The following is a 56,822-nucleotide window of genomic DNA, read 5'->3' as shown; positions in this document are numbered from 1 at the left end:
CTCCCTCGCGCCGAGGACGCGGGCATGGCCGCCGCGGCAACTCCGCGCGCCGAGGACGCGGGCACGTCCGTGACCGCCAGCGCTGCCCGCGTGCAGGACGCGGGGACGTCCGTGGCGTCCAGCGTTCCCCGCGTGCAGGACGCGGGCGCATCCGTGACCGCCAGCGCTGCCCGCGTGCAGGACGCGGGTGCTTCCGTGACCTCGGCCGCGCCTCCCGCATCGGACGCGGGCCTTCCTCGCACCGTGACGCCCTCGCCGCCCTGAGCCGTCCGCCCGCCCCGCTGAGCCCTCGCGCGATGGCGGGTGCTGCACGGTCGCGCTCGACCTCGTTGATTGAGGGACCGCGTGCGCACCAATTGAAGCCAGGGGCCGCGCTCCCTCTCGCACACCGGCACCAGGGCCCCGCGCCCTCAAGCCGGTGGCAGTGACGAGGTACGGCCAGGGGGCGGACCGGCAGCGCTCCAAGGCCGTGGCTTCGACACTCACCTGGTGAAGCCGCTGCACTTCGAGGCGCGGGAGGGGCTGCTCGAGGAGCTGGCGGGCGCCCGAGGCGCAGGCCGCCCGTCGGCCAGGGGACGTCCGGCCCGACGAAGCCGGGCCGGGCGGCCGCGAAGGCCTTATGCTCCGGCCCCACATGTCCACGCCTTCCACGCGCTCCGCCCCGGTGGCGGACGGCGGACTCTTCTGCGAGCTGTACTGGGGCACCTCCCTGGCGGAGGCCTGGAGCTATGGCCCCGAGCAGGCCCAGGTCCACGCCGCGCCGGACGAGACGGCCCCCCTGCCCCTCTACGGCTTCACGCTGCCGGAGGAGCCGTTCCTCCTCGCCGAGCGCACCCCGAAGGGCTGGCGCATCCACGTGCCGCCGTCCGCGCGCGTGGAGAAGAGCGTCAAGGGCGACGCCTTCCACCCGGTGGGCCCGGAGGAGCTGACCGGCCCCCCTGGCCGCGCGGCGGTGGAGCTGCACGAGGGCATGACGCTGCGGCTCGTGGAGGGCGAGCTGAGGCTCCTGGTGCAGCCGTCGGTGGTGAAGGAGCGCGCGGGACGCTTCCGCGCGCGGGACGTGGCCTGGCTCGTCACCGTGGCCATCCTCTTCCTGAGCGCGCCCGTCGCCTTCCTCGCCATGGGGCCGGACCCGGCGCGCATCGCCGCGAGCAACGCGCGCGCGCTACAGGCGGCCCAGGACCGGGAGGAGGCGCGGCGGAAGACGCTGGGGTTGGACCAGCCGCTCAAGCCGCTGACGGAGGCCGAGCGCGCCGCGCGGCAGCAGGACGGCGGCGCGCGCGTCACCGTCCCCGCCAGCTTCGGCGTGCGCTAGCTCAGGGGCCCAGACCCACCCAGACCTCGCCGTCCTCGAAGAACTCCTTCTTCCAGATGGGCACGTCCTGCTTGAGCCGCTCGATGGCGTACTCACAGCCGCGGAAGGCCTCCTTGCGGTGCGCGGAGGCCGCGGCGATGACGACCGCCAGCTCGCCCGGCACCAGCGTGCCCACGCGGTGCACGATGGCCAGCCGCGTCCCCGGCCACGTGCGGGCCACCTCGTCGCCAATCTCCGCGAGCTTCGCCTCCGCCATGGGCGCGTAGGCCTCGTACTCCAGGCGCAGCACGCGCCGGCCCTTCGTCTGGTCGCGCACGGCGCCGGAGAACGTCACCAGCCCGCCCGCCCCTTCCGAGGCCACCGCGTCCACCACCTCCGACAGCTGGAGCGGCCGGCCCACCACCGCGAAGAGCCCCGGCGCCCCGCCCGCCACGGGCGGAATCAGCGCCAGCTCCGCGTCCGGCGACACCGGCGCGTCCAGCGGCACGAACCGCTGCTGCACCGCCACACGCAGGTGCGGCAGCAGCGGCGCCAGCGGCGGGTGCTTCGCCGCGAGCTGCGAGAGGACGTCCGCGACGCGCGCCCCGGGCGGCACGTCCAGCGACTCACGGGACAGGCCCGCGAGCTCGCGGGCCGCGGCGAAGTACAGCACCGTCACCGGCATGGCCTGATGCCTCCTGGCGTGGGTTCTAGCGCTCGCGCAGCACGACGCGGCCCTGGAGCCGGCCGCCGCCCTCCACGGGGGCGAAGTCGAGGAACCCGTATTCGAACGGGGTGAGCCGCTCCAGGAGCGCCGTCACGAAGACCTGGCTCGCCAGGAGCTGCGCCGCGCCCACGCCCGGCACCGCGCGCGCGCCGGCGAGGTCCGCCCTGAGCCGCCCCATGTCCACCATCAGCGACAGGTGGCCCGGGCCGAACGCCTCCGCGCCGAAGCGCGTGCGCAGCGTCGCGCCCACGTCACCCGAGTCGCGGCCGGTGAGCACCTCGCCGGCCTCCAGCGTGGCGCGCTCCGGGGTGAGCGTGAGCGACACCGGCTGCTCCAGCAGCCGCGTGCGCAAGCGCGTGGTGCTGCCCTGCGCCTCCTTCTGGAAGGCGAGCCCGTTGTCCTGCAGCTGCTTCTGGATGAGCTGGAGCACCGGCTGCACGGACGCGAGGCCCGCCTCCATCACCACCGTGCCCTTGGGCGCGGGGCGCTGGTCCCGGATGAAGCTCTGGAAGAAGGCCGCCGCGTCGAAGTAGACGAGCATGGCCACGTCGCCGCGCAGCGCCTTCAGGAGGGGCTCCGCGTCCAGCCCCTGCGTGCGCCAGCGCTCCAGCGTCCGCTGCCGCCGGGGTGAATCGGGCGAGCCGAACACCAGCCGCGCCAGCTCCTCCGGGGGCACCGACAGCTGCGCCGCCGCCACCGGCCCCACCGCCGCGCGCCCCAACAGCCGCGAAGCCGGCCCCGGCGTGCCCCCCAGCAGCGGCCGGGACGAGGACAGGAAGCCGTCCAGCTCCGCCTGGTCCGCCTGCACCGCGAGCGCGCCGAAGAAGCCGCGCACCGGCATGTCGTCCTTCTCCGCCTCCGGCACCGGCGGCGCGGAGAAGAGGAGCACGCTGCCGTCGCGCACCTTGCCGCGCAGCTCCCCCAGGAGCGCGTTCTCGGAGAAGCCCGGCCCGGACAGCGCCTCCACCTGGCGGCGCACGAGCTCCACGTCCGGAGCCTCCTCCACCGCCAGCGCCTTCACCGTCTCCCCGGGCTCCGGCGCGGCCGGCGAGTCCGGCACCGCGAGGTACACGTAGCCCCGGTCCGCGAACAGCAGCATGGAGCGGCCGCCGTCCACCGGATCCACGCGTGCGCTGCCGTCCTCGCGGGGCAGCACCCGGTGGCCGGCGTCGCGCAGCTCGCGCGCCACGGCCGCGAGCGCCGCCCGCGAGTCCGTCACGCCCAGCAGCGCCACCACGCCGTCGAAGTCCGGCAGGATGAAGAAGCCGAAGCCCTCCTCGGGGTCCACCTCCGAGGGGCCGGTCGCCAGGCCGCGCAGGAGCAGCGGGACGAGCGGCGTGTCCGCCAGCGTGCGGCTCGCGTTGGCCTCGCCCACCAGCCGCTCGTAGAAGTCCACCAGCCCTTCCACGTTGCCGCGCAGGCGGGGCACCCACAGCACCGTCTGCGCGTCCGCGGGCACCGCGCGCAAGACCGGGCGCGGCACCACGGTGAGCACCACCCGGGCCAGCTCCTTCTCCCCGTCCAGCGCCCGCACCGTGTAGCGGCCGGCGGTGGCCCACGCGTGCTTCACGCCCGGCGCCGTCTGGGGCGCCGTGCCATCCCCGAAGTCCCAGGTGACGGAGGGCGCCTTCGCCGAGGTGGCGCCGAAGGCCTCCGGCACCCCCGCCTCCAGCGTGCGCTCCGGCCCCAGGTCCGGCCTCACGCCCCGGCAGCCGGTGGCCGCCAGGCCCACGGCGGCCAGCAGGAGGAGGAGGCGAAGCGGGGACGGGAGCGCGTGGGGTCGGGAGGCCATGGGCCTTTCGGTTAGTAGTCCAACGCCAGCCCGAACATCCAGCGCCGGCTGCCCAGGTTCAGGCCCTTTCCGCCGAAGTTGTTCACGTCCGCGTGGGTGTACTCGGCGAAGAGGTACGAGTGGTTCACGCCCAGGTCCGAGTCGAAGTCGCGCGCGAAGCGCGGCTCCAGCACGTCCAGGAGGAACGACACGCCCGCGGTGCCCGCCCAGCCCCACTTGCCGCCGCTGGCCTTGACGCCGTCCACCATCTCCGTGGCGCTGCCCGTGGTCATCCACCACGGGCTGTAGATGAGCCCCAGCTTGGCGTACGGCACCAGCGGGATGCCCCAGCGGAAGGCCGCGTAGTCGAACTTGTAGAAGGCGTTGAGCTGGATGGGCAGCACCTTCAGCGCCGCCTTGTCGGCCGACACCGAGCCGTCCTCCAGCTTCGCGTCCACGTACTTCTCCGCGTAGCCCAGCCCCAGGCCCAGGCCCGCCGTGCCGATGCCCTGGTAGAAGAAGCGCTGGAGTTCCCCCTCGATGAGCAGCAGCGTCGCGTCATCGAAGGTGTCCTTGTACGGCGTCTTGCCGTTCTCCTGGAAGACCTTCTCGGAGTCGATGCGCGGCTTGTAGCCGCCACCGCGGAAGATGACCGCGCCCGTGCGCGGGGAGCGCGTGGGGATGTTCAGCTCCTGCGCCACCGCCGGTACCGCCAAGAGAAGCGCCGCGACTCCCAGGCCCACAGCCCTGCTGCTCATGACACCTTCCTCCGAGACGACAGCCAGAGGCCCAGCGCGGCCAGCACCGCGCCACCCGCGATGCCGCCACCGGCCGCGGCGCACCCGCCGCGCTCCTCGCCGCCAGCATCCTTATACGCGTCGAACAAGCCATTGCTCTTCACGGGCATCGCATCCACCGGGGCGGACGCGTCGCTCTCGTTGCCCGCGGCGTCGATGATGGTCGCCTCGAGCCGGTACGTCACGCCATTCGTGAGGCCGCTGACGACGACGTTGCCCTCGCCGGCCGCCTTGGTGACGCGCGTCACCGGCCCCGTGGTGCCCTCCAGCGCCAGCGGCCCCACCAGCCCCTGCCCGCCCTCCGTCCCCGCGTCCACGTCCGTCCCGGCATCCACGTCCGTCCCACCGTCCGCCTCCGTGCCGGCGTCGGTGTCCGTGCCGGCGTCGGTGTCCGTGCCGGCGTCGCTGCCCGCCGTGCCCACCATCGCCGCCACCACCACGACGGTGGAGTCATCCTCCGCGCCGTCCACCTGCACCGACAGCGCCGCGTCCCGGGCGATGACCTTGGCGATGGTCGGCGCCGCAGGTTTGACGGGGTCGTACTTCACCACGTAGGCGGGGGCGCCCACGTTGGAGTAGGTCTCCAGGCACTCGGTGCCAAGCGCGCCGCCCAGCCGCCGCGAGGACGCGCAGAGGTTGAAGGAGATCTCCGTCGTCTGGCTGTCGCACGTCGTCACGGTGCCCGCGTCCGCGCCGTTGCCGCGCGCGGCGAGCAGCTGCGACACGCTGAAGCTCACGGTGCCGCTCGTCGTCGAGCTGGACGTGCCCAGCGTCTGCAGGGTCAGGTCCGTGGCGGCGGGCTTCACCCCACAGCTCCCCGTGGTGGCGAAGATGTAGAGCGCGTCATCACACGGGGGGGTCGCCGTGCGCGACCAGTTGAAGCGGCGCTGCGTGCCACACTCACCCTGGGGCACGGTGATGGTGAGCCCCGTGGTGCTGGTGGTCGAGCTCGTGAACGTCACCGCGGGCCCCGTCTGGGCCACGGCCGTGGACGCGAAGAGCAGGAGGCCAATGAATGGAAGGCGCATGGATGGGCCAGAGGCTAGCAAGGGCGGGGCCACCCTCAAGGCCCGTCCGGACGCCCTGCCCCCCAAGGAAAATCCCGGGTTCGCGCGCCAAACAGGCAAGGTGCCCCCGGGGGCTTTGCCAAATTGTCAGGCGGGGCGTTCCGCCAGCTTGAGGCCCGCGTCCACCAGGTGGGAGGCGGCCCGGCCGGCGTTGTCCACGGACGCGAAGAGCGTCACCCACTCCGGAGCCTGGGGGAAGGCGCGCACCCGGCCCACCTGGACGGCCGGGTCGCTCATCACCAGCATGGGCATGGGGTAGACGCGCTCGCCGGGGGTGTCCAGCACCTTGAGGGACGGGGACGTCTTCAGGGCGGCGCGCACCTGCTCCACGGGCCCCGGCTTCTTCAGCTGCACGTTCACGGTGAGGCCATGGCCGTGGAAGGTGGGCACCTGCACGGCGGTGCCTGCCAGCACGGGCGTCTCGCCCAGGGCGGAGAACAGGCGCGCGGCCTCCAGCGTCCAGCCGCCCTCCTCCTCCGTCCAGGGGCTGTTCACCATGAAGCCGCCCACCTGGGGCACCAGGTTGAAGCCCACGCGGTGCGGGAAGGCCTGCGGCTCCGGCTCGCGGCCGGAGAGGAGGTCCGCGGTCTGCTTCTCCAGCTCCGCGATGCCGCGCACGCCCGCGCTGGAGGCCCCCATCAGCGCCGTCACCTGCGCGCGCACCACGCCGAACGCGCGGCGCAGCGGCTCCACCAGGTGGACGGTGGCGCTGGTGACGACGCCCGGCAGGCTCACCACCCGGCCCTTGAAGCTGAAGCCCGGGCCCAGGGCCTCCGTGTTGAAGCCCGGGAGGATGAGCGGCACGTTGCCGTCGCTCCGGAAGGCGCTGCTCGCGTCCACCACCCACGCGCCCGCGGCCTGGGCGGCCGGGGCCAGCGTGCGGGAGGCTTCCGCCGGCGTGGCCAGCAGCACGACGTGGAGGCCCCGGAAGGCGTCCGCCGAGGCCCGCTCCACCTCCAGCGTGTCCTCGCCGTACTCCACCTCCAGGCCGTTGGAGCGCTCCGAGCCGAAGGCCTGCACCTGCTCCACCGGCACGTCGCGCGCGTACAGGTTCGCCAGCACCTCGCGGCCCACCACGCCCGTGGCGCCCACCACGCCAATCCGAAGGTTCTCTCTCATGCGGGGCTCCTTTACGTCAGCGCCCCCGCCCGCGCGAGCACGGCGAGGCGCCCTCCAGGCGGAGACGTCAGTCTTCCTTCAGCCGCGCCGTGGGCGCGGGGCCCGGCAGCGGGGGGAACTTCGGGTTGCGCTCCGGCTCGGAGGCGCGGACGTAGTGCGGCTCCAGGGCGAACAGCGCCTCCTGGGAGTACGCCTCCGGCAGCTTCGCCAGCCGCCCCACCTCCACCGCGGACGGGAAGGACGGGCCGGACAACAGCCGGTGCGGCGCGACGCCGTGCTTCTCCAGCGCCTGGCGGTAGTCCGCGAGCGCCGGCCCCAGCGCCACCGCCGCCGGTTCGGCGGCCATGCGCTGCGCCACCTCCTCCGGCGACATGGCCGTCTCCGGCGCCAGCGCCTCCACGGCGTGGCCCACGCGGCGGTAGGCGCCCAGGTAGAGGTCATCCTTGCGCGCCACGGCGAGGCAGAACAGCGGCACGCCCTCCGGCCCCTCCAGCGCCACCGCCGCCAGGGAGGACGCGCCGGCCACCTTGAGGCCCGTGGCGTACGCCAGCGCCTTCACCGTGGCCAGGCCGATGCGCAGGCCGGTGAAGGACCCCGGCCCCAGGCCCACCGCGAGCCCCTCCAGGTCCTTCAGCGTCAGCCCGTGGCGCTGGAGCAGCTCCCCGACGACGCCGGGGAGGAGCTCGCTCTGCTTGTCCGGCGGAGGCACCACCACGTGCTCCACGGCGCGCACGGCGTCCCCCTGGCGTTCCACCAGGGCAAGCGACAGCGTCAGCGTGGAGGTGTCCAGCGCGAGCAACACAGGCGACATCCCTTCTTTCGTTTCAAGGCACTCAGGCCGGAGCGGCCCAGAAGTCCACCGGCACCTGCGACACGCGGTCGCTGCCGCACCGGTACAGCCGCACGCGCGCCAGGCCCTTGTCCAGCATGCCCAGCGCCTTCGCCGCGGCCTTCGACACGTCGATGATGCGGCCATCCACGAAGGGGCCGCGGTCGTTGACGCGCACCTCCACCTGGCGGCCGTTCTCCATGTTCATCACCTTCACGCACGACCCGAAGCGCGCCGTGCGGTGCGCGGCGGTGAAGGCGTTCTGGTTGAACTTCTCCCCGCTGGCGGTGCGCCGGCCGTGGAGGCCGGGGCCGTAGAAGGACGCGAGGCCCTCGCCCAGGTAGTTGCGCGGCATCTTCTCGCGGCGCGTGACCCTGCCCTCGTCGCCGGAGGCGGTCTCCGGCGGCTGGGGCTTCGCCGCGCGCGACGCGCAGCCAGCGCACAGGCCCATCCCCAGGAGCAGGAGCGCGGTCCGTCCAGGCATCATCACCTCGCTAGCGGGTCACGTCGTTGGTCACGGCCAGCAGCATGAGCAGGATGAGCAGCGCCAGGCCCACCATGTTCGCCACCTCGCGCACGCGCACGGGGATGGGGCGGCGGCGGACGCCCTCCCAGGCCGCGGACAGCAGGTGGAAGCCGTCCAGCACCGGGATGGGCAGGAGGTTCATCACGCCCAGGTTGATGGAGATGATGGCCATCAGGTTGAGGAAGCTGTCCAGACCCTGCTCGGCGCTCTTGGCGGCCAGCTGGTACATCATGATGGGGCCACCAATCGTGCTGGGCGACACCTTGCCCACGAACAGCCCGCCCAGCACCTGCACCATCTGTCCCACGATCTTCGGGACGATGAGCACGGCCTCCTTGAAGGCGGCGGCCGGGCCCAGGTCGATGGTCACCTTCTCCACCGGGGGCAGGTCCGCGCTGCTGTAGGACCACGGGCGCACGCCCAGCACCACCGGCGCGCTCGTCTGGCCGTAGTCGTCGCGCGTCTTGAGCGGCGCCTGCGCCAGCTTCTCCGTGCGCTCGCCCCGCGCCCCGCGCCAGGTGAGCGTGAAGGGCTCTGTCTGGAGGCCGTTGAGCACCGTCGAGAGCTTGTTGAAGGACTTCAGCGGCATGCCGTTGATGGCGACGATGCGGTCGCCCGGCGCGATGCCCGCGGCCTCCGCCGCGCTGCCCGAGGCCACGCTCGCCACGTAGAGGTCCACGGCCTCCGCGCCCAGCGCCGCCGCGCCCTCGCCGGGCTGCCGCGGCAGGGACACCTTCACCACCTCCGGGAGCCGGCCCGTCACGGCGCCCACGTCCACGGGGGCCAGGCGCGCCACGCTCAGCGCCATGGGGGTGCCCTCCGGCACCTTGGCCACCTCCCGGTAGAGGGCCGCCTCGTCCTGCACGTGCACGCCGTTGACGGACAGCACGCGGTCGAAGGTCTTGAGGCCCGCGGCGGCCGCGGGGGACGTGGCCGGCACGCCCACCACCGGCGGCTGCGGGTAGGGGCTCACGCCAATCATCCCGCGCTCGACGGTGTCCACCGGGGACACCTCCGAGCTCTTCTCCGGCGTCACCTCCACCACGCGCTGCTGCCCGTCTCGCTCCAGGGTGATGGGGACGGGGCGGTCGAACTTGCCGACGAACGCGTCGCGCATGTCGTCGAAGGTGCGGACCGGCTCGCCCTCCACGGACAGGATGCGGTCCCCGGGGCGGATGTCCGCCGCGGCGGCGGCCATGTCCGGCGACACCATGCCCACGCGCGTGGACAGCGTCTCCTGGGGCCCCAGGAAGACGAAGAAGTAGACGAGGATGGGGAACAGCAGGTTGAAGGCCGGGCCCGCCAGGACAATCAGGCCGCGCTTCCAGGGCGGCTGCGCCAGGAAGCCCCGGGCCGCCTCTTCCGGCGGGAGCTCCTCGTGGGGTAGGTCGCCGGCCATCTTCACGAAGCCGCCCAGGGGCAGCAGCGCCACCTGGTACTCCGTCTCGCCCTTGGTGAAGCCGATGAGCTTGGGCCCGAAGCCGATGGAGAACTTGAGGACCTTCACCCCGCAGGCCTTGGCCACGAGGAAGTGGCCAAGCTCATGCACCGTGACGAGCACGCCCAAGAGGAGGATGAAGAACCCGAGGTTCTGGAGCATGGGCGGAAGAGTAATCGCGCCCCCCGGGACGGACAACGCACAACGCGAGGCGCAAGGCGGGCGAGCAGGCGCGAAATCAGGCACTTACGGCAGCAGGTGCCTCACGAACTGCACATAGACGAACACCAGCGGCGCGTTGAAGATGAGCGCGTCGATGCGATCCAGCACGCCGCCGTGGCCGGGAATGAGCCTCCCGGAGTCCTTCACGCCGTAGGCCCGCTTGAGCATGGACTCGCACAGGTCGCCCACGGGGCCCAGCAGGCCACCGGCGATGCCCAGCAGCACACAGTCCCACACGGTGAAGAGGGGGAAGAAGCCGAGCTTGGCGATGAACATGCCCAGCACGGAGCCCACCATGCCGCCGAAGAAGCCCTCCCACGTCTTGTTCGGGCTCACCGCGGGGTAGAGCTTGTGCTTCCCGAGGAAGCGGCCGGCGAAGTACGCCAGCGTGTCGTTGGCCCAGGTGATGGTGAGCGCGCAGATGACCCAGGCGTGCCCCTCCCCGGGGAGCAGGCGCAGCGCGGACAGCGCGGTGAGGCCGATGGAGCCGTAGAGGAAGCCCGTGACGAGGTGCGCGGCCCGGCCGGGCGCCTCCGCGAGCGAGCCCCGGAACAGGTTGTAGATCCACGCGAAGAAGAAGAAGACGGACGTCAGCCAGAAGGCCGTCTCGCCCGTGCGCGCGGCGTCCCGCAGCGGCAGCAGCGGCATCACGAAGGCGAAGGCCATGCCCACCCAGGCGGCGGCGCCCAGGCGCTTCTGCGTGATGAAGTAGTACTCCCCGGCGCAGACCGCGGCGGCGCCGCCCAGGAGGATGGCGCTGTAGTACCCGCCGAGGAACAGGAGCAGGAGCACCAGCGGCAGGAGGGTGACGCCGGTGACAACGCGGATGAGGAGGTTCTTGTTCTTCTCGTTCACGCCTTGGCCCGCTGGGGGGTGTCGTCCCGGTTGACCTGGGCGGACGTCAGACCGAAGCGCCTCTCGCGGCCCTGGTACTGCGACAGGCAGCGCAGGAACTCCTCGGTGCGGAAGTCAGGCCACAGGGCGTCGGTGAAGCACAGCTCGGCGTACGCCAGTTGCCAGAGCAGGAAGTTGGAGATGCGCTGCTCGCCGCTGGTGCGCACGATGAGGTCCACCGGCGGCAGCCCGGCGGTCCACAGCCGCGACTCCAGGTCGTTGGCGTCCAGGTGCGCGGGGTCCAGCTCGCCGCGGGCGGCGGCCCCGGCCAGCTCGCGCGCGGCGCGCAGCAGCTCCTCGCGGCCGCCGTAGGAGAGCGCCAGGGTGAGCACCATGCCCGTGTTGTGGGCGGAGTCGGCCCGCAGGCGCTCCAGGGGCTCGCGGACGTAGCGCGGCAGCTTGTCCACCTCGCCGATGGCGTTGAGGCGGATGCCGTTGTCGAGGATCTCGCCGCGCTCGGACTCCAGGTACTCGCGCAGGAGGTCCATCAGCCCGGCGACCTCTTCCGGCGGGCGGGCCCAGTTCTGGGAGGAGAAGGCGTAGAGGGTGAGGGCCTGGACGCCCAGGCGGCGGGCGGTGCGGGTGACCTCCCGGACGCTCACGCTGCCCTCGCGGTGGCCCTCCAGCCGGGGCTGGCCCCGGAGCTCCGCCCAGCGGCCGTTGCCGTCCATGATGATGCCCACGTGGCGCGGGAGTGGCCGGGCCTTGACCTGGACCTCGAGAGCGGTGGGCAACACGGTGGGGCGATCCATGAAGCCGCGCACCCTAGCGGCGGCGCCGCGTCGCGTCCACGGGCGCGTGGCCGCCCGGTCCCTCGGGGGTGTTGGCTGGTCGCCTGCCCAGGTTGAACGGTTCGAGAGGGGACAGGGAGCGGCTGGAGTGGGTTTCCATGAAAACTCTTCATGCCCTGCCCTCCTTCCGACTGCTGGGTGGGCTGCTCGGGTGCTGGGTGTTGGGGGCGGGTCCGGCGCTCGGGCAGGCGACGGAGGCGGCGGAGGCCCGGCCGACGGGCACGTACTTCGACGCGGCGATGGCGGAGGCGGCCCGGCTCTACGAGGACCTGGAGTCCGAGCAGGCGCTGGCGACGGTGGCCCGGGCGCGGCGGCTGGCCCGGTCCGACGAGGAGCGCGGCGCGGCGGCCATCTACGAGGGCGTCATCCTGGCGGACCTGGGGCGCCGCGACGAGGCGCTGGCGTCGTTCCGGGCGGGGCTGCTGCTGACGCCGGAGGCGAGGCTGCCGGCGAAGGTGTCTCCCAAGGTGGAGGGGGACTTCGAGTCGGTGCGGAGCGAGGTGCGGCGGAAGCGCGCGGCGGTGGAGAAGCAGGCGGATGCACCGGTGAGGCCGCCGGAGGAGAAGCCGGCGGCGCTGAATCCGCCCCAGGTCGCGGCGGCGCCTGCTCCAGCTCCGGGGGTGGACTTGAAGACGGACGCCCGTGAGCGAGGGGCGCGCCGGGTGCCGACGGTGTCGTGGGTGCTCCTGGGCACGGGGGTGGTGGCGGGCGGCGTGGGGTCCATCTTCGGGCTCCAGTCGCGCGGAAACGTGAACTCCGCGCGCGATGCGGAGCTGTCCGCGGACGTGGGCGGGCATCTAGACGACGCGCGGGGCCAGGCGGTCGTGGCGAACGTCCTCTTCGGTACGGCGCTGGCGGCGTCCGCGGGCGCCGTCACGACGTACTTCCTGGCGGGGGAATCCACCGCGGCGACGGAAGGTGGCCGGTGAAGCGCGGGCTCGCGACGGTCGCTGCCCTGGGCGGCCCGCTCACTCCGCCGCGAGGTTGAGCTTGAACACGTTGTCCTGCCCCGCCTTCACCTCGAAGGCGCGCGTCACGTCCTTGCCCAGGTCCTTGTTCACGACGCGCACCTGATGCGAGCCCTCCGTCGCCTCCACGGCGGCGAAGGGCGTCTGCCCCAGGTTCTTGCCGTCCAGGTACACCGTGCCGAACGGACGGACCCGGAACTCCACCCTGCCCTTGGGCAGGGTGCGGCGGGGCGAAAGCACCGTTCGGCGGACGCTCGCGGTGCCCGTGCTGGCCGTCGCGGGCTTCACGGCGACCGCGAGGCGCCGAGCTGGCGACGGAGGCGGCTCCACCTCCACCCCCTGGCCCGCATCGCGCGCCTCCACGGCTTCACCCGGCACGGGCTGCACCTCGGACACGGCGACCGGAGTGCCGCTGTCCGCGCTCGTGGAGGCGGGGGGCACGGGCTCCGCGCGCAGCTCCGGCGCGGGCGGCGGCTGGGGCTCCAGCGGCTTCACGGCACCGTCGTCCTTCCGAGCCACCGGCGTGGACGGACTCACGGGCGCAGGGGACCTCTCCCTCCCGCCCCACAGCGCCAGTCCACCCACGAGCCCAGCCACGCTCACGAACGCCACGGCGCCCACCGCCATCTTCCGGGAGGCACGCGGCGTCGCCGGGGACTTGCCGGACTCCGAAACATCCACCGGTTTGAACCAGGTGGACCGTTCGGGCCGGGGCGCCGGTACCAGGCTCCCCGCCGACGGCGTCGCCGGATCCGTCGCCGCATCGAGCCGGCTCGACGGCACGTCGTTCTCCGACGCCGTCACCGCGGGCGCTTCCATGGATGCCCGCGAGGCCACCGGCTCCCACGCCGTGCCCACCCGGCCGGGCATGGGCGTCGTCACGGCCTCCGCCGCGGGGACCAGCGCCGCCGTCTCCCGCCCCTTCGCGGGCGCGGGCGCCGGAGGCAGCGGCTCCACGCCCTCCATCACCTGCACCACCAGCCGGGCAATCTGGTACGCGCCCACCGGCTCGCCCAGCGACAGCACGAAGCGCTCCAGGTCCGCCTGGAGCGCCCGGCAGTCCGGATACCGGTCCACCCGGTCCTTCGCGAGCGCCCGCTCCAGGATGCGCTGCAACGCGTCCGGCACGTCCAGCCGGCGCCGCGCCACGGGCACGAAGGGCTCGAAGAGGATGGCCTGCATCATGCCCACGTCCGTCGTCGCGTCGAACGGGCGCTTCCCGGTGAGCAGCTCGTAGAGCACGATGCCCAGCGCGTACACGTCCACGCGCCCATCCATGGGCCGGGCCTGGAGCTGCTCCGGCGGCATGTACGCCACCTTGCCCTTCACCACGCCCGTCTGCGTGCGGTGCCCCTGCCCCGCCACCTTCGCGATGCCGAAGTCCACCACCTTCACCGCGCCCTGGCGCGACACCAGCACGTTCTCCGGGCTGATGTCCCGGTGCACCAGCCCCAGCGGCGCCCCCGTCTCCGGGTCCGCCAGCTCGTGCGCGAACGCCAGCCCCTCCGCCGCGGCGGCCACCATCTTCGCGCACACGCCCGCGGGCAGCGGCTGCTTCAGCTCCAGGGAGCGCTTGATGAGCCTGCGCAGCGTGGGCCCGTCGATGAACTCCATCGCCAGGAAGTAGCTGCCGTCCACCTCGCCGAAGTCGAAGATCTGCACCACGTTCGGGTGGTCCAGCCGGGCGGCCAGCTGCGCCTCGCCCAGGAACATCTCCACGAACGCCTCGTCCTCCGCCAGGTGCGGCAGGATGCGCTTGAGCACCAGCGTCTTCTCGAACCCGCGGGGCCCCGCCGCCTTCGCGAGGAACACCTCGGCCATCCCCCCCGAGGCGAGCTTCCGCACCAGCTGGTACTTCCCCAGTTGCATGAGCGGTGAGCTTTCCCATGGATCACCGGAAAAGTGAAATCGTCCAGGGGCCCGGGGTCCGCTGCCGCTCACGCGGTGTTTGCGTGTTTGACCCTGGCATGACGGGATCCGTAGGATCCGCGCTCCCATGCCTCTCAAGGCCATTGGTCCCTACCGCGTGCTGGAGACGCTCGGCAGTGGCGGGGCCGGGACCGTCTATCGGGCCCTGGACCGCCGCAGCAACGACGAGGTCGCGCTGAAGCTCCTGTCGACGGGTCCGTCGCTGGATGACCGCGCGGCCCGGAGGCTCGCGCGCGAGTTCGAGACGCTGGCGGACCTGGCCCACCCCAACGTCGTGAAGGTCTTCGAGGCCGGCGTCCACGCGGGCCAGCCCTACCTGGCCATGGAGCTCATCGAAGGGCTCACGCTGCGCCACTACCTGGACGTGAGCTTCAACGACCTGCACACGCCCACGCCCTCGTCGCGCTTCCCGCTCACCCTCCGCCGCACCGCGGACGACGACTTCGGCAGCGAGGACGGCCCGGACGAGGACGCGGACGACGCCAGCGAGGACGACGGCACCTTCGACCTCAACGCCTTCGCCGAGGAGGCCCCCAGCGAGGACCTGGCCAGCTACCACGGCGCCTCGGAGGACGACCCGGACGCGGACGGGCTGCGCGGGGTGGAGCCGCGCCGCGCGGCCCCGCGCACGCCGCAGCCGCCCGCGCACGCCTCGCCCCCGAGGCTGGCGGACCTCAACCGCCCGGAGCGCATGGGCAAGCTGAAGGACGCCATGCTCCAGGTGTGCGAGGCGCTCGCGTACATCCACGGCCACGGGCTGGTGCACCGCGACCTCAAGCCGTCCAACATCATGGTGGACGACGACCGCCAGGTGCGGCTGATGGACTTCGGCCTGGCCAAGTTCCTCGCCGACGACGCGGGCATCACCGCGGACGGCAAGCTGGTGGGCACCTGGCGGTACATGGCCCCGGAGCAGATCCTCGGGGAGCCGCTGGACGGCCGCGCGGACCTGTACAGCCTGGGCGTCATCCTGTACGAGCTGATGAGCGGGCGTCCGCCGTTCGACGCGAAGACGCCCCACGAGCTGTGGCGTCAGGTGCTGGAGACGGAACCTCCGCCGCTGCTCGCGCTCAACCTGCATGGCGACCCGCAGCTGGCGCGGGTGGCCCATCGCCTCATCCGCAAGGAGCCGGACGACCGGTTCCAGACGGCCGAGGAAGTCTACGAGGCCCTCTCCGAGTGACCACGACGACGACGCACACCCTCACCGTGGACGCCGCGAAGGCGGGCCAGCGGGTGGACCTGTTCGTGGGCGAGGCCCTGGGCCTGTCCCGCGCGCGCCTCAAGCGCCTCTTCGAAGAGGGCCAGGTGCGCGTGGACGGCCGCACCGCGAAGAAGGGGCTCACCGTCACCGCCGGCCAGCAGGTCGCCGTGACGGTGGAGGAGGCCCCGCGCGAGGCCGTGCCCGACGCGGCCCTCCCGCTCGCCGTCCTGCACGAGGACCCCGCCCTGCTCTTCGTGGACAAGCCCGCCGGCCGGCCCTCGCACCCCCTGCAGCCGGGCGAGACGGGCACGGTGGCCAACGCCCTGGTGGCGCGCTTCCCGGAGGTCGCGCAGGCGTCCCAGGACCCGCGCGAGGGCGGCCTGTGCCACCGGCTGGACGTGGAGACGTCCGGCGTCCTCGTGGCGGCCCGCACGCGTGAGGCCTGGACCGCCGTGCGCGAGGCCTTCAGCACCCGCGCGGTGGACAAGCGCTACCTGGCCCTGGTGACGGGCCCGCTGGCGGACGAGGGCGAGGTGGAGGTGCCCCTGCGCCACCACCCGCGCCACCCGGACCGCGTGGAGCCCGCCCCCTACGGCGCCGAGGACGCCCGCGAGGCGCTGTCCCACTTCCAGGTGCTGGCCCGCGCCGGGGACTACAGCCTCGTGGAGGTGAAGATCCTGACGGGCGTGCTGCACCAGGTGCGCGCGCACCTGGCGGGCGTGGGCGCGCCGCTCGTGGGGGACGCGCTCTACGGCGGCCGCGAGGCGCCGGAGCTGGGGCGCTTCTTCCTGCACGCCCGCTCGCTCACCGTGCCGCACCCGGTGACGAAGCAGCCCCTGAAGGTGGAGAGCCCCCTGCCGCCGGACCTGGTGGCGGAGCTTGGGCGCCACGGGCTGTCGTGGCCGGTCGCTCGCTAGTCGCCCATCACCTTGACGATGACGCGCTTGCGGCGCTGGCCGTCGAACTCCGCGTAGAAGACCTGCTGCCACGGGCCCAGGTCGAGCTTGCCGGCGGTGACGGGGAGCAGCACCTGATGGTGGACGAGCATCGACTTCAGGTGGGCGTCGCCGTTGTCCTCGCCGGTGCGGTGGTGGCGGTAGTCCGGGCCGTGGGGCGCCAGGTGCTGGAGCCAGTCCCAGAGGTCCTCGTGGAGGCCGGGCTCGTCGTCGTTGACGAAGACGCCCGCGGTGATGTGCATGGCGGACACCAGCGCCATGCCCTCCTGGATGCCGCTCTTCTTCACCAGGGTGGCCACGGTGTCCGTGAGCCGCACCAGCTCGCGGCGGGCCTTCGTCTCGAACCAGAGGTATTCGGTGAGGGTCTTCATGGCTCGCACTGTCAGAGGGGACCACTAGAGTGACTCACGCCATGCGAGCCATCCTCCACGTGGACATGGACGCCTTCTATGCGTCCGTCGAGCAGCGCGACAACCCGTCCCTGCGGGGCAAGCCGGTCATCGTTGGCGGGCATGCACAGCGCGGCGTGGTGGTGGCCGCGTCCTACGAGGTGCGGCCCTTCGGGGTGCGCAGCGCGATGCCCATGGCGCGCGCGGTGAAGCAGGCGCCGCACGCCATCGTGGTGAAGCCGCGCTTCTCCGCCTACGCGGAGGCCAGCGAGCAGGTGTTCGCCATCTTCGAGCGGTACACGCCGCTGATTGAACCCCTGTCGCTGGACGAGGCCTTCCTGGACGTCACCGCGTCGGTGGGGCTGTTCGGCGCGGCGGCGGACATCGCGAAGCGGATCCGCAAGGAGATCACCCACGAGCTGAACCTGCCGGCGTCCGCGGGCATCGCCACGGCGAAGTTCGTGGCGAAGATCGCCTCCGACCTGGCGAAGCCCAACGGCCAGCGCGAGGTGCGCCCGGAGGAGACGGTGGCGTTCCTCGCCGGGCTGCCGGTGTCGCGGCTGTGGGGCGTGGGGCCCAAGACGGAGGAGGCGATGAAGCGCGCGGGGCTCGTCACCATTGGCGACGTGGCGGCGCGCGACGTGGGCTGGCTGGAGGAGCGCTTCGGCGCGGCGAGCGCGAAGCACCTGTGGGAGCTGTCGCACGGCATCGACGCGCGGGACGTGGTGCCGGACCGGGCGGCCAAGAGCGTGGGCGCGGAGGACACCTTCGACGAGGACCTGACGGGCCCGGAGGCGCTCAAGCCGCACGTGCACGCGCAGGCCCTGCGGGTGGCCCGGCGGCTGCGGCGCGCCGCGCTCAAGGGCCGCGTCGTGCAGCTCAAGCTGAAGTTCGCGGACTTCACGCTCATCACCCGGCGCACCACGCTGCGCGAGGCGACGGACGACGGACAGGTCATCTACCGCGCGGCGCTGGAGCTGCTGGAGCGCGCGCACGAGGGCAAGCCCCTGCGGCTCACCGGCGTGAGCGTGCAGCTGGACGAGGACGAGCCGCAGCTGGGGCTGTTCCCGGCGGCGGCGCCCAGGTCGTCCAAGCTGAACGAGGCGATGGACCGCATCGCGGCCCGCTTCGGCAGCAAGGCCATCACCATGGCGGACATCGCGGGGGCGGAGGCGTCGGATGACGACCAGCACCGCTCCGAGAAGCCCGTGGACAAGCCGAAGCGGTAGCCGGCCTCCGGACGCGACAAGGGCCGGCGCACGCGAGCGCCCCGGCCCGCTCACCGCGCGGGGGGGTCGCCGAGGCGCTACCCCTCGCCCGCGTCGGAGCCGGCGGGGGCGGGACGCTCCGCGCCACCGCCCTCGCTGCTCCCGTTGCCACGGCGGCGGCGACGGCGGCGGCGCTTGCGGCGGGGGCCTTCGGCGTCTCCACCGCCGCTCGCACCGGCGCGCGCGGGCGGCACCTCCCCCGCCTGCCAGGCCTCCAGCGCCTCGCGGCCCTCGCCCGTGGCCTCCACCGTCATCGCGTAGACGGCCAGCGCCTCGTTGAAGAGCGGGTGGCGGCGGAAGGCGCCCGTCTTCTTGCGGCGCTCCCCGGACAGCGTGCGCTGCATCAGGAGCAGCATGCGGCAGCGCTCGGCGATGCGGCGCGGCAGCCGCGCGGACTCCACGAAGCCCGCCAGCAGGTCCTCGATGACGCGCGACACCGACGCGCGGCCGTCGTCCTGCGCGTCCTCCTGCGGCGGCTGCGCGCGGCTGATGGGCACCAGCAACGTCGCCAGCAGGATGGCGTCGTCCAGCACCTCGCCCGCCGACACGCGCCTGTCCAGCGCCTGGGCGAAGGCGTAGAAGGTCTGCTCCCCCTCCTTGCCGTGCTCGCGCAGGTACGCGTCCACGGGCGGCAGGAGGATCTTCAGCGCGTCCAGCGCCGCCAGCAGCTTCAGCGCCGGGGCGGACACGCCGCCGCGGATGAGCCGGAACGTCTCCTCCAGCAGGCGCGCGGGCGCGCAGCGCGGCAGGTCCTCCACCGCGCCCTCCATCGCCGCGTACGTGCGCGACTCGATGTCCAGGTCCAGCTTCGCCGCGAAGCGCACCGCGCGCAGGATGCGCACCGGGTCCTCGCGCATGCGGATCTCCGGGTCGCCAATCGTCCGGATGAAGCGCTCATCCAGGTCGCGCCGGCCGCGCACGTAGTCGATGACCCGGCCTTCGCTCGCGTCGTAGAACAGGCCGTTGATGGTGAAGTCGCGGCGGCGCGCGTCCTGCTGCGCGGTGCCGAAGACGTTGTCGTGGGTGATGAGGAGGTCCTCGCCGCTCTGCCCCTCCTCCGCCCCGGCCGCCGGCTCCAGCTCCGTCGGGTTGGCGCGGAAGGTGGACACCTCCACGATCTTCCCGCCCTTGAAGTAGACGTGCGCCAGCCGGAAGCGCCGGCCGATGAGGCGGCAGTTGCGGAAGATGGCGCGCACCTCGCCCGGGTGGGCGCTGGTGGCCACGTCGAAGTCCTTCGGCTTGCGGCCCAGCAGCAGGTCGCGCACGCAGCCGCCCACCAGGTAGGCCTGGTGGCCGTGCTGGTGCAGCCGCAGCACCACCTTGAGCGCGTCCGGGTCCATCTCGTCCGGGTCGATCTCCGCGGGCTCGCCCGTGCGGGTGGTGGTGGGCGCTTGCAGCTCCGGCTCGTTCGCGGCGGGCTCCGGCTCCGGCTCCAGGATGACGGCCTCGGGCTCCTCGGCTTCGTCACCGGCCTCGGCGGCGGCCTGGGCGTCCTCCGCCTCCGCGGCCTTCAGGGCCTCCGTGGCGCGCTGGATCTCATCGCTGACCTCGGGGGCCGCGTCCTCGGCGTCCTCGGCGTCGTCATCGTCGTCGAACCCGTCGTCCTCCGCCGCGTCCACGGCGTCGGGGGGCTCGGAGGGGGCCTCCTGGGAGGCCAGTCCAGGGGTTTCGTGTTCGCTGGGGCGCTCGGCGGAGTCCGCGAGCACCTGGGCCGCGGTGCGCTCGGTGCGCTCCTCGGAGCCCGTCAGGTCCAGGGGGGAAGACATGGAATGAACCTCGTGCGCGGACCCGGAAGCCTCCGCCGCTGCCGCCTCGAAGGAGGCCTCTCCGCGCGCGTCGTCTCCGGGCGCGGCTGGCAGCGTTCCGCCAGGGGGCGGGGGATGGGTCGGGTCTCGCGTCATTCGCCTCGGAAGGGCAACCGTCTAGCACGCATCCTCCCACCCATGGGGGGCGCGCTTAAGGACATTCTTCAGGGACGTCGGGGGTCCGCCCGGGGTCCCCCTGCCCGCCCTCCGTGCGCCCCGCTGCCCGGGGAAAGGGGCTTCCACTGGATAACACCGGGGCGGGGGGCGGACCTCGCCCGTCACCGGCCCCGCCGCTGGAGGGGTCGCAAGGCAGGCGGGCAGGCACCGGGGGCCAGGACGCGCCCCGGCGCGCGGGAGGCGCTCAGGTCGGCGGCTTCAGCGAGCGCGCCTTGTGGGTCCGGGGCAGCGCGTGGGAGATGAGCGACACGTAGTCCACCGCCTGCACGCGCGGCGGGGGCGGCTGCGTGCCCAGCGCGGCCAGGCGCTTGCTGAACGCGGCCAGGATGTCCGGCACGGGGCGCATGGCGTTGAGCAGCGCGTTGGGCCCCTCCAGCGCCTGGGACAGCGCGATGGCGGCCTGCTGCAGCGGCAGCCCGCGCCGCAGCAGGTCCTGGAACGAGTTCGACAGCGTGATGATGTTGTGACCCGCCGTCTGCACCATCTCCACGGCGATCTTCAGCACCTGCGGCGCCGTGAGGTGGCCGTCCGCCAGCAGCACCAGCGCCGCCTGGAAGTAGTTGAAGATGGGCACCACGCGCGGGCCGTAGGGCGTGAAGTGCGCGGGCGGCGTCAGCTTGTCCAGGTGGATGAAGATGCGCCGCACCGGGTCCGCGATGGGGATCTTCTTCCACGCCTCGTGCACGCGCGCGGCGTCGTCCGGGTACACCCCGCCCGCCTCCAGCACCTGGGCCAGCACGCGCTCGTCCACCCGGCCCGCGATGAGGTCCGCGTAGAGCGAGTAGATGAACGCGTCCGCCTCCGCGTCGTCGCCGAAGAGCACCTCCTCCGCCTCCACCGGCGCGTTGACGCGGCTCTCCAGGATGGCGGGCAGCTTGTAGCCCACCTGCCCGCGCAGGGCCCGGAAGCGCCCGCGCAAGAGGTTGCCCACGTTGTCCTTGAGGACGAACTCGTCCCACTGGACGCCGTCCAGCTTGAGCTTCTCCTCCAGCACCGCGCGCATCTGCTTGGGGCTGCCGGACACGATGCACAGCCGCGAGTCCCCCTGCTCCGCCAGCTCGCGGATGAGGGCGGACGCACCCGGGACGGCGACCTTCTCGTGGGCCTTCTGGAAGGCGGTGCGGAACAGGTCCCGCAGCGACTCGAAGTCCGTCTGGAGGTACGTCTTGTCCAGGTCCCACCGGTAGATGCGGCGCGGGGGACGCGGGTCGATGCGGTCCGGCAGGCTCACTTCGCCAGGCCCTCCTGGATGGCGGTGCCCAGCTCGTTCGCCACCGCCTTGGCGGCCACCTTGCCCGCGTTCGCGATGGCGCGCGCCTTGGAGCGGCCGTGCGCCTTGATGAAGATGCGGTCGAACCCGAGGATGGGCGCGCCCCCGTACTGCTCCCAGTCCGTGATGTCCTTCAGCCGGTCGATGCCGGAGGACAGCATGGCCAGGCCCGCGCGCCAGCGCAGGCTCTCCTTGTAGGCGTACTGGGCCAGCTCCATCACCGTGTCGTGCACGCCCTCCAGCATCTTCAGGCACACGTTGCCCACGAAGCCGTCGGTGACGATCACGTCCACCGTGCCGCGCGGGATGTCGATGCCCTCCACGTTCCCCATGAAGTTGAGCCCCGGCATCTGCGACAGCCGCTGGTGCGCCTCCACCACGCGCGGCGGGCCCTTCTGGGGCTCGATGCCGTTCGACAGGAGCGCCACCTTGGGCCGGTCGTTGCGGGAGATGATGCGCGCGTAGGCGCTCCCCATGACGGCGAACGCCACCAGGTCCTCCGCGGTGGCCTCCACCGTGGCGCCCACGTCGAGGATGAGGCTGAACGGGTCGTGCTTCGCGCCGCGCACGCCCCGCGTGGGGTACACCGTGGCCAGGGCCGCGCGGCGCACGCCGGGGATCAGCTGGAAGTGGCGCTTGCACGCGAGCACGCCCGCGCCCGTGTTGCCCGCGGAGACGAGCGCGTGCGCCTCGCCCTCGGCCACCAGCCGGGCGGCCACCGCGACGGAGGACTCGGGCTTGCGGGCCAGCGCCTCGCCGGGCTTCTCGTCCATGCCCACGTAGTCGCCCGCGTGGTGCACGGAGATGCGCTCCCCGTTGTGCTTGATGCCCGCCAGGGCCTCGTCGATGACCGGCCGGTCCCCCACGAGCAGCGCGTGGATGTGCGGAGACTCCAGCGAGAGCTGGGCGGCGCCTCGCACCACCTCCGCCGGGCCGTGATCGCTCCCCATCACGTCGAACGCGATGGTGATGTGCTGCGGCTTGCCCACCATGGTCCCCATCCTATGAGCTTTGCTCCGCGCCCGCCCCCGACATTCGCACCTGTGTCACCAGGGACAGTGCCAAAAGTCCACCCACCGCCACCAGCACCGCGCCCGTCCCGTAGGGAGCCGCCGGGCCCAGCCGGGTGAAGAGCAGCCCGCCCAGCGCGGGCCCCACGATGCGGCCCAGCGAGCCGGACGCCTGGTACGCCCCCAGCACCGCCCCCTGCCGCTCCATGGGCGCGTGCAGCGACACCAGCGCGGACAGGCACGGCGTCACCAGCGCGGAGCCCACCGCCAGCAGGCCCATCACCGGGAACAGCCACCCGTACGACGGCGCCACGGGCAGCAGCGCCAGCCCCGCCGCCGTCAGCCCGAAGCCCACCACGGCCACCGGGGCCTCCCGCCCTCCCCTGCCCTCCGGGGCGCCGGGCGCGGCCGGACGCGACGCGCCAGGGCCCGCCGCCACCAGCCGGCGCACCAGCCCGCCCTGCACCAGCGCGGACAGCACGCCCACCACCGCGAAGAGCGCCCCGGAGCGCAGGCTCGCCTCCTTGAGCACGCTCGCGTCCGGATGCAGCGCGTGCACCAGCCACCCGCCCTCCAGCGGCACCGGCCCCGAGGAGAGGAAGCGCGTCAGCAGGTACACGGAGAAGGTGCCCTCCATCTGCGCGAAGGCCACCGTGTAGAGGAGCACCAGCACCACGCACCGGCCCACGACAGGCAGCGTCAACGCGGCGGCGGCGCCCCGCATGCTGCGCGTCGCCGCGGACGGCGAGTCCGCCTTGCGCGTCTCCGGCAGGAAGCACCAGGTGTTGAGCAGGTTCAGCGCGGACAGCCCCGCCGCGAACAGGCCGATGGCCAGGTTGCCGCCCCACGCCCCCAGCACACCGCCCAGCGCGGGCCCCAGCACGAAGCCCAGGCCGAACGCCGCGCCGATGACGCCCATGCCCCGCGCGCGCTCGTGCGGCCGGGTGATGTCCGCCACCACCGCCTGCGCCGTGGACACGTTGCCCCCGGACACCCCGTCGATGACGCGCGACAGGAACAAGAGGGGCAGCGTGTGCGCGAAGGCGAAGAGCACGTAGCCCACCAGCGAGCCCACCTGCGACACCAGCAGCACCGGCCGCCGGCCGAACCTGTCGGACAGCCGCCCCATCACGGGCGCCGCCACCAGCTGCATCAGCGAGTACACCGCGACGAGCAGCCCCACCGCGAAGGGAGAAGCGCCAAAGCGCACGCCGTACACGCCCAGCTGCGGAATCAGGATGCCGAACCCGATGAGGTCCAGGACGGCGATGCCGAACACCACCCGCAGCGACGCCTCCCGAGCCAACTTCGCACTCCCTCGTCCCCCCGCGAGGGACCGTTGAAAAAACAAAGACCGCCGGAGCGCGCGTGCGGGCGCTCCGGCGGCCGGGTAGAATCCCACTCTCGGCGCGAGGCGTCTACATCGCCTCGGCGGACTGGATCTGACGGTTGGCCGTGTCGCGCTCGATGCAGCCCTTGGTCATCGTGTACTGGTACGTGCCCAGCTCGTCGCGCCAGTACTCGCCCTCGTAGGGCCAGTAGAGCTGATCGTCCGCCACCGCCACGGAGTACTTGTACTTCTTGACGATGGCCGTGCGGCCGCCCGCCTTGAGCTGCTCCTCCAGGAACTCCTTCTCCTTGGTGGTGGTCTCGAACTTGATGCGCAGGCCGTTGGCGAGCAGCAGCTTGAGCGCGCCCAGCTCCGTCTCCAGCTTGCCCTTGGCCATGATGCCGGCCTTGGAGATGAGGCTGGTGCGCTGGACCTTGAGCTCCTCCAGCAGCTGCTTGGTCAGCTCCGAGTACTTGAACGTGTCGCCCTTGTTGGAGAACAGGTCCATCTCCCCCTCGAGCTCCAGGATGGAGTCGTTGGTCTTCTTCAGGTCCTGATCCGTGAGGGCCAGCCGGAGGATGCGCTCCAGGATGATGTCCGTGCCGTTCTTCTCCAGGCCCTCCTTGTTCTTCTTCTGCACGTCCGCGAGCACCGTGTAGTACTCGGAGGCGTCCATGTTCTTCTTCACGAGCGAGTCCAGCTCGTCGTGCACGGGCAGGTAGGTGCGCTCGAAGTCCTGGAGGATGAGGTTGGACTCCCGGTAGCGGCAGTTCTCGTAATAGATGACCGCCTTGAGGATGAGCGCCTCCGGGAAGTACTCCTCGCGGAAGAAGGGCGACGACAGGGTGATGAGGTTGCCCAGCGCCTGCTCGTACTGACCGATGCGGTAGTTGGCCCAGGAGGACTCGAAGAGGGCCTCCAGCCACTGCGTGTTCCCGCGCTCCACCTTGTTCAGGTAGAAGATGGAGAAGCGGTTCTGCTGCATGCCGTAGTGCGTGCGGGCCAACTGCATGAAGGCCAGCTCGCGCAGCGACTTGTCCAGCTTCGCCGCTTCACCGGTGCGGCCCGGCATGGGGCGGGTGAGGCGCACCACCTCCTTCATCGCCTCGAGCGACGCGAGCACGTCCGTGTTGCCGCGCTTGCTCGCCGCGTCCTTGTTGCGCGTGCCGTTGCGGAAGAAGGCCAGGCCCTCCAGGTACTTCGCGCGCGGGTAGAACGGATCCGTGCGCGGGATGGTGAGCGCCAGGCGCTTCACCTCCTCGAAGGACTTGTCCGCGTTCTCCACCTGGCCCACCTGGTCCAGCGCGCGGCCACGCACGAAGTGGTAGCGCGCCAGCAGGTAGCGGAACTCGTTCCGGAACTTCTCCGGGAACTCGTAGTTCGCGTACCGGGCGATCTCATCCAGGATGACCGTCTCGTTCTGCGTCTTGCGGCTGATGAAGAACAGCCACTCCAGGCTCGTCTTGAAGAACTTCGTGGACGGGCCCGCGGCGAGGATCTTGGAGAACTCGCCCAGCGACGAGTGGTACAGCCCCATGCGGTAGAGCGACTTGGCCAGCACGTAGCGCGCCTCCACGTGCAGGCCCTGGAGCTTGGGGTCGCCCAACAGCTCGTGGGCCGCCATGGCGGACTTCTCGTACTCGTCGTTCTTGAACAGGCTGATGGCCGCGTCCAGGCGCTGGCGGTCCGCCGTCTTGCCGGACACGTCCACCGCGTCGAACGTCATCGTGGGCGCGGGCGGCTTGTCGTTGTCGCCCGTGAGGTCCAGGCCCAGGCCCAGGCCGGAGCTGCCCTGGGGCGCGGGCTTCGAGGCGGGCGCGACCGGGGCTGGGGGCGTGGCCGCCGGCGCGGGCGTCGTCACGGCCGCGGGCGGCGTGGCGGGGTTGCCCACGGGCGCGGGCGCGCTGGTGGCGGAGGAGGACGCCTCCGTGTCCGGGTCCGCGTCCTCGGCCGGGGCCGCCGCCTTGCCCTTGCCGTGCCTGGCGGTCGGCTTCTTCTTCTTCGAGGAGGCCTTGGAGGAGGCCCCCTTCTTCTTCTTCTTCGACTGGCCCGCCAGGTCCAGCCCTTCGAAGGACTGGGCCAGCGTGGGGGCCGTGTACGCGAGCGTGAGCCCGAGGACGGCGAGGCGGAGGAACCGGTGGGTGCGCATGAGTCTCAGGAACCGGAGGGGAAGAAGAAGGACAGGCCCAGCTCGAACAGGATCTGGTTGCGGAGGTAGTTGGGCGTGGGGTCGCGGCCCTTCTCCACGTAGATGAGGTCGCGCAGCTCCGTGCGCAGCGTCATCCAGCGGTTGAAGAAGAAGCGCAGGCCGACGCCCACGTTGCCGCCGCCCGTGAGGTACGACTTGCTGCCCGCGACCGGCGTGCCGTCCGTCTGCGACGTCGCCGGGCCCTTGTACTGGACGACGGACGCGCCCACGACGCCGTACATGTCGAAGTGGACGAACTTCTCCGCCAGCAGCGACAGCTTGCCGTAGATGGGCGCCCACTGGACGTCCACGCCGCCCATGAGCGTCATCTGGCCGGGCGCGTACCCGTCCAGCTCGCCCTTGCTGGGCGCGCGGCAGCCGCGGGTGTCGCCGCCCTCGCCCGGCGTGAAGGTGCAGATCTGCGCGGAGCCCGCCACGGAGTTCAGCGCGTAGCCACCGCGGAGGCCCACGCCCAGGGTCTCCATGGGGAAGTAGGTGAGCGTTCCGCCGAAGAGGTACTTCTTGAAGAACGCGTCGCGGATGGTGATGGACGCGGACGGGCTCAGCTCGAAGCGGCCCTTCTTGAGGAACATGTGGCCGGACACCGGCCGGATGCGCTCGCGAAGGGGCCCCAGGGCGTCCTTGTCGACCTCGGACACGTCGCCGGCCTCCTCCTCCTGGGAGGTGGTGGGCGGGTTCGAGTTGGCCGCGGTCTTCGGAGCCGGGGTCACCGGCGCCGGCGCCGGCGTGGCCGGAGCGGGCGCGGCGGCGGCCGGAGCGGGCGCGGGGGCCTGGTCGTCGGCGGCGGCGAGCGCGGGCACGCCCGCGCACAGGGTCAGGAGCAGACGGACGGCGGGCTTCATTCGGACTCCCTCCCCGTCGACTTGAGGGGCAGGAAGATGGAGATGCCCGCGTTGAGGGTCATGACGTTCTGGATGGCGCCCTTGCTGCTGCCCAGGGGCTGGTCCACATAGGAGGTGTTGATCAGGGCCACGTTGACGGCCAGGTAGTCCTTGGTGACGAAGCGCATGCCCAGGCCCAGGTCGAAGGCCGGGTTGAGCCCGCGGTCGGGCAGCGCGGAGGTCTCCGTCCTCACCACGCCCATGCCGCCCAGCAGGTAGCCGTCGAAGTGGAGGATGGAGTTGAGGAAGGAGACCTTGCCGTAGAGCGGCGCCCACTCCAGGTCACCCATGGCGGACCAGGTGGGCACGGAGTTGTAGATCTTCGCGTTGAACGTGCGCTTCGCCGTGCGGACGTCATCCGACGGGAGCACCTGGATCAACGACCCGCGCGCGGAGATGGCCAGCGTGTCCGACAGGTACCAAGCCGCCCGGAGCGAGCCGCCGAACTTCGAATAGAACGGGTCGTTCACGGAGATGCTCACGAACGGTGAGATCTCCAGGCGGTTCTTCTTCAGGTAGACCTTGCGCTGCACGCTCTTCACCCGGTCGTCCTGGGTGATGTCCGTGAGCGGCATCAGCGCCTCAACCGGGACGTCCTTGGCCGGCGTGGCGGCAGGCGGAGTCGCGGGGCGGGCTTCCTCGTCCGGCGGCGGCGCGGGGTTCGCTTCGGGAGGCTTGGCCTGGGAGTCCTCGGTGAGATCGAGGCCCATGCCTTCCTGGGTCTGGGCGGGGGCCAGCGCGGGCCACATCAGGCTCAGCGCAAGCAGCAGCGTGGGGCGGTTCAAGTCCGGGCGCTCCGTGGGGGGAGGGAACGTACTGCCACCGGAAGGCAGCATGACATCAGCCGCACCATCCTATCGGCCGTATTCCCAACCATCAACCAGCAGAATGCGCCTGCCTCCTCTGTATTCCTCTCGTATCCCTTCACAATTCCACTGTGCTCACGCCCCGCGGGTCGGTGGTTGGCGCGCGAAAGTGGTGTGCTACCGTTCGCGGGTTCCGGGCGTCGTCCTCCCCCCTGACGCGCCCTGTCTCCATCCTTCCTAGAGGTCTCCAAAGATGTTCGTGCGAACCGCGCTCTTCCTGTCCGCCGCCCTGATGCTGGGAGGCTGCGACGTCAAAACCGAGCTGGGCAAGCCATGCACCCTGGTCCGCAAGGCCACGGCGCAGGAGGCGGAGGAGCAGGGCCGCGACGTGGTGGAGGTGAAGGAGAAGGACATCGCCGCGGATCAGGACTTCATCTCCTTCGGCGCGCTGGAGTGCGAGGACCTCATCTGCGTGCGCGACGACCAGAGCCCCCGCAGCGAGGATCCGGAGGCGCCGGCCCTGGGCTACTGCAGCAAGGAGTGCGTGCAGGGCACCACCGCGGGCTGCGAGATCACCCGCACGGTGGACGACGTGGAGCCGGGCCTCAAGGAGCGCATGACGTGCCGCCCCCTGCTCCTGGACCAGGACACGCTGGACGCCATCCGCGTCGCGGACGAGTCCTTCTACCGGCGCACCTTCGGCGAGAACAACTCGCCCTACTTCTGCGCGGGCGCCACGCCGACCGCCCAGGGCAACTGAACGGCGCACTGAACAGACGCCTCGCGCGAAAGGGTTAGACCTTTTCGCGCCCCCCGTTCGTAAAGGCAGGGCCCGCGTCTCAAACGCTCTTGGAGCCCTGCCATGAATCGTACGGTCCTGTTCCTCGCCCTGGCTGGAGGCCTGGCCCTCACCGCGCTGGTGCTGGGCATGCCCCACCGGGGCCTCCCACCCCAGGCGGTCGTGACCACCCCGGTCCCCCAGTTGCCCACCCCGGCGCCGGGGCCGCGCACGTCCTCCGGCAGCCTCCAGGTGACGAGCCGGCTGTCGCACCCGTACGTGCCGGTGGGCCCGTCCGAGACCTACGTGACGGTGGACCTCACCGGCGCGGAGGTGCCCGGGGCGAAGCGCAGCCCGGTGAACCTGGCGGTGGTCATCGACCGGTCCGGGTCCATGAGCGGCTACAAGCTCCAGCAGGCGAAGCAGGCCGCGCGGCACCTGGTGTCGCTGCTGCGCGACGAGGACCGGCTGGCCATCGTGCACTACGGCAGCGACGTGAAGAGCCTGCCGTCCCTGCCAGCCACCGCGTCCAACCGCGAGCGGATGCTCCAGTTCATCGACGGCATCTGGGATGACGGCGGCACCAACATCAGCGCGGGCCTGTCCGTGGGCCGCACGCAGCTGGCCTCGGCCATGGGGGGCGGGGCCACGGTGAACCGCCTCATCCTGATGAGCGACGGCCAGCCCACCGAGGGCGTGTCCGACGAGGAGGGGCTGAAGAACGTGGTGAAGGAGATCCGCGCCTCCGGCATCACGGTGAGCTCCATCGGCGTGGGCACGGACTTCAACGAGGACCTGATGCAGGCGTTCGCGGAGTACGGCGCCGGCGCGTACGGCTTCCTTGAGGACGCGAGCAAGCTGTCCACCCTCTTCCAGCGCGACCTGCAGCAGGCCACCACGGCGGTGGCGCGCAACGTGGAGCTGTCCTTCGACCTGCCCCCGGGCACGACGCTGGACGAGGTGCTCGGCTACCGCTCGCACCAGGCCGGCAACACCGTGCGCGTGGCGCTGCCGGACTTCTCCGCGGGCCAGGTGGAGCGCGTGGTGGCGCGCCTCCACGTGACGGGCACGTCCGCGGGCCAGTCCGTGCAGGTGGCGGGGCTGAAGGTCGCGTACACGGACCTCCTGGTGAACAAGAACGTGGAGGACCAGGCGATGCTGGCCGCCGTGGCCACCGACGTGCAGGAGGAGGTCGTCCAGCGCCAGGACAAGGAGGCCACGGTGTACGCGGCCCGGGCCCGCAGCGCGCAGAACCTCCAGAAGGCCGCGGAGGCGATGAGCCAGGGCAGGAAGGACGAGGCGAAGGGCTACCTCGTCCAGAACCAGGCCCTCTTCATGGAGGCGGGCGCGGTGGCGGGCCCGGCGGCGGTGGCGGCGGATCAGGCGGATCAGGCCCGCGCGATGCAGGAATACGACGACGCGCGGACCGAGGAGGCCCAGAAGGCCGCGGTGAAGAACAGCAAGGTGAAGGCGCTCAAGAGCTTCGGGCGCATGGGCTCCACGTACTGACGCCGCGGGGCCGGGGGCGCGCGAGGAGGCTGCGCCCGGTCCCCTGCCCGCCTGTCGCCGCGACGTCACATCTTCGCGGTTGACCTGTGGAATCGCGTGGCCGTATCTCCGCGTTCTTCCAGGCTTCACCCCCTGGAAGCAGGGCGCACTGGAGGCGCGGAACAAGCATGGCGGCGAGCGCGAGCACCCCGTGGGTCGGGGTCATCATGGGCGGCAGAAGCGACCTGGAGCACCTGCAACCGGCGATCGACATCCTCGCCGAGCTGCGCATCCCGCATGAGGTGCGCGTCGTGTCCGCGCACCGCACGCCGGACTGGATGATGGAGTACGCGTCCAGCGCGGAAGGCCGCGGCCTGTCCGTCATCATCGCCGCGGCGGGCGGCGCGGCACACCTGCCCGGCATGGTGTCCAGCAAGACGCTCCTGCCGGTGCTGGGCGTGCCCATGCCCACCACGGTGCTGTCCGGCTTCGACGCGCTGCTCTCCATCGTGCAGATGCCCAAGGGCGTGCCGGTGGGCACGCAGGCCATTGGCAAGCCGGGGGCCGCCAACGCGGCGCTGCACGCGGCGGCCATCCTGGCGCTGAAGTACCCGGAGCTGCGCGAGCGGCTGGCCGCCTGGCGCAAGGCCCGCACGGACGAGGTGCTGGCGCAGCGCGAGGTGGCGGGATGAGCGGCCCCATGGTGCTTCCGGGCGGGACGCTGGGCATCCTGGGCGGCGGCCAGCTGGGGCGCATGATGGCGCTGGCGGCGCGCACGCTGGGCTACCAGGTGCAGGCGCTGGATCCGGACTCGGCGTGCCCGTCCCGCTCCGTGGTGGACCGCTGCCTCACCGCGTCCTTCTCCGACACGGCGGCGGCGGAGGACCTCGCGCGCCAGTGCGACGTGGTGACGCTGGAGATCGAGAAGGTGTCGCTGTCCACGCTCAACGCGGTGGCCCGGCACGCGCCCATGCGGCCCGGCGCCTCCGTGCTGGAGGTGGTGCAGCACCGCGGCCGGCAGAAGGGCTGGCTCGCGAGGGGCGGCTTCCCGCTGGGCCCGTGGCGCGAGGCGAGCTCGGAGGCGGAGCTGTCCGGGGCCATCACCGCGCTCGGCGGCAGGTGCTTCATCAAGTCCAGCGAGGGCGGCTACGACGGGCGCGGCCAGTACGAGGTGAAGTCGGCCGCCGAGGCGGGCGCCGCGTGGAAGGAGCTGGGCGAGCGCTCCGTGGTGGTGGAGGCCGCGCTCGACTTGAAGGCGGAGCTGTCCGTGCTGGTGGCGCGCGCCCCCGACGGGCAGCTGGCGGTGTACCCGCCCGCGTTCAACCACCACGAGGAGCGCATCCTCGCGTGGTCGCTGCTCCCAGGGCCGCTGCCGCCGGCCGTGCTGTCGCAGGCGGCGCAGGTGGCGCGCGACATCACCGCGGCGCTGAAGGTGGAGGGGCTGCTGGTGGTGGAGATGTTCCTGCTGGGGGACGGGTCGCTGCTCGTCAACGAGGTCGCGCCGCGGCCGCACAACAGCTTCCACTCGACGGAGGTGGCGTGCCTGACGAGCCAGTTCGAGCAGGCCGTGCGCGCGGTGTGCAACCTGCCCCTGGGCTCCGTGGAGGTGGTGCGCCCCGCGGCCATCGTGAACCTGCTGGGCGACCTGTGGCTCCAGGAGGGCGGGCCCCGGTTCGCGCAGGCGCTGGCGCTGCCCGGCGTCCGGCTGCACCTGTACGGCAAGCGCGACGCGCGCAAGGGGCGCAAGATGGGCCACCTGTCCGCGGTGGGCAGCACGCCCGAGGACGCGCTCCAGCGCGTGAAGGCCGCCGCCACGGCCCTGGGGATGTAACGCACATGAAGACGAACGCCGCCCGGCTGCTGGACTCGCTCGGCGTCGCGTACACGCTGCGCGACTACGACGTGGATCCGGACGACCTGTCCGCGGAGACGGTGGCCGCCAAGGTGGGCATGCCCGCGGAGCAGGTCTTCAAGACGCTGGTGGCCAAGGGCGACCGCACCGGCGTGTTGATGGCGGTGGTGCCGGGCAACGCGGAGCTGGACCTGAAGGCCCTGGCGCGGCTGTCCGGCGACCGCAAGGTGGACACCGTCCCGCTCAAGGAGCTCCAGCCGCTCACCGGCTACATCCGGGGCGGCGTCACGGCGCTGGGGGGCAAGAAGGACTACCCCGTCTTCGTGGACGAGACGCTGGAGCTGTTCGACGCGGTCGCCGTGTCGGCCGGGGTGCGCGGGACGCAGCTGGTGCTCGCCCCGGCGGACTACCTCCGCGTGACGAAGGGCCGGACGGGACCCATCTCGCGCCCGAAGGCGTAGACCCTTTTCGCGCGCCGCGCGTTCGAAGGGACATTCCCGGCCCTTGGGGCCGTTCCCGGGGTGTCCCGATGAATGCCGCCGTGTTGCAATTCCATCACCGCGAAGCCTTCGAGCACACCGTCACGCGCGCGCTGGCGGCGGGCGCCGGAGCGGGCCTGGTGCAGTGGGTCAGCCTGCGCGCGGGCATGCCGGTGCCGTTGCAGTGGCTGGTGCCCGCGGCCGTGGTGCTGGCCTGCGCGCGCGGCGACCGGTGGGACCGGGGCCTCCTGAGCGGCCTGGGGTTGGTGCTCGTCGCGCTCCCCTACGGGTTGGGCCTGTCCCCCGCGTGGACGGTGGCCAGCAGCGGCGCGGCCGCCGGGGCGCTGCTGGTGCGCGCGCGGCTCAACGACCTGGGCGAGGAGGGACAGGTCGCGGAGGCCCGCCCCACGCTGATGCACTACGGGCTGGGCGCCGTGCTGGGCGCGGGGCTCACGCTGGCGGGCGGCGTGGTGGCGAACATCCTGTCGGCGCGGCTGGCGTCCGTGGCCACGCCCACGCTGCTGGCGGCGGCGGTGGTGGGCGGCATCGTGGGGCTCTTCGTGGGGCTGGGCGCCATCGCCGCGCACCTGGGCCTGACGGCCGACCCGGTGGAGGCGCGCGCGGAGGAGCTGCTGCCCCAGCTCACCGGGGACTTCCACGCGCTGTCCGAGCGCGCGCTGTCCCTCTACCGCCAGTGCGGCCAGTCCCTGGCGAAGCTGCCCCGGGAGCCCGCGCGCGAGGAGCTGGCCCGCACGCTGGCGCGGATCACCAAGGGCGCGGTGGAGCTGGCGTCCGAGTGGGCCGGCGTGGAGGCGCAGCTGGAGGAACGCGCCGCCGCGGAGCTGCAGGCGGAGCGCGACAGCCTGGAGCGCAGCGCCCGCGCGAGCACCGACGTGGTGGCGCGCCGGCAACTGGAGGCCGCGGCCGCGTCGCTGGCGGAGGAGGTGGAGCGGCTGGGGGACATGCGGCAGCGGCGCGAGCGCATCCTCGCGAGGCTGCGCGCGGAGGTCGCGCTGCTGGAGCGTGCGCGCGTGGCGCTGCTGTCGCTGCGCAGCGGTCAGGCCCAGCTGAAGGCGGCGGAGCTGGCCTCGCTGGCCCGCCGGTTCCGCGCCCTCTCGACCGCCCAGGGAGAGGAGGGCCAGGCGATGGACGCGGTCGCGGCTCAGGTCACGCTGACCCAGGTGGCGCCGGCGGACCTGGGCCCGGTGGCCCCGGTGGAGGCTCCGGCTCCGGCCGCCTCGGAGGACGCCAAGCTGCCGGAACTCCAGCGGATTCAGGGGGAATAGGCCCTGGGGAGGCCGGCGGGGCGCCCCCGTCCCGGGCCCGAGGGGGGCGACGCAGAAAGGGCCTGTTTTCGATCTTGGGCCCGTCGAGTGGTCGGGGGGACTGAAAGCTGGTGCCAGAGCGCGGTACATTTCGGGGGTCATGAGCCTGCCCTCCCCCAGCAAGCCCGCACCGCCACCGCCCTGGCTCTGGAACGGTGATGAGCCGAGGGTCGCCACCGTCTTCCAGCCCATCGTCGATCTGCTCAGCGGCGAGGTCCTTGGCCACGAGGTGCTGTCGCGAGGCCTGGGCCCGGTGGAGTCCCCCAACGAGTTGTTCAACCGCGCGCGGGTGGAGGGCTTCACCTTCGAGCTGGAGCGCGCGTGCTGGACCGCGGCGGTGCGCCGCATCGCCACGCTGCCGGAGGCGCAGCGGCGCGGCCCCTTCTTCTTCAACGTCAGCCCGGACGTGCTGAGCGACGAGCGCTTTGGCGGCGCGTCCACGCTGGAGCTCCTGCGTCAGCACGGCCTGAGCCCGCAGCAGCTGGTGCTGGAGATCACCGAGCGCAGCACCTTCGAGGACACGGAGCAGCTGCGCATGCTCGCGCGGCGGTACGCGGAGCAGGGCTTCGGCATCGCGCTGGACGACTTCGGCGCGGGGCACTCGGGGTTGGTGACGCTGGTGCACAGCGCGCCGGACTTCATCAAGCTGGACCAGGCGCTGGTGCGGGACATCCACCTGCACACGTACCGGCAGCACCTGGTGAAGTCGCTGGTGGCGTTCGCGCAGCGCGTGGACGCCATCCTCATCGCCGAGGGCGTGGAGACGTGGAACGAGCTGGCGGTGCTCCTGCGCCTGGGCATCCGGCACGCCCAGGGCTACCTGCTGGCGCGGCCCGTGAGCTCGCCGCAGCGGCCGGGCGCGGACTTCGCGGAGCGCTGCCGCGAGGCCATCCGCGCCCTGCACCACCGCGAGCACGAGGATGACGAGACGGTGGGCAGCATGATCATCCGCCCGCCGTGCGCGCCGGTGACGGCGCAGGCGGTGGAGCTGGACCGCCTCTTCCGTCGCACGCCGGGCGAGGACCACGTCGTGCTGCTGGACGGGGAGCAGCCGCAGGCGGTGGTGACGCGGCGGAGCTTCTACGCGCGGCTCGGGGGCGCCGACGCCACCGCGGTGTCCGCGCTGCCGGAGGGGCCGCGCGAGGCGCCGATGGTCGTGGAGGACGCGACGGCCATCACTGCGCTGGCGCGCATGGCGATGCGCCGGCCGTCCGAGTCCGTCTACGACCCGGTGGTGGTGACGGACGCGCAGGGCCACTTCCTGGGCACGGTGACGATGAAGCAGCTCATCGCGCGGGCCTCGGACCTGGAGCAGCACGCGGCGACGGGCGCGCATCCGCTCACGGACCTACCCGGAAGCCGGATGATTGAGCGGTGGATCCGCTCCGCGCTCCAGGGCCGCGCGTTCACCATCATCTACGCGGATCTGGATCACTTCGAGGCGTACAACGACCGCTACGGGTTCCTCCAGGGCGACCGGGTGATCCGCCACACGGCGAGCCTCCTGTCGGAGTGCCTGCACCTGCTGCCGGAGGGCTCGAACCTGGGCCACGTGGGCGGCGACGACTTCGTGCTCGTGTGCCCGGACACGGTGGCGCCGGAGGTGCTGCGCACGCTCTGCCAGCGCTTCGACGCGGAGAAGGTGCCGCTCTACGGTCCGGAGGACCTGCGGCGTGGCGGCGTCACGGCGGCGGGAGACACGGTGCCGGTGACGCTGAGCCTCGCGGCGGTGGACCACCACGGCCTGTCCGCCCAGCCCCACCCCGCCGAGCTGTCCTCCGTCGCCGCGTCCCTGCGCAAGCGCGTGAAGGCCGTCTCCGCGCAGACGCACACCAGCACGTTCCTGTTCCAGCCTGGCGCGGTGAAGTAGTCGGACCGCGCCTCACCTCACGGGCAAGGCACGGTCGTCCGCGGGGCTCGCCCAGGGCGGCGAGCCCACACACCGCGGGGCCCGGGCCGCATCCCGGCGAGGGCTCCCCGGCAGCGGCGCACGCCACGGGCCGCGGGACTCGGGCCGCATCCCCGCGAGGTCTCCCCGGCAGCGGCGCACGCCGCGAACCTGTCGGACTGTCGGACAGGTCCTGACGCACCGGGTGGACGGTGCCTGCGCTGCCCGGCCCGGACACCTGTTTCGCGCCCTACTCCCAGCGGAGGTGCAGCCGTCCGTCCGTGTAGAGACGGCCGGTGGCCTCCAACTCGGTCGAGCCGTTCTCCACGGCGCGGTGCACGTTCGCGGGCGGCGCCAGCAGCGTGTCCCGTCCCAGCGCGAACGCCTGCTCCCGGACCAGCGCCTGATAGGCCTTGTTGAGCTGAAGCGCGCGCTCCCGCGATGGCGTCACGAGCCACGCGAGGTCGCGGTCTCCACCAGGCGCCGCTCGCCGCACGGCTGGCAGGTCCAGCACGCCGCGCGGAAAGAATCGCTCGAGCAGCTCCTGGTTCGCGCGGAACTCATCGCCGCCCTGCACGCGCTCGAAGTACGTCGCCGTCTCCGGCGCGGTGTGCCCCGCCTGCGGCACGTCCGGCAAGCCCCGCAGGTCCTGCGGCCTCCAGCCCTCACGCCCTGGCACCTTGCGCGGGAACGCGAAGGTCTGGTCCACCGTCACGCCCAGGTTCGTGTGGCAGCCCATGCAGTAGACGTGCTCCTCCAGCGTCTGGAGGCGCAGCCGCCCCTTCGCGTCCTCGATGAAGCCCTGAAGGCGCCAGCCGAACTCGTTGATCAACCCCAGCTCCGGCGTGCCAGGGAACGCGGGCAGCCGGCCGCGGACCTTCTTCTCCTGCTCCTCCGCGTAGAAGTTCCGCACCCGGTCGTCCGCCGGCTCCTCGTCCTTGCGCGAATAACGCAGCTCCTTCATCCGCGTGGACAGCAGCGCGGGCGCGTCCGGATCCACGTAGCGCACCGTGTGCAGGAACTCCGTGCCCCTCGGATACGTGTAGCGCCGCACCCGCACGTCCGCCGCGCCCCCCGCGTAGTGCGCGGGCAACCCGCTCACGCGCTCCACGCTCGCGGACAGGGCTCCGTCACCGTCCAGGTCCAGGCCCCCCACGTGCTCGTCCACCGGCTCCACGCGGCGGCTCGCGGCCGTCACGTCCAGCAGGCCCGGCTCCACCGTCATCGCGGCCTCCAGCACCGCGAGGTTGAAGCGATACACCTCGCGCGATGGCCGGCCGCTCGCGTCCTTCCGGAAGGCGTCCGGGAGCCGGATGTACACGTCGTCCGTGCTGCCGTTCGTGGGCCAGAAGGTGCCCAGGAACGGCTTGTAGCGCACGGCCCTCCAGCCGCTGCCGTCCCGCGCGAAGCCCTCCGCGTCGAAGCCCCGCGCCAGGTCCAGGTCCGGAACCCAGCCCTTGTAGCCCCCGCCGCGCCCCCTGAGCGCGGCGCGCAGCGGCGTGTAGTTGTCCTCGCGGATGTACTCGAGCACCTCGTCATCGGAGATGGACGCCATCGCGCGCGTCCGGTCCGTGAAGAGGTTCGTCCAGTGGTTCGTCAGGCCCACGTCGCTGAAGGCGTACTCCGCCTGGAGCGAGTCGTCCGCCATCACGTTGTTGCCCACGCCGCCCGTGTGACACGTCCAGCACGGGTTCGAGCCCCCGGCCGTCTTCGTGTAGCACATGGACGGAACCGGGGCCTCGCGGTTGGCCACCCGACTGCCCGCCGCCAGGGCCTGCGCCAGCGGATCAAACGGCGGCTCCCCCACGGCGGGCGCGCGCCACCGCCACATGCCCGCCGCCGCGGCGAAGGCCCCCAACGTCAGGACGATGAAGACGGGGCCTCGCACCCCATCGAGCACGGATGAACGCATGCGCAAGGCTCCGTCTCCGTGGACCACTACGGCCAGACGCTGAAGCTGTCCTCGCCCGGGTGCTGGACGCTGACGAACAGGCTGGTCATATCCGCGTTGAACGCCGGCCCCGTGGCCTCCGCGTCGCTCGGCATGGACAGCACGCGGAACGCCTTGCGGAAGTACGGGCTCTGGCGGTGCGAGGGCGCCTGGTCCAGGTAGAAGACGCCGTCCGCGACCTTGTTGACCCCGAAGTTGCCGTCCGTGCCGAACCACACGCCGCCCTCGCGGTCGATGACCAGGTTGTCCGGCTTGGCCGCCGCGAACTCCGGCGCCGCGCTGGTGGCCGCCGCCTCGCCCTTCCACACGCGGAAGAAGTCGAACGTCTTCGAGCCCGCGGGCGACGCCGGATCCGCCTCGCGGATGGCGAAGATGGAGCCCACCTTGTCCACCGCGCGGTTGTCCTGCGCGCCGCGCTCCTTCTTCACCCACGCGCCGTCCTTCAGCTCGGCGGTGGCCACCCGGCCGTCCTGATCCAGCGCGGTGGGGTCGCCGTGCTCGGTGAAGGCCACGTAGAGCAGCGGCGTGCCGCTGGGGTCCTTCGGGTTCCACTCCGTGTCCTCGGGGCGGTTGAGCTCCATCACGCCCACCTTGTTCGCCGCCGTCCACAGCAGCTTGCGCACCTGGTCGTCGTTGACGAAGCCGCCCATCGCGTTGTGGTTCACGTCGCGCAGCGCCGCGCCCACCTGGAGCGTCGGCTTCCCGAAGGCCTCGCCGTTCGGCGCCAGGTCCGTGCTGTCCAGGCCCAGATGGATCCACCGGCCGTGGCCCGGCGCCGCGTCCGTGGGCACTCCCCCGCCCACCAGCGTGTCGCCCGTCGCGTTGTCCAGGCCCGCGAAGTGCGCCACGTAGAGCGTGCCCGCGTCCAGCAGCGCGCGCACCTGCGCCTGGGTCATCCCGGGCGTGTACCTGCCCGACGACACGAACTTGAAGACGCGCCCGCCGCGCCGGTCGTCACCGCCGTAGATGACGATGGGCTGGTTCGCGAGCAGCTTCCAGTCCGCGTCCACCACGAAGGTGGCGTTCTCCCAGTGCGCGCGGCCCATCACGCCCAGCTTGCGGTGGCCCGCGCCCGGCTTCTCCGCGTCCTTGCCGTACCAGAGGTCCGCCGGCTGCCCCGGATCCACCTCCGTCAGGTAGCCATAGCCGTCCTTCAGGTGCGTGGAGTTGCGGTCCCCGCTGATCATGTCGCCGTCCGCCGGCGCCGAGAAGTCAGGCGCGAGCGGAGCGCCCGGCGCGAAGCCCGGGGCCGCCGGGATCCAGTCGTTCTTCCCCGTCCACAGCGCGGCCTCCGGGTCGCCGTAGACGCCCTGGACGTTCTCCTCGCCGACGATGACCGTGCCCCAAGGCGTCTGGCCGCCGGAGCAGTTGGAGTGCGTGCCAGCCACCACGCCCGCCGCGAGCGCCTCGCCGGCGTCATCGTGCTCCTCGCCGGAGAGCGTCACGCCCACCACCTTCGCCAGGGTGGCGCTGGTGGCGTCGTAGCGCACGTTGGCCGCGTTGCGGTCCACCGCCCAGCCGCCCGTCGCGGGGTCCTGCACCACGCGCATCCAGGTGCCGCCCACCTGCTTCTTCCATTCGCGGTTGTAGGAGACCAGCGCGTCCGCCTGCCACGACGTGCCGTCCGTCACCGTGTTGGAGAGCGCGCCCGTGTTGCGCAGGAAGCGCGCGAAGTCCAGGTGCTGCCCGATGGGCGCCGTGCCCACGCGCGGCTTCGTGCCGGAGATGTACTCGTGGTTGATCCACATCCAGCCGGCCGAGGCCTGCCCGTGGTACTGCGGCGCGCGGCCGTCCTGCGACCAACCGTCCCCGAAGAAGGCGATGAAGTCCACGTTCGCGCCAAAGCGCGGCGCGCCCTTGCTGAAGCCCAGCGGGTCCATCCACTTGATGACCGTGGTCGGATACAGGCCCGGCACCGAACGCACCGTGTCCGTGGACGCGGGCGACAGCGGGAACACCAGCGGCGAGGGCAGCGTGCCCGTGACGACCTGCTCCACGCGCGCCTTCACGTACTCCGCCACGTTGGTCGCGCCCGTGCCCAGGTCTCCCCGGAACGTCACCGCGATGACCGACGACAGCGGCGTGCCGGACTCCACGCCCGGAGCGCGCGCCGTGGCGCCCGGCCCCGGCTGCCCCAGCGTGCCGGGGCCCTGGGCGCCCGGCTCCCCCGCCGGCCCCTGGGCGCCGTCCTGGCCGTCCTGGCCCCTGGGGCCTTCCGCGCCCGCGGGACCTGCGTCTCCCTCGCAACCCACCCACGACGCGGTGCCAAGCAGGAGCACCGCGCCAGTGGCGCGGCCCAACAGACGAGAAGCCATGCGTGCATCCTCCAGGAGGTGGCGCGCGCTCCGAGCCGGGTGTCGGGGCGTTCACGCGCGACGCGCATCCTGCGGAGGTGACGTGGCGCTGCCTTGAGCAGCGGGTCACTTCTTCATCACGGGGGGACCGGGCGCGCGACAGACGCGCGTCGTCGGCCGCCCTCGTGTCACGGCGTGATGGGGAGGGTGCTCACGCCCTCGAACTCCGCCGTGCCGCCGCGCACGACGCCGTTCTTCTGGCACCAGCCGCCCGGCACCTCCAGCACGTACTGGCTGGGGATGCCCACCGAGCGGTTCGTCAGCGTGCGCGGCTCCGCGTTCTCGATGATGCCCACGATGCGGCCCTCGGACGTGATGAACAGCATGTCCAGCGGGATGAGCGTGTTGCGCATCCAGAAGCCGCGCACGTCTTCATCCGGGAAGAGGAAGAGCATGCCCTGCCCGGCCGGCAGCGACTTGCGCCACATGAGCCCGCGCGTGCGCGACTCGGCCGTGGCGGCCACCTCCACCTCCAGGCGGTGCACCCCTCCGTAGGCATCCTTCAGCCGCACGTGCGCGCGCGGCAGGGTCGGCATCACGTAGTCCTCCGCCGACACGTCCCTGGACCGGGGTCGCGCCGGAGCGGGCGCGGCGGGCTTCGGAGGCGCGGCGGGCGCTTCCTGACACGCGCCGCCCGCGAAGGCCAGCGCCGCCACGACGAACGTCAGGCGCGTCCGCGGCCTCATGGGTGCTGGGGATGCAGGGGCTTGTTGAGCAGCTTCTCGGTCAGCTCGGAGCCCAGGCTGTCGGACATGAGCCGCTCCACCAGCGTCTCGAAGTCCACGCGCTGGGACTCGCTGCTGTAGATGAAGCGGATGCCCATGCCGGGCTCCTCCGCGTCGGCCTTGGACCAGACGACCTCGCCCAGCAGCTCGAAGGGTGCCTCGCGGTGCGGCACCGTCAGCTTGAAGAGGAAGCGCGTGCCGATGGGCAGCGGCTTCTTCGTCTTGATGAACGTGCCGCCCTTGCTGATGTTCTTCGTGTAATCGGCGAAGAACGAATTGAGCTTCTTGTAGTCGACCTTCAGCTCGATGGGCGCACGACCGTGGGTGCGCAGTTCGGATCCGCTCTTCTGTTCGGACATGCGGCCGGGGAGTATAGGGGACGCCATGCGGCAAGTCCTCCCCCGTGCCCGCGCACTGCTGGGCCGTCCGGCCGTCCTGGCCACCGTGCTGCTGCTCGGCGGTGGGGGGTCGGCGCTCGTCCTCCTCCCCCTCTTCGGGGTCCCCGGCTTCGAGCTGGGCCTGGCCCTGTCCATCGCCGTCGGCCTGCTCGGAGGGGGGACCGGCATCGCCGCCGCCGCCCAGGAGCGCCGGCTCCTCACCGGCGCCTCGCCCCGGCCCGCCGGGGTGGAAGCGTCCGCCCTGCCCGGAACCACCGTGGGCCGCGCCCTGGGCGCCAGCGCCCTCCTCAACGTGGGGGTGCTGGTCCCCCCCTTCGTGTGCGCCCTGCTCTTCGCCCGGCTCCGCACCGCGTGCGACCCCTTCGAGCTGGCGGGCTTCTACCCCCTCCTGACCCTCCCCTCCGCCCTCATCGCCTCCGCGGCGGGTGTGCTCCTGGGCTTCGCGACGGCCCGGCCCCGGAGCGCGGCGGGGCTGTATGCCCTGCTCCTCCTCGGGTCCCTGGGGGTGACGGTGTGGCCCATCGTCTTCGGGCCCCAGGTGTTCGCCTTCAACGTCTTCCTGGGGCACCTGCCCGGCCCGCTGTACGACGAGGCGCTCCAGCTGACCGCCGCGCTGGGCTGGTTCCGCCTGGAGACGCTCCTGTGGGGGGGCGTCTTCGCGGGGCTCGCCATCGCGCTCCTGGACGTGCGCACCGGGCGCCTGTCGCCGAGGGGGGCGCGCCCGGGGGGGCTCCTGGGCCTGGTCCTCCCCTGTGCCCTGGGCATCCTCTGGCTGGAGGCCCGCGCGCCCCAGCTGGGCCTGCGGATGACGGACGCGTACCTCGCGGAGCAGCTGGGCGGCGTGCGGGAGACGGAGCACTTCGTCCTGCACTACCCGCGCGGCAAGGCCCGCCAGGACGTGGACCGGCTGGCCCGCGACCTGGAGTTCCGCTTCACCCAGACGTCCCGCTTCCTGGGCGTGGCCCCCACGGAGCGCGTGCGCGTGTGGCTCTACCGCTCCGAGGACGAGAAGCAGCGGCTGGTGGGCGCCGGCCGCACCCAGTTCGCCAAGCCCTGGCGCGCGGAGCTGCACATCCAGGACAAGCCCTTCCCCCACTCCACGCTGCACCACGAGCTGGCGCACGTCATGGCGGGCCCCGCGGGCTCCGGCTTCTTCCGCGTCACCACCCGGCTGGGCGTGTGGCCGCTGATGGGCGTGATTGAAGGGCTCGCGGTGGCCGCGGACGACCCCGTGCAGGGCGAGCTCACCCTGCACCAGTGGGCCGCGGGCATGCGCCGGCAGGGGCTGGCCCCGGACATGCGCGACCTCATGGGGCCCCGGGGCTTCTACCAGTCCGCCCCGGCGCGCGCGTACACGGTGGCGGGGTCGTTCCTGCGCTACCTGGCGGACACCTACGGCGCGGACCGGCTGCGCGCCGTCTACGCGCACGCGGACTTCGAGGAGGCCTACGGCCGTCCCCTGGACGAGCTCGTCACCGAGTGGGAGCGCACCCTGGACGCGCTGCCCCTGGACGCGTCCACGCTCGCGCGCGCCTTCGCCCGCTTCCGCACCGGCAGCCTCTTCTCCCGCGCCTGCGCCCGCGAGGTGGCCCGCCTGTCGGACTCCGCCCGCGACGCGCTCGCCAGCGACCCGCAGGACGCGCTCCAGCGCTACCAGCGCGCCGCCCGGCTCCAGCCGGAGGAGCCGTCCTTCCAGCTGGGCCAGGCCGTGGCCCTGGACGCCCTGGAGCGCGCGCCCGACGCGGCGAAGGTGCTGGCCGCGCTCGCCGAGCAGGTGAAGGACCGGCCCGCGCTCGCCGCGGAGGTGGCCGTGGCCCGCGCGGACGTGGCCCTCCACCTGGACGACGTGGAGGGGGCCCGCGCGCTCCTCCAGGCCGCGCTCGCGCTGGACGCCGGGCCGGAGGTGACGCGCACCGCCCAGGTGAAGCTGGCCGCGCTGGAGACGCCGTCGCGGCGCGCGCCCATCGAGGCGTACTTCCGCGCGCCCCAGGAGGAGCTGCGCCTGCTGCTGCTGGACCGCGCCCTGCTCTCCTCGCCGCAGGACCCGTGGCTGCGCTACCTGCTGGGGCGGCGGCTGCACCAGGTGGGGGCCCCGGCGCTCGCGGGCGAGCAGCTCCAGCGCGCCCTGGCGGACGCCACCCTCCCGGAGGCCATCCGCCGGGAGGCCACGCGGCTGAGGATTGAAGCCGCCTACCTGGCCGGCGACTGCGGCGCCGTGCGGCATGAGGTGGGCGCGCTGCCGGACTATGGGGCCGCCTTCTGGGCGGCCGCCACCGAATGGGAGGCCCGTTGTGACTTCGAGCAGACGGCTTTTCGCGGGCCCCTGGTGCCGCGTCAGGCTTTCCGCTAGACGCGGGCCCCTGCGGACAGCGTGATTCACGCATTGACGGAAAGGTGGATGGGGCATGCACTTCGAGAAGACGCAGTACATCCAGGGGACGGCGGACGAGGTGGAGCGCGCGCTCCTCGACGAGCGCTACTTCCCGTACCTCCTCCAGCACCACGGCGTGCTGCTGGAGCTCCAGCCCCAGGAGGTGCGCGTCGACGGTGACCGCGTCCACCGCAAGGTGCGCTACCGCCCCAAGCCCGTCATCTCCTCGGTGGGCCCGAAGAAGGTGTCCCCGGAGTGGTTCGCCTTCATCGAGACGTCCACCTACGACAAGCGCACCAAGACGCTCACGTTCACCAACACGCCCACGTCCCACACCATCTCCAAGATGCTGGTGAACACGGGCGTGCTGAAGCTGCGCGACCTGGGCAATGGCCAGACGGAGCGCAAGATGGAGGGTGAGCTGTCGCTCAAGGTGCCCTTCCTGCTCAAGCCCGTGGCCCTCATCGCGGAGCCGCTCATCAAGACGGAGGGGCTCAAGATCCTCGACGGCGAGCTGCCCGTGCTCAACCGCTTCATCGCTGAAGTCATCCGCGCCAAATAGTCAAAGCGCGCGCGGGCCAGCGGGGCCTGGGAATGGGTTGACACACCTGCGGTTGAACCCATAAGGCCCCGCCCATGCACAACCGCTTCCTCGCCCTCTGCGCCGTCTTCCTCCTGGCCGCGTGCGCCCCGAAGCGCATCCCCGGCACGGAGCTGGAGGACACCGGTGACACCCGCGCCATCCTCGGCGTGATGGAGCAATACCGCGCCGCCCTGGAGGCCCGCGACGCGAAGGCCATCCGGGCGCTGGTGTCCCCGAAGTTCCGCGACGACGGCGGCACTCCGGATGACCCGACGGACGACCTCAACGCCGCCAACCTGGAGCCCCACCTCCAGGCCCTCTTCCAGAAGCTGCAGAACCCCAAGGTGGACTTCAACATCCGCCGCGTGGAGTTCCGCGAGGACGACATCGCGCTCGCCATCTACTACTGGAACGCGTCCTGGCGCATGCCCGGCCTCAACGCCCGGCCCCAGTCGGACTCGGAGCTGGAGCAGATGGTGTTCCAGAAGGTCGACGGCGACTGGAAGATCCTCTCCGGCATCTAGCCGCCGGCGCCCTTCGTCACACGCCCAGGAGCGCCCGCAACCCGTCCGGGCCCATGCCGTCCAGGGCCCGCGCCCGCGCCAGGTAGGTGCGGAAATCCTTGGGCGCGAGCTTGTCCGCGCCCAGCGGTGACAGGTGGTAGTCGCGGATGCGGCTGGTGGTGAAGCGCACCGCGCCGTAGAGGGCGTGGCCGTACAGCGCCCGCTGCTCCACGTCCGACAGCGGCCGGGCGTCCTGGTAGCCGCGCAGCAGCGCGTGGCAGAGCGCTGGCTGGTACGTCCCCTCGAAGCACCACGCGTTGAGGGTGATGGCCACGTCCAGCGCGTACGCGTCCACGCAGGCCATCTCGAAGTCGAAGAAGGCGCCCACGCGCCCGCCCAGCCACTTCACGTTGTCCAGGAAGAGGTCCGCGTGGATGACGCCCCGGGGCTCCAGCCCCTGGTGCTCCGCTTCCGCGCGCGCCAGGTGGCCCTCCAGCTCCGCCGCCACCGCGACCAGCTCCGGCTCCGGCCGCCGCGCCAGGTCGCTCAGCCAGCCCTTCACCAGGCCGGGCCCGTAGGGGTTCGCGCGCGAGCCGCCGAAGGACTGCGTCACCTGGTGCAGCTTGCCCAGCTCCGCGCCCAGGCGCTCCAGCACCTCCGGCGTGAGGCGCGCGCGCGTGTACTCCTCCCCCGCCAGCCACCTGAAGACGCTGATCCTCCCGCCGTGCAGCTCCAGGAAGGGCGTGGGCCCCGGCGGCACGAGCAGCGCCGGCGCGGGGAAGCGCGCGCGGGCGAGGTGCTCCAGGAGGGACGCCTCGAAGCGCAGGTCGTCCGGCGAGCGCGCCGTGGTGTGGCGCACGAAGACGCGGCCCGCGTCCGTCTCCAGCCGGTGGTTGGTGTTGATGGAGCCCTGGGGAATGGGCGTGATGGAGCGCACGGCCCCCAGGCCGTAGACGTCCGCCACGTGGGTGAAGGCTTCCGGGGGAAGTGTCGTGTACACGGCCATGGCGTGCCTCCGGGGCGTCGCGCCCCCACGTGCGTGCGGCCCCACCCGTTGACACCCCAGGGGGCCGGACCTATCTGGTCATGCCGGTCCTACTTCGCATCACCGTCCGAAAACCTTCAATCTTTGCGCGTGAGGCCACCCCCATGGAAACGGCGGGCCGCGGTGACTGGAAGCGTCGCGAGGGACTGGGCAGCGCCCTGGCCCAGATTGGCGTCGTCGCCGTGCTGCTCACGGGCGGGGTCACCTGGTACGTGCACCGGGGGCAGGTGCGCCAGGAGGTGGACGCCCACCTGCGCACGGCGCGCGCGGCGGTGCTGAAGGGCAACCCCAGCGACCTGGCCATGGCCCAGCAGAACCTGGAGGCCCTCTTCGCGCTCGCGCCGGACTCGCGCGACGCGCGGGCGCTGGCCGCGGACCTCCAGGCGGAGCTGTGGCTCACCCACCACCAGCCGGGCGCGGACCAGAGGGCGCGCGAGCAGTTGGAGAAGGCGGAGGCGCTGGGCTCGCGCTCCGGTGAGCGCTACGGCGCGAGGGCCCTGCTGCTCATGGGCGAGGGGAAGGCCGAGGAGGCGGCGAAGCTCCTGGAGGGGCTCAAGGCCCAGGGCGCCAACAGCCCCCGGCTGACGCTGGCCCAGGCGCGGCTGCTCCAGAAGGAGGGGCGCCTGTCGGAGGCCCGGCAGGCCTTCGCGCACGCGGCGGAAGGGGCCTGGAAGGATCCGCGCTTCTCCGCGGCCTACGGCGAAGCGCTGCTGGACGAGGGCCTGTTCCCCCAGGCGGTGGAGGCCTTCGGGCGCGCCACCACCGCGAACCCGGACCACCTGCTGGCGCGGGTGACGTCCGCGCTGGCGCAGCTGTACGCGGGCCGGCCGCCGGACGGCGTGGCGGCGACGCTGGAGGAGCTGCGCTCGCGCGGCAAGGACTTGACGCCCGCGCTCCAGGCCCGCGTGGCGGTGGCCCAGGCGGAGGTCGCGCTGGCGAAGGGCGCGCCCGACGAAGCGCTCGCGCACGTGGAGGCCGCGCTCAAGGCCTGGCCGGACGACCACTACGCCCTCTTCACCCGGGGCCGCGCGCTCGCGGCGAAGCGCGCGCCGGAGGCCCGTCAGGCCTTCGAGGCGGCGGTGGCGAAGCGGCCCACCGCGCCGCTGTTGACGCTGGAGGGCGCGCGGCTGCTCCAGGCCCAGGGCGACGGCGAGGGCGCGCTGGCCCTGCTGGACACCTACGAGAAGACCTTCCGCGACGTGAAGGCGCGCACGCCGGACGGCAAGGAGGTGCCCGCGCTGGACCGGGATGACCGGTACTGGCTCTCCCGCGGCGGCGTGATGGAGCTGGCCGGCCGCCAGGACGACGCGCTCGCCGCCTACGACAAGGCCCTCGCGGCGCGCGGCGTGGGGCTGGCGCGGGCGCAGTACGCCAAGGGCGCGCTGCTGCTCGCGCGCAAGGACTTCGACGGCGCGAAGCCGCTGCTCACCGCCGTGGCCCCGGAGACAGGCGCGGGCAGCATCCCGGAGGCCTACGCGGCGCTGGGCGAGCTGCTCTTCGCCCAGGGCGAGTTCGCCGCCGGGTGCCAGCAGCACTACTTCGCGCTCGTGCGCGCCCGCGCGCAGGGCGCGCCCGTGGACCAGCTGGCCACGCGCGCCAACGACATCAAGAAGCGCCTGGAGACCAGCGGCCAGCCCGCCATGGCCAAGGCCTGGCTCAACGAGGCCGGGCCGCTCTTCCAGCAGCAGTAGGACGCTAGAGCAGCTCCGAGGGGTCCAACCGGCGCTGCTTCGCCCTCACCACGCGCCACTCGCCATCGGACTCCTTCTCGAAGGTGCCCTCGATGGCGTAGGCGTTGAGGACGCTGTCCCGGGCCAGGTCCTCCAGCTTGTCCGCCTGCGAGCGGCCGAAGATGAAGCGCGCCTGGAAGTCGCCCTGCGTGGGCGACACCTCGTGCACGTCGATGTCGGTGGTGAAGATGCGGACCCACTGGCCGCGCAGCACCTGCGCGGCCAGGATGCGGTGCACGTCCTGCTTGCTCCAGCCCTCCGCCGTCTTGAAGCGCTCGGAGACGCCCTCCATCACCTCGCCGACGTCCTTCTCCTCCGCCGCGCGCGTCATCGCGATGATGCGCCGGGTGATGGCGTCCTTCACGCCCGGCTCCTCGCGCGGCCAGAAGTACAGCACCAGCGCCGCGGCGACCACCGCCGCCATGCCGCTCACCACCCGGGCCCGAGTCAGCACCATCTCAGGCGGCCCCGGTCTCCGGCTCCAGCATCATGTCGTCCGCGTCGATGATCTCCAGCGGGCGCAGGGCCTCGCCAATCTGCTTCAGCCGCCGGTCGGACAGCTGCTCCAGGTACGTGCGGATGTTGGGGAAGGTCCTCACCAGCTCCTGGAAGGCCTCGCGCTTGAGCCACCCCGCCGCCGTCTTGCGCGTCACCGACACCGTGGCCGTGGCCCGGAGGCCCGTGAGGAGCGAGATCTCCCCCGCCACGTCGCCCTCGCGCAGCACGCCCAGCGTCACCATGCCGCCCGCCGGGTCCTCCTTCTGCACCGTCAGCTCGCCGGCCAGCACCAGGAAGAGGCCCTGGGAGTACTCGCCCTCCACCAGGACCTTCTCCCCGGGCTGGAGCGCGCGGAAGGTGAAGCGCTGGAAGAAGGCGCCCCGCTCCGACTCCGGCAGCTGCTGGAACAGGGGCGAGTTCGCCATCAGGTTGCGCATCATGCGCTGCTGCGCGAAGTCCGCCAGAAGCTGCGGCACCGCCGGGTGGTTCTTCGCCATCGCGTTGAGGTGCTCGCGGCGGATCTCGAAGACCTCCGAGTCCGACACCGCCGTCACCGTGGCGGTGGGCGGCGCGCCGGTGAGCAGCGCCAGCTCGCCGAAGATGGAGCCGCCGCCCAGGAAGCCCAGCGTGCGGTCCTCGCCGTCCGTCTTGCGCGTCACCTCCGCCTTGCCCGCGACGAGCACGTGCAGGTGGTCATCCGGCTCGCCCTCGCGGCTGATGACCTCCTCCGGCTTGATGGTGCGCCACACCATGCGCCCCACCAGGTCCAGGAACGCGTCCCGGTCCAGGTCCGCGAACAGCGGCAGGGGCGGACGGCTCTGCGGATCCGCGGTGCCGCCGGTGTCCGGGGCGGCCAGCACCTCGATGGCGCGGTTGGACAGCTCCTCGCCCACCAGGCCCATCAGGTCCGTGTCCACCTTGCCGTCGTACAGGTGCTCCGGCGGCAGCGGCGGCGGCACGGCGGCGCGGCCCGGGGCGCTGCGCGCGGCGCGCGAGTGCACGCGGACGAGCGTCTCCTTCAGGCGCCGCTCGTTCGGTGACAGCTCCAGGGCCAGCTTGCACGCGGCCATGGCGCTCAGCAGGTAGTCGCGGCGCAGGAGCCCCTCCGCGCACGCGTGGTACGCGGTGACGGCGCGCTCGCGCTCGCCCAGCTCCGCCAGACACCGGGACGCCAGCATGCGTGAGCGGTGATCGGCGGGCACGCGGCGAACGGCCTCCGCGAAGACGGCGAGGGCGCGCTCGAACTGGCGCTCCTCGAGCAGGTCCATGCCCAACTCACGCAACGACGACTCGTTCATCCGGTGTCTCCAGACCGCGCACGACGACAGGGGTGACAGGAATCCAGGAAGGAGGGCCGCCGACGACGAAAGGGGCGGCCCCCGGTGCTCGCGCTACGAACCGCCGCCCTTCTGCAGCTCGCTCAGCGCCATCTCCGCCTTGCGCTTCACGTCCGCGCCCTCCGCGGACGCCTCGATGACGATCTTGAACTGCTCCGTCGCCAGGGCCGGGTCGCGGTCGCGCGAGATGTACGCCGACAGGTACAGCTCCTCCACCTTCTTCTGCAGCTCGTCCAGGCCGTCGCGGGCGCGCGGGTCGCCCGGGTTGAGGCGCAGCGCCTCGCGGAAGCTGCGGCCCGCCAGCGGGTACTCCTTGCGCTTGAAGGCCGCCTGCCCCGCCGCCACCGACGCGGACGCCAGCTCGTTGTCCAGCGTGTCGCCCAGCGAGCCCGCGAAGCCGATCTGCCGGTACACCTCCGCCGCGCGGCGCAGCGGCTTCACGGAGGCCTCCAGCGCGTTGTTCTCGTACTTCTTCTGGCCCTCGTCGAAGGCGGAGCGGAACTGGGGGATGAGCTTCTTCAGGTTGCGCGCGCGGGCCTGGATGTCCGCCTCGCCGCGGAACTTGTCCACCACCCGGTCCACCTCCAGCACCGCGCGCTGGAAGTCCCCGCCGTTGAACCAGCGCTCCACGTCCTGGAAGGCCGCCGCCACGTACTCCGCGCGGCGCTGCTTGGCGTTCTCCGCCGCCGCCGCCTGCCGGATGCCCGCCTGCCGCGCGGCCTGCTGGGCCTCCCGGGCGAGCTGGGCCTCCAGGTCCGCGAGCTTCTGCTCATAGAGGGAGCGCGTGCCCTGCGGCAGCTCCGCGATGAGGGTGCGCGCGTCGTCCGGCCGGCGCTCCTCCAGCGCCGCCTCGATGAGGCTCAGCGTGTACGCCTGCTCCTTGGAGTCGAGCTCCTCCTCCAGGCGCTTGCGCTCTTCGTCCGTGCGCGCCGTGCCCTGGGGCGTGGCGATCAGCCTCGCGCGGGCGTCCACGTAGCGGTTCTCCGCCATCAGCCCCCGGACCGCCTGGAACGAGTCCACGATGTCCTGGAGCTTCTGCGCCGCCTTCGCCACGCCGTCCACGTCGATGCCCACGCGCAGCTTCTCCGCCTCCTGGGCGAAGCGCACCGCGTCCGTGTACTCGCCGTCGCGCACCTTGTCGCGCGCCCGCTGCATCAGCTCCTGGGCGCGCACCAGGTTGGGGTCCACCGGCGGCTTGGGCGGCGGCTGGTTCCCCCTGGACAGCGCCAGGCCCAGGATCAGCATCAGGAGCAGCAGGCCGCCCACCGCGGCGCCCAGCTTCATCTTGAAGGTGGGCTTGAAGCCCTCGCGCGCGGTCGAGCGCACCGGGCGCGGACGGGGCACGCCCGTCTTGCGCGCCTTCTCGTCGCGCATCAGGTCCGCGAGCTTGTAGTTCGCGTTGGTCTTCTCATCCAGGCGCGGGTCCTTCTTCTCCTCCTTCTTTTCCTCCTTCTTCTCCTCGACCTCGCCCGCCTCGGCCTTGGCGCGCATCTCCTTGATGAGCTCGCCTTCGTCCACGAAGCGCAGGCGCGTCTTGCCCACGGAGATCTCATCCCCGTGCTTCAGGATGCACTCGTCGACCTTCTGGTCGTTCACCTGGGTGCCGGAGATGCCGCCCAGGTCGCGCATCACCACGCCGTTCTCGCCGTAGACGAGCTCCAGGTGGCGGCGGGACACGGTCTGGTCCCCCAGGGCGAAGTCGCAGTCCTTGCTGCGCCCCACCACCATGCGCACGCCCTTGAAGCGCTTCTTGCGCCCCTTGTCCGGGCCGTCCAGCACCAGCATCAGCACCGGGGGGCCGGCGCGCGTCGTCTCCGAGTTGTCCTCGTCCTCGGCGGGCTCCTCCTCCCGCGGACGCACGTCCTCGATGGAGGCCACGCGCGTCTCGCCCGTGCGCGAACGCACGGGCTCCGCGTCGCCGTACAGCTCCGGATTTCCTCCGTCCTGGCTGTCGTCGCCCGACAGGGGCGCGGACCAGTCTTCGTCCGGCACGGCGGAGACGCGGCGCGAGCCGCCTCCAGCGGAGGCAGGGGGTCGGCGGTCCGCCGTCGCGCCCCCGGCCGAACGGCCGGTGCCTGAACGCGAGGACGGTGGGGGACGGCGAGGAGGCATGGGTGGGTCCGGGTTGAAGCGGCCAGCATCTTAGAGCGCCCACCGCACGGTGGGAATGCGCTCCGGCGTTCCTTTCGGGGAAGACGGGCTCGTTCCGGTTCGTTGGCCCGCACGGCGTCCCGTCTCCGATGTAGGTTTCCTCTATTTCCACTTTCTCCAGCGTCCCGAGCCACCCCATGCCCCGAGCAGCCCCCGCGCCCTCCCGGCGCGCCCGCCCCGCCCAGCTCGCCCCCCCGGCCGCGCGGCAGGCGGCCGCCCCCCCGCTCCTGCCCCCCGGTCTGTTGGAGCGTCTGCTGGCGGAAGCCATGGCCCGGGGCGGGGACTTCGCGGAGGTGTACGTGGAGCGCACGTCCACCACCGCCGTGGTGCTGGAGGAGCAGCGCATCCGCAGCGCGCAGGTGGGCCTGGTGCAGGGCGTGGGCGTGCGCGTCATCGCCGGGGCCAAGGTGGGCTACGCCTACTCCGACGACTGGGACGAGGCCGCGCTCGTGCGCGCCGCGCGCACCGCGGCGATGATCGCCCAGGGCGGCGGCTCCGAGCGCGCCTACCCCGTCAAGCGCGTGCCGGTGCCCAGCCACTACCGGGTCGGCCAGCCGCTGGAGGACGTGGCGGTGGCGCGCAAGACGGCGCTCCTCACCCGCGCGGACAGGGCCGCCCGGGGCTTCGATTCGCGCATCCAGCAGGTGAACGCGTCCTATGTGGATCAGACGCGGCGCATCGCCGTGGCCAACACCACCGGCCGCTTCAGCGAGGACACGCAGGACCAGTCCCGCATGAGCGTGCACGTGGTGGCGCTGGGCAGGAGCGGCGAGCGGCGCACCGGCATGTACGGCAGCGGCGGCCGGGTGCCCTTCACCTACTGGGACGGCGTGACGCCGGAGTCCGTGGCCGAGGAGGCCGCGCGGCAGGCCATCGCCACGCTGGGCGCGGTGGACTGCGTGGCCGGCCCGCAGACGGTGGTGCTGGCGCCGGGCTGGAGCGGCATCCTCCTGCACGAGGCGGTGGGCCACGGCCTGGAGGCGGACTTCATCCGCAAGGGCACGTCGCTGTTCGCGGGCAAGCTGGGGGAGCAGGTGGCGTCGGAGCTGGTGACGGTCATCGACGACGGCACGGTGTCCAGCGCGCGAGGCTCCATCAACATCGACGACGAGGGCGTGCCCGGCGAGCGCAAGGTCCTCATCGAGAACGGCGTCCTCAAGGGCTACCTCTATGATCAGCTCAACGCGAAGCTGATGAACCAGCGCTCCACGGGCTCGGGCCGGCGCGAGTCGTTCAAGAGCCTGCCTTTGCCGCGCATGACGAACACCTTCCTGGCGCCCGGGGACCACGCGCCGGAGGACATCCTCAAGGAGGTGAAGCGCGGGCTGTACTGCGCCACCTTCGGCGGGGGCCAGGTGGACATCAGCAACGGCAACTTCGTCTTCGAGGTCAGCGAGGCCTACCAGATCGAGGACGGGAGGCTGGGCCGCCCGGTGAAGAACGCCATCCTCATCGGCGTGGGGCCGGAGGCGCTGAAGAACATCCGCCGCGTGGGGTGCGACCCGAGGCCGGACCCCGGCATGGGCGTCTGCGTGAAGGACGGGCAGATGATGCCCGTGGGCGTGGGCCTGCCCACCGTGCGCATCGACAACGTGACCGTGGGCGGGACGAAGGTCGGCGGAGGGCACCCGTGAACTACGAACAGCTCGCGAAGAAGATCGTCCAGCGCGCCGTGAGGAAGGGCGCGAAGCAGGCGGAGGCCTTCCTGGAGGTGGGCCGCCAGAGCAGCGTGCGCGTCCGCGAAGGGCAGATCGAGGACCTCACGGAGGCCACCAGCAAGGGCGTGGGCGTCCGGGTCGTCGTGAAGGACCGGCTGGGCTTCGCCTACACGTCCGACTTCACCCCCGCCGGCCTGGACCGCGTGGTGGACCTGGCCGTGCAGCTGGCGGAGGCCGCCGCGCCCAACAAGCTGAACGGCCTGCCCGGCCCGAAGGACCTGGGCAGGCGCGGGGACACCGGCGCCCTCTTCGACCCGAAGGTCGCGAACCTGGCCGGGGACTGGAAGATCCAGGCCGCGCTGGAGGCGGAGCGCGCGGGCCGGGCGCAGGACCCGCGCGTGGCCACGTTCGACTCCGTGGCCGCGGGCGACTTCGTGGCGGAGGTGTACCTGGCCTCCAGCGAGGGCGCGACCGGCGGCTACTCCGGCACGTACGTGTACCTGGTCGCGGTGCCGGTGGCGGCGCAGGACGGGCAGCTCCAGACGGGCTACTGGCTGGACTACAAGCGCTTCCTGGACGACCTGGAGTCCCCGGAGTCCATCGGCCGCGAGGCGGCGAAGCGCGCCGTGCGCATGCTGGGGGCGAAGCCGGTGAAGACACAGCAGGTGCCGGTGGTGTTCGACCCGCTGGTGGCCGCGAGCTTCGTGGGCAACCTGGCCCAGGCCGCCAACGGCAACGCCGTCTACCAGCAGTCCAGCGTGCTCGCGCCCCACCTGGGCAAGCGGCTCGCGGGCGAGCACGTCACGCTGGTGGATGACGGCCTGCTGCCCCGGGGCCTGGCCACCGCGCCCTTCGACGGCGAGGGCGTCCCCACGCGCCGCACGCCCATCCTGGATCAGGGCGTGCTGTCCGGCTTCCTCTACGACGCCTTCACCGCGCGCAAGGCGAAGGCGCGCACCACGGGCAACGCGTCGCGCGCCTACAACGCGCTGCCGGGCATCGGCGCCACCAACCTCTACCTGGAGAAGGGCCCGAAGACGCCGGAGGAGCTCATCCGGGAGGTGCCCCAGGGGCTCTACGTCACCGCCCTCCTGGGCCATGGCGCGGATCCGGTCTCCGGGGACATGTCCTGCGGGGCCAACGGCCTTTGGATCCAGGACGGTGAGCTGACGCACCCGGTGCAGGAGGTGACGGTCGCGGGGAACCTCCTCCAGATGTTGAAGGACGTGGACGCCGTGGGCAGCGACCTCCAGTTCCGGGGCGGCAGCGTGGGCGCGCCCACTGTCCGCTTCCGACAGCTCACCGTCTCTGGCGCGTAGCCGGCCCCCCGCGGTGGCCTACGCTCGCGGACCTCTTTCCCACGGCAGGAGGTCCGCCCCGCATGGCCGCGAAGTCCGCCCGCAAGTCCGCCCCCGCGAAGTCGGCCGCGCCGCGCAAGCCGCGCCGCAAGAAGGCCGAACCGAGGTCGCGGGGCCTGAGCGCGGCGGAGGTGGCGAGCGAGGCCGCCGCCTTCCCCGACGCCCTCCTCCAGGCGGTGCGCGAGGACGGCGGCGAGGTGCTGTCCGTCTACCGCGACCCGCTGGGCGGACACCCCATCGTCTTCGCCGCGCTCCCCATCGACAAGGTGGAGCCCACGCCCTACCAGCGCGACCTGTCCGAGCCGCACGTCAAGCGGCTCGCCACCGCCATGGAGCGGCTGGACCGCTTCCTCGACCCCGTCATCGCCGTGCGCGTGGAGGGCCGCTACTGGACGCCCAACGGCAACCACCGGCTCAACGCCAGCCGCATGCTGGGCGCGAGGTCCATCGTCGCGCTGCTCCTGCCAGACGAGGACGTGGCCTATCAGATCCTCGCCCTCAACACGGAGAAGGCCCACAACCTGAAGGAGCGCTCGCTGGAGGTCATCCGCATGGCGCGGGGCCTGGTGGGCGCGAACCGCCCGGGCAAGGAGTCCGCCTTCGCCCACCTCTTCGAGGAGCCCTCCTTCCTCACCCTGGGCGCCGCCTACGAGAAGCGCCCCCGCTTCTCCGCGGGCGCCTACCACCCCTTCGTCAAGGTGGTGGACGGCTTCCAGGACGCGCCGCTGCCGCAGGCCCTGGCCGTGCGCGACGCCCAGGCGGACCAGCTGCTGGAGCTGGACGACGCGGTGGTCGCCGTCGTCAACGCCCTCAAGGAGCGCGGGCTCCAGAGCCCCTACCTCAAGAACTTCGTCGTCGCCCGGCTCAACTTCCTGCGCTTCCGCAAGGACGGCCCCCCTCCCACCTTCGACGCCACCGTCAGCCGCATGCTCGCCAGCGCCCGGCGCTTCAACGTGGACAAGGTGCGCCGCGAGGACATTGGCCGCATGGGCGGCGGCCCCCTGGAGCCGGACGAGGAGCTGGGCTGAAGGGAATGAGGATTGCAGGACCTTGTTGAGAGGCCCCGCACTCCCATGACATCTCCCACGGTCCTGGTCGTCGACGACGACCGCGCCAACCTCGATTCCGTCGCCCGCATCTTCCAGCGGGAAGGCTTCGCCACCTTGTCCGCCGCGCAGGGCACGGAGGCGCTGGAGCTGCTCCGGCGCCCCGAGGTCAGCGTCATGGTCACCGACCTGATGATGCCCGGCATGGACGGCCAGGAGCTGCTCAAGGCCAGCCGCGCCATCCGCCCGGACGTGGAGGTGGTGCTGATGACCGCCTACGGCACGGTGGAGACGGCCGTCGCCGCCATGAAGGACGGCGCCTACGACTTCATCACCAAGCCCCTCAAGCGCCACGCCCTGGTGAAGGCCGTGCAGAAGGCGCTGGAGAAGCAGGCGCTCGTCCAGGAGAACACCACCCTCAAGGCGAAGCTCGCGGAGATCAACCCCGCCGGCGGGCGCGCCATGGTGGGCCAGTCCCCCGCCTTCCGCGCCATGCTGGACACCATCCGCCAGGCGGCGCCCTCCACCGCCACGGTGCTGCTGCTGGGTGAGTCCGGCACCGGAAAGGAGCTGGCCGCCCGCGCGCTGCACGAGCACTCCGCCCGGGCGCGGCAGCCCTTCGTCGCGGTCAACTGCGGCGCCATCCCGGAGAGCATCCTGGAGGCGGAGCTCTTCGGCGTGGAGCGCGGCGCGTACACCGGCGCCGTCACCCGGCGCGAGGGCCGCTTCGAGCGCGCCAACGGCGGCACCCTCTTCCTGGACGAGGTGGGCGAGATGCCCCTCTCCGCGCAGGTGAAGCTGCTGCGCGTGCTCCAGGAGGGCGAGCTGGAGCGGCTGGGCGGCACGCAGACGGTGAAGGTGGACGTGCGGCTCGTCGCCGCCACCAACAAGGACCTGCAGAAGGAGGTCGCCGAGGGCCGCTTCCGCGAGGACCTCTACTACCGCCTGCACGTCGTGGAGCTCCGCGTGCCCGCGCTCGCGTCGCGCCGCGAGGACATCCCGCTGCTGGCGGAGGCCTTCCTGCGCCGCTTCTCCGCGAAGAACGGCAAGGTGCTGCGCGGCTTCTCCCCGGACGCGCTGAGCGTGCTGGAGAACTACGCGTGGCCCGGCAACGTGCGGGAGCTGGAGCACGCCGTGGAGCGCGCCGTGGTGCTGGCCCGCACGGACGTGCTGGAGGCCAGCGACCTGCCGGAGTCCGTGCGCAAGGGGCCCCTGGGCTCCGCCGGCCAGCTGGTCATCCCCATCGGGACGCCCATGGAGGAGATCGAGCGGCGCGTCATCCACGAGACCCTGCGCCACACCCGCGGGGACAAGACGCTCGCCGCCCGCCTGCTGGGCATCGCCGCTCGCACCATCTACCGCAAGCTCGAGCGCGAGCAGGGCGGCCCGGAGACCCCGCCGGCCCCCCCCTCCCCCTCCGGCGCGGAATGACAGGCCGTCACACCGGCCCCCGCCTGCTTTTGACAATTTGTCCCAGGCCCCGGCCCCCGCCCTTCCCCGGGCCGGGGCTTCGTCCTATTCCGAAATAATTTCGCGGACTTGGCCGTAAGCCCTGGGTTTGACGCCCGCCCAGCGATGGCACCTGCCTTGCTCAGGGAGCCACGTGGGGCTGGCTTTCTCCCGGAAG

Annotated in this window: 49 protein-coding genes (1 of these 49 only partly in view); 21 read left to right on the top strand and 28 right to left on the bottom strand. The window is 72.4% G+C overall.

Annotated elements, in window-relative coordinates:
- Positions 1–264 carry the final stretch of a site-2 protease family protein gene (locus U8525_RS17395; protein ID WP_374267041.1) on the top strand. The gene continues 1,305 nt to the left of window position 1, outside the view, so the window shows 264 of its 1,569 coding nt (coding positions 1,306–1,569); its start codon lies off the left edge, out of view; the stop codon is at positions 262–264.
- A gap of 370 nt (positions 265–634) precedes the next feature.
- The gene (locus U8525_RS17390) at positions 635–1,315 is read left to right on the top strand and encodes a hypothetical protein (protein WP_374267039.1); all 681 of its coding nucleotides are present in this window, start codon (positions 635–637) and stop codon (positions 1,313–1,315) included.
- 1 nt (position 1,316) lies between these two features.
- On the opposite strand, the gene U8525_RS17385 is transcribed toward U8525_RS17390, so the two are convergent.
- From U8525_RS17385 to U8525_RS17335, 11 genes are all read right to left on the bottom strand, one after another.
- Complete coding sequence (locus U8525_RS17385; protein ID WP_374267037.1) at positions 1,317–1,979, bottom strand: molybdenum cofactor biosynthesis protein MoaE; 663 nt, start codon at positions 1,977–1,979, stop codon at positions 1,317–1,319.
- Positions 1,980–2,004: 25 nt separating this feature from the next.
- Positions 2,005–3,813 (bottom strand): PKD domain-containing protein, encoded by a 1,809-nt coding sequence (locus U8525_RS17380; RefSeq protein ID WP_374267035.1) that lies wholly within the window; start codon positions 3,811–3,813, stop codon positions 2,005–2,007.
- Between the two features lie 11 nt (positions 3,814–3,824).
- Complete coding sequence (locus U8525_RS17375) at positions 3,825–4,550, bottom strand: MXAN_2562 family outer membrane beta-barrel protein (RefSeq protein WP_374267033.1); 726 nt, start codon at positions 4,548–4,550, stop codon at positions 3,825–3,827.
- Positions 4,547–5,617, bottom strand: coding sequence for an MXAN_2561 family MXYO-CTERM-anchored protein (locus U8525_RS17370; protein WP_374267031.1), 1,071 nt, complete (start codon positions 5,615–5,617; stop codon positions 4,547–4,549). Before U8525_RS17370 ends, U8525_RS17375 begins: the two co-directional genes overlap by 4 nt.
- A gap of 126 nt (positions 5,618–5,743) precedes the next feature.
- Positions 5,744–6,775: an aspartate-semialdehyde dehydrogenase gene (locus U8525_RS17365; protein WP_374267029.1), complete on the bottom strand. Its 1,032-nt coding sequence runs from the start codon at positions 6,773–6,775 to the stop codon at positions 5,744–5,746.
- A gap of 67 nt (positions 6,776–6,842) precedes the next feature.
- Positions 6,843–7,586 (bottom strand): tRNA (adenosine(37)-N6)-threonylcarbamoyltransferase complex dimerization subunit type 1 TsaB, encoded by a 744-nt coding sequence (gene tsaB / locus U8525_RS17360; protein ID WP_374267027.1) that lies wholly within the window; start codon positions 7,584–7,586, stop codon positions 6,843–6,845.
- 22 nt (positions 7,587–7,608) lie between these two features.
- Positions 7,609–8,088: a septal ring lytic transglycosylase RlpA family protein gene (locus U8525_RS17355; RefSeq protein WP_374267117.1), complete on the bottom strand. Its 480-nt coding sequence runs from the start codon at positions 8,086–8,088 to the stop codon at positions 7,609–7,611.
- Between the two features lie 10 nt (positions 8,089–8,098).
- Positions 8,099–9,730, bottom strand: a complete 1,632-nt coding sequence (gene rseP, locus U8525_RS17350) for an RIP metalloprotease RseP (RefSeq protein ID WP_374267025.1) — start codon at positions 9,728–9,730, stop codon at positions 8,099–8,101.
- Positions 9,731–9,814: 84 nt separating this feature from the next.
- Positions 9,815–10,645, bottom strand: a complete 831-nt coding sequence (locus U8525_RS17345) for a phosphatidate cytidylyltransferase (RefSeq protein WP_374267023.1) — start codon at positions 10,643–10,645, stop codon at positions 9,815–9,817.
- Complete coding sequence (gene uppS, locus U8525_RS17340) at positions 10,642–11,436, bottom strand: polyprenyl diphosphate synthase (RefSeq protein ID WP_374267021.1); 795 nt, start codon at positions 11,434–11,436, stop codon at positions 10,642–10,644. Before uppS ends, U8525_RS17345 begins: the two co-directional genes overlap by 4 nt.
- Before the next feature lie 13 nt (positions 11,437–11,449).
- The gene (locus U8525_RS17335) at positions 11,450–11,575 is read right to left on the bottom strand and encodes a hypothetical protein (protein ID WP_374267019.1); all 126 of its coding nucleotides are present in this window, start codon (positions 11,573–11,575) and stop codon (positions 11,450–11,452) included.
- Here U8525_RS17335 and U8525_RS17330 point away from each other — a divergent pair.
- Complete coding sequence (locus U8525_RS17330) at positions 11,574–12,404, top strand: tetratricopeptide repeat protein (protein ID WP_374267017.1); 831 nt, start codon at positions 11,574–11,576, stop codon at positions 12,402–12,404. The two genes, U8525_RS17335 and U8525_RS17330, sit on opposite strands and share 2 nt — an antisense overlap.
- Positions 12,405–12,443: 39 nt before the next feature.
- Here U8525_RS17330 and U8525_RS17325 read toward each other — a convergent pair whose 3' ends face one another.
- Positions 12,444–14,312, bottom strand: a complete 1,869-nt coding sequence (locus U8525_RS17325) for a protein kinase (protein ID WP_374267015.1) — start codon at positions 14,310–14,312, stop codon at positions 12,444–12,446.
- 127 nt (positions 14,313–14,439) lie between these two features.
- On the opposite strand from U8525_RS17325, the gene U8525_RS17320 reads away from it, so the two are divergent.
- Complete coding sequence (locus U8525_RS17320; RefSeq protein WP_374267013.1) at positions 14,440–15,555, top strand: protein kinase; 1,116 nt, start codon at positions 14,440–14,442, stop codon at positions 15,553–15,555.
- Entirely contained in the window at positions 15,552–16,493 is a 942-nt protein-coding gene (locus tag U8525_RS17315) for an RluA family pseudouridine synthase (protein WP_374267011.1), read from the top strand. The genes U8525_RS17320 and U8525_RS17315 overlap by 4 nt, the downstream gene beginning before the upstream one ends.
- Here U8525_RS17315 and U8525_RS17310 read toward each other — a convergent pair.
- Positions 16,490–16,903 (bottom strand): secondary thiamine-phosphate synthase enzyme YjbQ, encoded by a 414-nt coding sequence (locus U8525_RS17310; RefSeq protein WP_374267009.1) that lies wholly within the window; start codon positions 16,901–16,903, stop codon positions 16,490–16,492. The two genes, U8525_RS17315 and U8525_RS17310, sit on opposite strands and share 4 nt — an antisense overlap.
- Positions 16,904–16,944: 41 nt before the next feature.
- On the opposite strand from U8525_RS17310, the gene U8525_RS17305 reads away from it, so the two are divergent.
- Positions 16,945–18,150, top strand: coding sequence for a DNA polymerase IV (locus U8525_RS17305; RefSeq protein WP_374267007.1), 1,206 nt, complete (start codon positions 16,945–16,947; stop codon positions 18,148–18,150).
- A 77-nt stretch (positions 18,151–18,227) separates the two neighbouring features.
- Here the strand turns inward: U8525_RS17305 and pcnB are convergent, their stop codons facing one another.
- From pcnB to U8525_RS17270, 7 genes are all read right to left on the bottom strand, one after another.
- Entirely contained in the window at positions 18,228–19,955 is a 1,728-nt protein-coding gene (gene pcnB / locus U8525_RS17300; protein WP_374267005.1) for a polynucleotide adenylyltransferase PcnB, read from the bottom strand.
- A gap of 400 nt (positions 19,956–20,355) precedes the next feature.
- A complete protein-coding gene (locus U8525_RS17295; protein WP_374267003.1) occupies positions 20,356–21,402 on the bottom strand; it encodes a phosphatase domain-containing protein in 1,047 nt (348 codons plus the stop codon).
- Positions 21,399–22,433, bottom strand: coding sequence for a phosphate acyltransferase PlsX (gene plsX / locus U8525_RS17290; protein WP_374267001.1), 1,035 nt, complete (start codon positions 22,431–22,433; stop codon positions 21,399–21,401). The genes U8525_RS17295 and plsX overlap by 4 nt, the downstream gene beginning before the upstream one ends.
- A gap of 10 nt (positions 22,434–22,443) precedes the next feature.
- Complete coding sequence (locus U8525_RS17285; RefSeq protein WP_374266999.1) at positions 22,444–23,757, bottom strand: MFS transporter; 1,314 nt, start codon at positions 23,755–23,757, stop codon at positions 22,444–22,446.
- Positions 23,758–23,869: 112 nt separating this feature from the next.
- Positions 23,870–25,930, bottom strand: a complete 2,061-nt coding sequence (gene gltC / locus U8525_RS17280; protein WP_374266997.1) for an adventurous gliding motility protein GltC — start codon at positions 25,928–25,930, stop codon at positions 23,870–23,872.
- Positions 25,931–25,935: 5 nt separating this feature from the next.
- The gene (locus tag U8525_RS17275) at positions 25,936–26,832 is read right to left on the bottom strand and encodes an outer membrane beta-barrel domain-containing protein (RefSeq protein WP_374266995.1); all 897 of its coding nucleotides are present in this window, start codon (positions 26,830–26,832) and stop codon (positions 25,936–25,938) included.
- Positions 26,829–27,656: an outer membrane beta-barrel domain-containing protein gene (locus tag U8525_RS17270; RefSeq protein ID WP_374266993.1), complete on the bottom strand. Its 828-nt coding sequence runs from the start codon at positions 27,654–27,656 to the stop codon at positions 26,829–26,831. Before U8525_RS17270 ends, U8525_RS17275 begins: the two co-directional genes overlap by 4 nt.
- Positions 27,657–27,930: 274 nt before the next feature.
- On the opposite strand from U8525_RS17270, the gene cglC reads away from it, so the two are divergent.
- From cglC to U8525_RS17235, 7 genes are all read left to right on the top strand, one after another.
- The gene (gene cglC, locus U8525_RS17265; RefSeq protein WP_374266991.1) at positions 27,931–28,437 is read left to right on the top strand and encodes an adventurous gliding motility lipoprotein CglC; all 507 of its coding nucleotides are present in this window, start codon (positions 27,931–27,933) and stop codon (positions 28,435–28,437) included.
- 102 nt (positions 28,438–28,539) lie between these two features.
- A complete protein-coding gene (locus U8525_RS17260; protein WP_374266989.1) occupies positions 28,540–29,964 on the top strand; it encodes a VWA domain-containing protein in 1,425 nt (474 codons plus the stop codon).
- 167 nt (positions 29,965–30,131) lie between these two features.
- On the top strand, positions 30,132–30,635 hold the full coding sequence (gene purE, locus U8525_RS17255; RefSeq protein WP_374266987.1) for a 5-(carboxyamino)imidazole ribonucleotide mutase: 504 nt from the start codon (positions 30,132–30,134) through the stop codon (positions 30,633–30,635).
- Positions 30,632–31,774, top strand: a complete 1,143-nt coding sequence (gene purK, locus U8525_RS17250) for a 5-(carboxyamino)imidazole ribonucleotide synthase (protein ID WP_374266985.1) — start codon at positions 30,632–30,634, stop codon at positions 31,772–31,774. Before purE ends, purK begins: the two co-directional genes overlap by 4 nt.
- Before the next feature lie 5 nt (positions 31,775–31,779).
- Positions 31,780–32,256 (top strand): Cys-tRNA(Pro) deacylase, encoded by a 477-nt coding sequence (gene ybaK / locus U8525_RS17245; RefSeq protein ID WP_374266983.1) that lies wholly within the window; start codon positions 31,780–31,782, stop codon positions 32,254–32,256.
- Positions 32,257–32,336: 80 nt separating this feature from the next.
- Positions 32,337–33,560 (top strand): hypothetical protein, encoded by a 1,224-nt coding sequence (locus U8525_RS17240; RefSeq protein ID WP_374266981.1) that lies wholly within the window; start codon positions 32,337–32,339, stop codon positions 33,558–33,560.
- Between the two features lie 139 nt (positions 33,561–33,699).
- Complete coding sequence (locus U8525_RS17235; protein ID WP_374266979.1) at positions 33,700–35,469, top strand: EAL domain-containing protein; 1,770 nt, start codon at positions 33,700–33,702, stop codon at positions 35,467–35,469.
- A 268-nt stretch (positions 35,470–35,737) separates the two neighbouring features.
- Here U8525_RS17235 and U8525_RS17230 read toward each other — a convergent pair whose 3' ends face one another.
- The 4 genes from U8525_RS17230 to U8525_RS17215 all read right to left on the bottom strand — a co-directional run bounded on the left by U8525_RS17230 (position 35,738) and on the right by U8525_RS17215 (position 40,876).
- Positions 35,738–37,399, bottom strand: coding sequence for a hypothetical protein (locus U8525_RS17230; RefSeq protein ID WP_374266977.1), 1,662 nt, complete (start codon positions 37,397–37,399; stop codon positions 35,738–35,740).
- Between the two features lie 26 nt (positions 37,400–37,425).
- On the bottom strand, positions 37,426–39,753 hold the full coding sequence (locus U8525_RS17225) for an alkaline phosphatase PhoX (RefSeq protein WP_374266975.1): 2,328 nt from the start codon (positions 39,751–39,753) through the stop codon (positions 37,426–37,428).
- A 167-nt stretch (positions 39,754–39,920) separates the two neighbouring features.
- Positions 39,921–40,478, bottom strand: a complete 558-nt coding sequence (locus U8525_RS17220) for a DUF192 domain-containing protein (protein WP_374266973.1) — start codon at positions 40,476–40,478, stop codon at positions 39,921–39,923.
- The gene (locus U8525_RS17215; RefSeq protein WP_043321926.1) at positions 40,475–40,876 is read right to left on the bottom strand and encodes a TIGR02266 family protein; all 402 of its coding nucleotides are present in this window, start codon (positions 40,874–40,876) and stop codon (positions 40,475–40,477) included. The genes U8525_RS17220 and U8525_RS17215 overlap by 4 nt, the downstream gene beginning before the upstream one ends.
- Before the next feature lie 25 nt (positions 40,877–40,901).
- Between U8525_RS17215 and U8525_RS17210 the strand changes: the two genes are divergently transcribed.
- From U8525_RS17210 to U8525_RS17200, 3 genes are all read left to right on the top strand, one after another.
- Positions 40,902–43,265 carry a hypothetical protein gene (locus U8525_RS17210; protein ID WP_374266971.1) on the top strand — a complete coding sequence of 788 codons (2,364 nt, stop codon included), beginning with the start codon at positions 40,902–40,904 and terminating at the stop codon, positions 43,263–43,265.
- Positions 43,266–43,320: 55 nt separating this feature from the next.
- Positions 43,321–43,848 (top strand): hypothetical protein, encoded by a 528-nt coding sequence (locus tag U8525_RS17205; RefSeq protein ID WP_374266968.1) that lies wholly within the window; start codon positions 43,321–43,323, stop codon positions 43,846–43,848.
- A 74-nt stretch (positions 43,849–43,922) separates the two neighbouring features.
- The gene (locus U8525_RS17200) at positions 43,923–44,393 is read left to right on the top strand and encodes a nuclear transport factor 2 family protein (protein ID WP_374266966.1); all 471 of its coding nucleotides are present in this window, start codon (positions 43,923–43,925) and stop codon (positions 44,391–44,393) included.
- Between the two features lie 16 nt (positions 44,394–44,409).
- Here the strand turns inward: U8525_RS17200 and U8525_RS17195 are convergent, their stop codons facing one another.
- Complete coding sequence (locus U8525_RS17195; protein ID WP_374266964.1) at positions 44,410–45,378, bottom strand: homoserine kinase; 969 nt, start codon at positions 45,376–45,378, stop codon at positions 44,410–44,412.
- Between the two features lie 143 nt (positions 45,379–45,521).
- Here U8525_RS17195 and U8525_RS17190 point away from each other — a divergent pair, with 143 nt between their 5' ends.
- Positions 45,522–47,108 carry a tetratricopeptide repeat protein gene (locus U8525_RS17190; RefSeq protein WP_374266962.1) on the top strand — a complete coding sequence of 529 codons (1,587 nt, stop codon included), beginning with the start codon at positions 45,522–45,524 and terminating at the stop codon, positions 47,106–47,108.
- Between the two features lie 4 nt (positions 47,109–47,112).
- On the opposite strand, the gene U8525_RS17185 is transcribed toward U8525_RS17190, so the two are convergent.
- The 3 genes from U8525_RS17185 to U8525_RS17175 form a co-directional block, all read right to left on the bottom strand.
- Positions 47,113–47,604 (bottom strand): hypothetical protein, encoded by a 492-nt coding sequence (locus U8525_RS17185; RefSeq protein WP_374266960.1) that lies wholly within the window; start codon positions 47,602–47,604, stop codon positions 47,113–47,115.
- Between the two features lies 1 nt (position 47,605).
- A complete protein-coding gene (locus U8525_RS17180) occupies positions 47,606–48,943 on the bottom strand; it encodes a cyclic nucleotide-binding domain-containing protein (RefSeq protein WP_374266958.1) in 1,338 nt (445 codons plus the stop codon).
- Between the two features lie 93 nt (positions 48,944–49,036).
- On the bottom strand, positions 49,037–50,974 hold the full coding sequence (locus U8525_RS17175) for an FHA domain-containing protein (RefSeq protein ID WP_374266956.1): 1,938 nt from the start codon (positions 50,972–50,974) through the stop codon (positions 49,037–49,039).
- Between the two features lie 296 nt (positions 50,975–51,270).
- Here U8525_RS17175 and U8525_RS17170 point away from each other — a divergent pair, with 296 nt between their 5' ends.
- The 4 genes from U8525_RS17170 (at position 51,271) to U8525_RS17155 (ending at position 56,626) form a co-directional block, all read left to right on the top strand.
- A complete protein-coding gene (locus U8525_RS17170) occupies positions 51,271–52,767 on the top strand; it encodes a TldD/PmbA family protein (protein WP_374266954.1) in 1,497 nt (498 codons plus the stop codon).
- Positions 52,764–54,110 (top strand): TldD/PmbA family protein, encoded by a 1,347-nt coding sequence (locus tag U8525_RS17165; RefSeq protein WP_374266952.1) that lies wholly within the window; start codon positions 52,764–52,766, stop codon positions 54,108–54,110. Before U8525_RS17170 ends, U8525_RS17165 begins: the two co-directional genes overlap by 4 nt.
- Before the next feature lie 62 nt (positions 54,111–54,172).
- Positions 54,173–55,177, top strand: coding sequence for a ParB/RepB/Spo0J family partition protein (locus U8525_RS17160; RefSeq protein ID WP_374266950.1), 1,005 nt, complete (start codon positions 54,173–54,175; stop codon positions 55,175–55,177).
- A gap of 45 nt (positions 55,178–55,222) precedes the next feature.
- Positions 55,223–56,626, top strand: coding sequence for a sigma-54-dependent transcriptional regulator (locus U8525_RS17155; RefSeq protein ID WP_374266948.1), 1,404 nt, complete (start codon positions 55,223–55,225; stop codon positions 56,624–56,626).
- Positions 56,627–56,822: the final 196 nt, after the last annotated feature.

The organism is Corallococcus sp. RDP092CA (assembly GCF_041903675.1).
Taxonomy (GTDB): Bacteria; Myxococcota; Myxococcia; order Myxococcales; family Myxococcaceae; genus Corallococcus.
Note: the sequence above shows the minus strand (reverse complement) of the source record. Positions and strands in the feature narration are given on the sequence as shown.

Coding starts and splice junctions, on each gene's coding strand:
- U8525_RS17155 (WP_374266948.1), top strand. CDS start 55,223: ATGACATCTCCCACGGTCCTGGTCGTCGACGACGACCGCGCCAACCTC.
- ybaK (WP_374266983.1), top strand. CDS start 31,780: ATGAAGACGAACGCCGCCCGGCTGCTGGACTCGCTCGGCGTCGCGTAC.
- U8525_RS17215 (WP_043321926.1), bottom strand. CDS start 40,876: ATGTCCGAACAGAAGAGCGGATCCGAACTGCGCACCCACGGTCGTGCG.
- uppS (WP_374267021.1), bottom strand. CDS start 11,436: ATGGATCGCCCCACCGTGTTGCCCACCGCTCTCGAGGTCCAGGTCAAG.
- U8525_RS17230 (WP_374266977.1), bottom strand. CDS start 37,399: ATGCGTTCATCCGTGCTCGATGGGGTGCGAGGCCCCGTCTTCATCGTC.
- plsX (WP_374267001.1), bottom strand. CDS start 22,433: ATGGTGGGCAAGCCGCAGCACATCACCATCGCGTTCGACGTGATGGGG.
- U8525_RS17195 (WP_374266964.1), bottom strand. CDS start 45,378: ATGGCCGTGTACACGACACTTCCCCCGGAAGCCTTCACCCACGTGGCG.
- U8525_RS17365 (WP_374267029.1), bottom strand. CDS start 6,775: ATGAGAGAGAACCTTCGGATTGGCGTGGTGGGCGCCACGGGCGTGGTG.
- U8525_RS17260 (WP_374266989.1), top strand. CDS start 28,540: ATGAATCGTACGGTCCTGTTCCTCGCCCTGGCTGGAGGCCTGGCCCTC.
- U8525_RS17170 (WP_374266954.1), top strand. CDS start 51,271: ATGCCCCGAGCAGCCCCCGCGCCCTCCCGGCGCGCCCGCCCCGCCCAG.
- cglC (WP_374266991.1), top strand. CDS start 27,931: ATGTTCGTGCGAACCGCGCTCTTCCTGTCCGCCGCCCTGATGCTGGGA.
- tsaB (WP_374267027.1), bottom strand. CDS start 7,586: ATGTCGCCTGTGTTGCTCGCGCTGGACACCTCCACGCTGACGCTGTCG.
- U8525_RS17200 (WP_374266966.1), top strand. CDS start 43,923: ATGCACAACCGCTTCCTCGCCCTCTGCGCCGTCTTCCTCCTGGCCGCG.
- gltC (WP_374266997.1), bottom strand. CDS start 25,930: ATGCGCACCCACCGGTTCCTCCGCCTCGCCGTCCTCGGGCTCACGCTC.
- U8525_RS17310 (WP_374267009.1), bottom strand. CDS start 16,903: ATGAAGACCCTCACCGAATACCTCTGGTTCGAGACGAAGGCCCGCCGC.
- U8525_RS17210 (WP_374266971.1), top strand. CDS start 40,902: ATGCGGCAAGTCCTCCCCCGTGCCCGCGCACTGCTGGGCCGTCCGGCC.
- U8525_RS17305 (WP_374267007.1), top strand. CDS start 16,945: ATGCGAGCCATCCTCCACGTGGACATGGACGCCTTCTATGCGTCCGTC.
- U8525_RS17335 (WP_374267019.1), bottom strand. CDS start 11,575: ATGGAAACCCACTCCAGCCGCTCCCTGTCCCCTCTCGAACCGTTCAAC.
- U8525_RS17390 (WP_374267039.1), top strand. CDS start 635: ATGTCCACGCCTTCCACGCGCTCCGCCCCGGTGGCGGACGGCGGACTC.
- U8525_RS17370 (WP_374267031.1), bottom strand. CDS start 5,617: ATGCGCCTTCCATTCATTGGCCTCCTGCTCTTCGCGTCCACGGCCGTG.
- U8525_RS17180 (WP_374266958.1), bottom strand. CDS start 48,943: ATGAACGAGTCGTCGTTGCGTGAGTTGGGCATGGACCTGCTCGAGGAG.
- U8525_RS17355 (WP_374267117.1), bottom strand. CDS start 8,088: ATGCCTGGACGGACCGCGCTCCTGCTCCTGGGGATGGGCCTGTGCGCT.
- U8525_RS17330 (WP_374267017.1), top strand. CDS start 11,574: ATGAAAACTCTTCATGCCCTGCCCTCCTTCCGACTGCTGGGTGGGCTG.
- U8525_RS17205 (WP_374266968.1), top strand. CDS start 43,321: ATGCACTTCGAGAAGACGCAGTACATCCAGGGGACGGCGGACGAGGTG.
- U8525_RS17220 (WP_374266973.1), bottom strand. CDS start 40,478: ATGAGGCCGCGGACGCGCCTGACGTTCGTCGTGGCGGCGCTGGCCTTC.
- pcnB (WP_374267005.1), bottom strand. CDS start 19,955: ATGTCTTCCCCCCTGGACCTGACGGGCTCCGAGGAGCGCACCGAGCGC.
- purK (WP_374266985.1), top strand. CDS start 30,632: ATGAGCGGCCCCATGGTGCTTCCGGGCGGGACGCTGGGCATCCTGGGC.
- U8525_RS17190 (WP_374266962.1), top strand. CDS start 45,522: ATGGAAACGGCGGGCCGCGGTGACTGGAAGCGTCGCGAGGGACTGGGC.
- U8525_RS17235 (WP_374266979.1), top strand. CDS start 33,700: ATGAGCCTGCCCTCCCCCAGCAAGCCCGCACCGCCACCGCCCTGGCTC.
- rseP (WP_374267025.1), bottom strand. CDS start 9,730: ATGCTCCAGAACCTCGGGTTCTTCATCCTCCTCTTGGGCGTGCTCGTC.
- U8525_RS17160 (WP_374266950.1), top strand. CDS start 54,173: ATGGCCGCGAAGTCCGCCCGCAAGTCCGCCCCCGCGAAGTCGGCCGCG.
- U8525_RS17275 (WP_374266995.1), bottom strand. CDS start 26,832: ATGAAGCCCGCCGTCCGTCTGCTCCTGACCCTGTGCGCGGGCGTGCCC.
- U8525_RS17325 (WP_374267015.1), bottom strand. CDS start 14,312: ATGCAACTGGGGAAGTACCAGCTGGTGCGGAAGCTCGCCTCGGGGGGG.
- U8525_RS17380 (WP_374267035.1), bottom strand. CDS start 3,813: ATGGCCTCCCGACCCCACGCGCTCCCGTCCCCGCTTCGCCTCCTCCTC.
- purE (WP_374266987.1), top strand. CDS start 30,132: ATGGCGGCGAGCGCGAGCACCCCGTGGGTCGGGGTCATCATGGGCGGC.
- U8525_RS17320 (WP_374267013.1), top strand. CDS start 14,440: ATGCCTCTCAAGGCCATTGGTCCCTACCGCGTGCTGGAGACGCTCGGC.
- U8525_RS17385 (WP_374267037.1), bottom strand. CDS start 1,979: ATGCCGGTGACGGTGCTGTACTTCGCCGCGGCCCGCGAGCTCGCGGGC.
- U8525_RS17225 (WP_374266975.1), bottom strand. CDS start 39,753: ATGGCTTCTCGTCTGTTGGGCCGCGCCACTGGCGCGGTGCTCCTGCTT.
- U8525_RS17185 (WP_374266960.1), bottom strand. CDS start 47,604: ATGGTGCTGACTCGGGCCCGGGTGGTGAGCGGCATGGCGGCGGTGGTC.
- U8525_RS17375 (WP_374267033.1), bottom strand. CDS start 4,550: ATGAGCAGCAGGGCTGTGGGCCTGGGAGTCGCGGCGCTTCTCTTGGCG.